54 protein-coding genes (1 of these 54 only partly in view) are annotated in these 57,158 nt (G+C 69.9%); 26 read left to right on the top strand and 28 right to left on the bottom strand.

Annotation, left to right across the window (positions count from 1 at the left end; all coding sequences use genetic code 11):
- Positions 1-288: the 5' end (the start) of a protein kinase gene (locus ABZX02_RS04155; protein ID WP_355294642.1), read on the bottom strand. 1,293 nt of this gene lie to the left of the window's left edge; the window shows 288 of its 1,581 coding nt (coding positions 1-288); the start codon lies at positions 286-288; the stop codon falls past the left edge of the window.
- Between the two features lie 241 nt (positions 289-529).
- On the opposite strand from ABZX02_RS04155, the gene ABZX02_RS04150 reads away from it, so the two are divergent.
- Genes ABZX02_RS04150 through glgB form a run of 4 tightly spaced genes read left to right on the top strand, consistent with a single transcriptional unit; the run spans position 530 to position 7,820 of the window.
- The gene (locus ABZX02_RS04150) at positions 530-2,506 is read left to right on the top strand and encodes a maltotransferase domain-containing protein (protein WP_355294641.1); all 1,977 of its coding nucleotides are present in this window, start codon (positions 530-532) and stop codon (positions 2,504-2,506) included.
- Positions 2,507-2,538: 32 nt separating this feature from the next.
- On the top strand, positions 2,539-4,347 hold the full coding sequence (treS, locus tag ABZX02_RS04145) for a maltose alpha-D-glucosyltransferase (protein WP_355294640.1): 1,809 nt from the start codon (positions 2,539-2,541) through the stop codon (positions 4,345-4,347).
- Positions 4,348-4,355: 8 nt separating this feature from the next.
- Positions 4,356-5,666, top strand: coding sequence for an aminoglycoside phosphotransferase (locus ABZX02_RS04140; protein WP_355294639.1), 1,311 nt, complete (start codon positions 4,356-4,358; stop codon positions 5,664-5,666).
- 3 nt (positions 5,667-5,669) lie between these two features.
- Positions 5,670-7,820, top strand: a complete 2,151-nt coding sequence (gene glgB / locus ABZX02_RS04135; RefSeq protein ID WP_355294638.1) for a 1,4-alpha-glucan branching protein GlgB — start codon at positions 5,670-5,672, stop codon at positions 7,818-7,820.
- On the opposite strand, the gene ABZX02_RS04130 is transcribed toward glgB, so the two are convergent.
- A complete protein-coding gene (locus tag ABZX02_RS04130) occupies positions 7,764-8,414 on the bottom strand; it encodes a hypothetical protein (RefSeq protein ID WP_355294637.1) in 651 nt (216 codons plus the stop codon). The genes glgB and ABZX02_RS04130 overlap by 57 nt on opposite strands.
- Before the next feature lie 133 nt (positions 8,415-8,547).
- Between ABZX02_RS04130 and ABZX02_RS04125 the strand changes: the two genes are divergently transcribed.
- From ABZX02_RS04125 to ABZX02_RS04115, 3 genes are read left to right on the top strand one after another with little or no spacing between them, the layout of a single operon-like run.
- The gene (locus ABZX02_RS04125) at positions 8,548-9,918 is read left to right on the top strand and encodes a neutral zinc metallopeptidase (protein ID WP_355294636.1); all 1,371 of its coding nucleotides are present in this window, start codon (positions 8,548-8,550) and stop codon (positions 9,916-9,918) included.
- Positions 9,919-9,922: 4 nt separating this feature from the next.
- Positions 9,923-10,642, top strand: coding sequence for a DddA-like double-stranded DNA deaminase toxin (locus tag ABZX02_RS04120; RefSeq protein WP_355294635.1), 720 nt, complete (start codon positions 9,923-9,925; stop codon positions 10,640-10,642).
- Positions 10,639-11,094, top strand: coding sequence for an Imm1 family immunity protein (locus tag ABZX02_RS04115; RefSeq protein ID WP_355294634.1), 456 nt, complete (start codon positions 10,639-10,641; stop codon positions 11,092-11,094). The genes ABZX02_RS04120 and ABZX02_RS04115 overlap by 4 nt, the downstream gene beginning before the upstream one ends.
- 61 nt (positions 11,095-11,155) lie before the next feature.
- Here ABZX02_RS04115 and ABZX02_RS04110 read toward each other — a convergent pair whose 3' ends face one another.
- The 3 genes from ABZX02_RS04110 to ABZX02_RS04100 are packed head-to-tail and all read right to left on the bottom strand — an operon-like array spanning position 11,156 to position 12,827.
- Complete coding sequence (locus tag ABZX02_RS04110; protein WP_355294633.1) at positions 11,156-11,839, bottom strand: hypothetical protein; 684 nt, start codon at positions 11,837-11,839, stop codon at positions 11,156-11,158.
- The gene (locus ABZX02_RS04105) at positions 11,836-12,246 is read right to left on the bottom strand and encodes a DUF6114 domain-containing protein (RefSeq protein ID WP_355294632.1); all 411 of its coding nucleotides are present in this window, start codon (positions 12,244-12,246) and stop codon (positions 11,836-11,838) included. The genes ABZX02_RS04110 and ABZX02_RS04105 overlap by 4 nt, the downstream gene beginning before the upstream one ends.
- Positions 12,237-12,827: a DUF6230 family protein gene (locus tag ABZX02_RS04100; protein WP_355294631.1), complete on the bottom strand. Its 591-nt coding sequence runs from the start codon at positions 12,825-12,827 to the stop codon at positions 12,237-12,239. Before ABZX02_RS04100 ends, ABZX02_RS04105 begins: the two co-directional genes overlap by 10 nt.
- A 182-nt stretch (positions 12,828-13,009) precedes the next feature.
- Here ABZX02_RS04100 and ABZX02_RS04095 point away from each other — a divergent pair, with 182 nt between their 5' ends.
- On the top strand, positions 13,010-14,452 hold the full coding sequence (locus tag ABZX02_RS04095) for a neutral zinc metallopeptidase (protein ID WP_355294630.1): 1,443 nt from the start codon (positions 13,010-13,012) through the stop codon (positions 14,450-14,452).
- A gap of 32 nt (positions 14,453-14,484) precedes the next feature.
- The gene (locus ABZX02_RS04090) at positions 14,485-15,279 is read left to right on the top strand and encodes a metalloregulator ArsR/SmtB family transcription factor (RefSeq protein ID WP_355294629.1); all 795 of its coding nucleotides are present in this window, start codon (positions 14,485-14,487) and stop codon (positions 15,277-15,279) included.
- A gap of 43 nt (positions 15,280-15,322) precedes the next feature.
- On the opposite strand, the gene ABZX02_RS04085 is transcribed toward ABZX02_RS04090, so the two are convergent.
- From ABZX02_RS04085 to ABZX02_RS04060, 6 genes are all read right to left on the bottom strand, one after another.
- On the bottom strand, positions 15,323-15,802 hold the full coding sequence (locus ABZX02_RS04085; RefSeq protein ID WP_355294628.1) for a YbaB/EbfC family nucleoid-associated protein: 480 nt from the start codon (positions 15,800-15,802) through the stop codon (positions 15,323-15,325).
- Positions 15,799-16,737 carry a hypothetical protein gene (locus ABZX02_RS04080; protein ID WP_355294627.1) on the bottom strand — a complete coding sequence of 313 codons (939 nt, stop codon included), beginning with the start codon at positions 16,735-16,737 and terminating at the stop codon, positions 15,799-15,801. The genes ABZX02_RS04085 and ABZX02_RS04080 overlap by 4 nt, the downstream gene beginning before the upstream one ends.
- Complete coding sequence (locus ABZX02_RS04075) at positions 16,734-17,054, bottom strand: hypothetical protein (RefSeq protein WP_355294626.1); 321 nt, start codon at positions 17,052-17,054, stop codon at positions 16,734-16,736. The genes ABZX02_RS04080 and ABZX02_RS04075 overlap by 4 nt, the downstream gene beginning before the upstream one ends.
- 239 nt (positions 17,055-17,293) lie before the next feature.
- On the bottom strand, positions 17,294-18,262 hold the full coding sequence (locus tag ABZX02_RS04070; protein ID WP_355294625.1) for a tetratricopeptide repeat protein: 969 nt from the start codon (positions 18,260-18,262) through the stop codon (positions 17,294-17,296).
- Positions 18,259-19,083 (bottom strand): hypothetical protein, encoded by an 825-nt coding sequence (locus ABZX02_RS04065; protein WP_355294624.1) that lies wholly within the window; start codon positions 19,081-19,083, stop codon positions 18,259-18,261. The genes ABZX02_RS04070 and ABZX02_RS04065 overlap by 4 nt, the downstream gene beginning before the upstream one ends.
- 95 nt (positions 19,084-19,178) lie before the next feature.
- A complete protein-coding gene (locus tag ABZX02_RS04060) occupies positions 19,179-19,475 on the bottom strand; it encodes an MTH1187 family thiamine-binding protein (RefSeq protein ID WP_355295004.1) in 297 nt (98 codons plus the stop codon).
- A gap of 51 nt (positions 19,476-19,526) precedes the next feature.
- On the opposite strand from ABZX02_RS04060, the gene ABZX02_RS04055 reads away from it, so the two are divergent.
- From ABZX02_RS04055 to ABZX02_RS04040, 4 genes are read left to right on the top strand one after another with little or no spacing between them, the layout of a single operon-like run.
- On the top strand, positions 19,527-20,024 hold the full coding sequence (locus ABZX02_RS04055) for a MarR family transcriptional regulator (RefSeq protein ID WP_355294623.1): 498 nt from the start codon (positions 19,527-19,529) through the stop codon (positions 20,022-20,024).
- Positions 20,025-20,070: 46 nt separating this feature from the next.
- Positions 20,071-21,129 (top strand): phosphotransferase, encoded by a 1,059-nt coding sequence (locus ABZX02_RS04050; protein WP_355294622.1) that lies wholly within the window; start codon positions 20,071-20,073, stop codon positions 21,127-21,129.
- Positions 21,126-22,172 (top strand): phosphotransferase, encoded by a 1,047-nt coding sequence (locus ABZX02_RS04045; RefSeq protein WP_355294621.1) that lies wholly within the window; start codon positions 21,126-21,128, stop codon positions 22,170-22,172. The genes ABZX02_RS04050 and ABZX02_RS04045 overlap by 4 nt, the downstream gene beginning before the upstream one ends.
- Positions 22,169-23,212: a phosphotransferase gene (locus tag ABZX02_RS04040; RefSeq protein WP_355294620.1), complete on the top strand. Its 1,044-nt coding sequence runs from the start codon at positions 22,169-22,171 to the stop codon at positions 23,210-23,212. The genes ABZX02_RS04045 and ABZX02_RS04040 overlap by 4 nt, the downstream gene beginning before the upstream one ends.
- On the opposite strand, the gene ABZX02_RS04035 is transcribed toward ABZX02_RS04040, so the two are convergent.
- From ABZX02_RS04035 to ABZX02_RS04010, 6 genes are all read right to left on the bottom strand, one after another.
- Positions 23,184-23,507, bottom strand: a complete 324-nt coding sequence (locus ABZX02_RS04035) for a DUF3817 domain-containing protein (protein WP_355294619.1) — start codon at positions 23,505-23,507, stop codon at positions 23,184-23,186. The two genes, ABZX02_RS04040 and ABZX02_RS04035, sit on opposite strands and share 29 nt — an antisense overlap.
- 49 nt (positions 23,508-23,556) lie before the next feature.
- Complete coding sequence (locus ABZX02_RS04030; RefSeq protein WP_355294618.1) at positions 23,557-24,600, bottom strand: ABC transporter permease; 1,044 nt, start codon at positions 24,598-24,600, stop codon at positions 23,557-23,559.
- The gene (locus tag ABZX02_RS04025; protein WP_355294617.1) at positions 24,597-25,508 is read right to left on the bottom strand and encodes an ABC transporter ATP-binding protein; all 912 of its coding nucleotides are present in this window, start codon (positions 25,506-25,508) and stop codon (positions 24,597-24,599) included. Before ABZX02_RS04025 ends, ABZX02_RS04030 begins: the two co-directional genes overlap by 4 nt.
- A gap of 77 nt (positions 25,509-25,585) precedes the next feature.
- Entirely contained in the window at positions 25,586-26,380 is a 795-nt protein-coding gene (locus ABZX02_RS04020) for a hypothetical protein (protein WP_355294616.1), read from the bottom strand.
- Between the two features lie 99 nt (positions 26,381-26,479).
- A complete protein-coding gene (locus ABZX02_RS04015) occupies positions 26,480-28,714 on the bottom strand; it encodes a LuxR C-terminal-related transcriptional regulator (protein WP_355294615.1) in 2,235 nt (744 codons plus the stop codon).
- Between the two features lie 28 nt (positions 28,715-28,742).
- Positions 28,743-30,959: a GH92 family glycosyl hydrolase gene (locus tag ABZX02_RS04010; protein WP_355294614.1), complete on the bottom strand. Its 2,217-nt coding sequence runs from the start codon at positions 30,957-30,959 to the stop codon at positions 28,743-28,745.
- Between the two features lie 913 nt (positions 30,960-31,872).
- On the opposite strand from ABZX02_RS04010, the gene ABZX02_RS04005 reads away from it, so the two are divergent.
- The 7 genes from ABZX02_RS04005 to ABZX02_RS03975 all read left to right on the top strand — a co-directional run bounded on the left by ABZX02_RS04005 (position 31,873) and on the right by ABZX02_RS03975 (position 39,913).
- Positions 31,873-32,856, top strand: a complete 984-nt coding sequence (locus ABZX02_RS04005) for a LacI family DNA-binding transcriptional regulator (RefSeq protein ID WP_355295003.1) — start codon at positions 31,873-31,875, stop codon at positions 32,854-32,856.
- Between the two features lie 29 nt (positions 32,857-32,885).
- Complete coding sequence (locus ABZX02_RS04000; protein WP_355294613.1) at positions 32,886-33,884, top strand: mannose-6-phosphate isomerase; 999 nt, start codon at positions 32,886-32,888, stop codon at positions 33,882-33,884.
- Complete coding sequence (locus tag ABZX02_RS03995; protein WP_355294612.1) at positions 33,881-34,645, top strand: ATP-binding cassette domain-containing protein; 765 nt, start codon at positions 33,881-33,883, stop codon at positions 34,643-34,645. The genes ABZX02_RS04000 and ABZX02_RS03995 overlap by 4 nt, the downstream gene beginning before the upstream one ends.
- The gene (locus ABZX02_RS03990; protein ID WP_355294611.1) at positions 34,645-35,682 is read left to right on the top strand and encodes an ABC transporter permease; all 1,038 of its coding nucleotides are present in this window, start codon (positions 34,645-34,647) and stop codon (positions 35,680-35,682) included. The genes ABZX02_RS03995 and ABZX02_RS03990 overlap by 1 nt, the downstream gene beginning before the upstream one ends.
- A gap of 16 nt (positions 35,683-35,698) precedes the next feature.
- A complete protein-coding gene (locus ABZX02_RS03985; RefSeq protein WP_355294610.1) occupies positions 35,699-36,673 on the top strand; it encodes an ABC transporter substrate-binding protein in 975 nt (324 codons plus the stop codon).
- Between the two features lie 181 nt (positions 36,674-36,854).
- Positions 36,855-38,384, top strand: coding sequence for an alpha/beta hydrolase (locus ABZX02_RS03980; RefSeq protein ID WP_355294609.1), 1,530 nt, complete (start codon positions 36,855-36,857; stop codon positions 38,382-38,384).
- Positions 38,385-38,395: 11 nt separating this feature from the next.
- Positions 38,396-39,913, top strand: coding sequence for an alpha/beta hydrolase (locus ABZX02_RS03975; RefSeq protein ID WP_355294608.1), 1,518 nt, complete (start codon positions 38,396-38,398; stop codon positions 39,911-39,913).
- Positions 39,914-40,054: 141 nt separating this feature from the next.
- Here ABZX02_RS03975 and ABZX02_RS03970 read toward each other — a convergent pair whose 3' ends face one another.
- The 3 genes from ABZX02_RS03970 to wecB are packed head-to-tail and all read right to left on the bottom strand — an operon-like array spanning position 40,055 to position 43,748.
- On the bottom strand, positions 40,055-40,669 hold the full coding sequence (locus ABZX02_RS03970) for a hypothetical protein (RefSeq protein ID WP_355294607.1): 615 nt from the start codon (positions 40,667-40,669) through the stop codon (positions 40,055-40,057).
- A gap of 56 nt (positions 40,670-40,725) precedes the next feature.
- Positions 40,726-42,495 carry a polysaccharide deacetylase family protein gene (locus ABZX02_RS03965; RefSeq protein WP_355294606.1) on the bottom strand — a complete coding sequence of 590 codons (1,770 nt, stop codon included), beginning with the start codon at positions 42,493-42,495 and terminating at the stop codon, positions 40,726-40,728.
- Positions 42,492-43,748 carry a UDP-N-acetylglucosamine 2-epimerase (non-hydrolyzing) gene (gene wecB / locus ABZX02_RS03960; RefSeq protein ID WP_355294605.1) on the bottom strand — a complete coding sequence of 419 codons (1,257 nt, stop codon included), beginning with the start codon at positions 43,746-43,748 and terminating at the stop codon, positions 42,492-42,494. The genes ABZX02_RS03965 and wecB overlap by 4 nt, the downstream gene beginning before the upstream one ends.
- 345 nt (positions 43,749-44,093) lie before the next feature.
- On the opposite strand from wecB, the gene ABZX02_RS03955 reads away from it, so the two are divergent.
- On the top strand, positions 44,094-45,416 hold the full coding sequence (locus ABZX02_RS03955) for a glycosyltransferase family 2 protein (protein ID WP_355294604.1): 1,323 nt from the start codon (positions 44,094-44,096) through the stop codon (positions 45,414-45,416).
- Between the two features lie 6 nt (positions 45,417-45,422).
- Here the strand turns inward: ABZX02_RS03955 and ABZX02_RS03950 are convergent, their stop codons facing one another.
- From ABZX02_RS03950 to ABZX02_RS03930, 5 genes are all read right to left on the bottom strand, one after another.
- Positions 45,423-46,076 (bottom strand): response regulator transcription factor, encoded by a 654-nt coding sequence (locus tag ABZX02_RS03950; protein WP_355294603.1) that lies wholly within the window; start codon positions 46,074-46,076, stop codon positions 45,423-45,425.
- Entirely contained in the window at positions 46,067-47,566 is a 1,500-nt protein-coding gene (locus ABZX02_RS03945; protein WP_355294602.1) for a GAF domain-containing protein, read from the bottom strand. Before ABZX02_RS03945 ends, ABZX02_RS03950 begins: the two co-directional genes overlap by 10 nt.
- Positions 47,567-48,226: 660 nt before the next feature.
- Positions 48,227-48,835: a hypothetical protein gene (locus ABZX02_RS03940; protein WP_355294601.1), complete on the bottom strand. Its 609-nt coding sequence runs from the start codon at positions 48,833-48,835 to the stop codon at positions 48,227-48,229.
- Positions 48,832-49,782: a methylmalonyl Co-A mutase-associated GTPase MeaB gene (gene meaB, locus ABZX02_RS03935; protein ID WP_355294600.1), complete on the bottom strand. Its 951-nt coding sequence runs from the start codon at positions 49,780-49,782 to the stop codon at positions 48,832-48,834. Before meaB ends, ABZX02_RS03940 begins: the two co-directional genes overlap by 4 nt.
- A gap of 11 nt (positions 49,783-49,793) precedes the next feature.
- Complete coding sequence (locus ABZX02_RS03930; RefSeq protein ID WP_355295002.1) at positions 49,794-50,984, bottom strand: acetyl-CoA C-acetyltransferase; 1,191 nt, start codon at positions 50,982-50,984, stop codon at positions 49,794-49,796.
- A 125-nt stretch (positions 50,985-51,109) separates the two neighbouring features.
- On the opposite strand from ABZX02_RS03930, the gene mce reads away from it, so the two are divergent.
- Complete coding sequence (mce, locus tag ABZX02_RS03925) at positions 51,110-51,550, top strand: methylmalonyl-CoA epimerase (RefSeq protein WP_355294599.1); 441 nt, start codon at positions 51,110-51,112, stop codon at positions 51,548-51,550.
- Here the strand turns inward: mce and ABZX02_RS03920 are convergent.
- Together ABZX02_RS03920 and ABZX02_RS03915 are read right to left on the bottom strand one after the other, a co-directional pair.
- Positions 51,519-52,079, bottom strand: a complete 561-nt coding sequence (locus ABZX02_RS03920) for a helix-turn-helix domain-containing protein (protein ID WP_355294598.1) — start codon at positions 52,077-52,079, stop codon at positions 51,519-51,521. The genes mce and ABZX02_RS03920 overlap by 32 nt on opposite strands.
- 61 nt (positions 52,080-52,140) lie before the next feature.
- The gene (locus tag ABZX02_RS03915) at positions 52,141-52,500 is read right to left on the bottom strand and encodes an SPW repeat protein (RefSeq protein WP_355294597.1); all 360 of its coding nucleotides are present in this window, start codon (positions 52,498-52,500) and stop codon (positions 52,141-52,143) included.
- A gap of 163 nt (positions 52,501-52,663) precedes the next feature.
- Between ABZX02_RS03915 and ccrA the strand changes: the two genes are divergently transcribed.
- Positions 52,664-53,977 carry a crotonyl-CoA carboxylase/reductase gene (gene ccrA / locus ABZX02_RS03910; RefSeq protein WP_355294596.1) on the top strand — a complete coding sequence of 438 codons (1,314 nt, stop codon included), beginning with the start codon at positions 52,664-52,666 and terminating at the stop codon, positions 53,975-53,977.
- 36 nt (positions 53,978-54,013) lie between these two features.
- Positions 54,014-55,300, top strand: a complete 1,287-nt coding sequence (locus ABZX02_RS03905; RefSeq protein WP_355294595.1) for a chromosome segregation protein — start codon at positions 54,014-54,016, stop codon at positions 55,298-55,300.
- Here ABZX02_RS03905 and ABZX02_RS03900 read toward each other — a convergent pair.
- Positions 55,272-55,817 (bottom strand): histidine phosphatase family protein, encoded by a 546-nt coding sequence (locus tag ABZX02_RS03900; RefSeq protein ID WP_355294594.1) that lies wholly within the window; start codon positions 55,815-55,817, stop codon positions 55,272-55,274. The two genes, ABZX02_RS03905 and ABZX02_RS03900, sit on opposite strands and share 29 nt — an antisense overlap.
- A gap of 24 nt (positions 55,818-55,841) precedes the next feature.
- Here ABZX02_RS03900 and ABZX02_RS03895 point away from each other — a divergent pair, with 24 nt between their 5' ends.
- Together ABZX02_RS03895 and ABZX02_RS03890 are read left to right on the top strand one after the other, a co-directional pair.
- The gene (locus tag ABZX02_RS03895) at positions 55,842-56,387 is read left to right on the top strand and encodes a GNAT family protein (protein WP_355294593.1); all 546 of its coding nucleotides are present in this window, start codon (positions 55,842-55,844) and stop codon (positions 56,385-56,387) included.
- Positions 56,387-57,079: an alpha/beta fold hydrolase gene (locus tag ABZX02_RS03890; protein ID WP_355294592.1), complete on the top strand. Its 693-nt coding sequence runs from the start codon at positions 56,387-56,389 to the stop codon at positions 57,077-57,079. Before ABZX02_RS03895 ends, ABZX02_RS03890 begins: the two co-directional genes overlap by 1 nt.
- The last annotated feature ends 79 nt before the right edge of the window (positions 57,080-57,158 follow it).

Here is a 57,158-nt window from a genome sequence, read left to right as displayed (position 1 = left end):
CAGGTTGCGGGACGGCAAATACTCCATGACGAGACAGGGCTTGCCGTCCTCGACCACGACGTCGTAGACGGCGATGGCGTTCGGGTGCTGCAACCGTGCGGCGATGCGGCCCTCGCGCATGGCGCGCTGCACGGCCTCGTGGAACTCGTTCGACTCGACGTCGTTCAGAAGCAGCTGCTTGACCGCCACGTCACGGTGCAGGAACTCGTCGCGCGCACGCCACACGACACCCATCGCACCGGCGCCGAGCTGATCGAGCAGGACGTAGCGGCCTCCAAGCTTGTTCACGCGCGCACGGTACCCGTAGCGCCCTCTTAACACGGTGAGTTGTCGCGAAGAGTCCAATGAAGAGGACACCAAATGCCGGGAACGTGGCCGAGAGACCCTGGACACGATCAGCGCTCTAGGTGTGCGATCGACTGTGACGGGGTACGGACTTGGATGGGGTAACCCGCTGTCAGACGGCTTGATCGAGCAAGGCAGGATTTGACGCAGTGACGTGGACTGACACGGCGGAAGGGCGCTGCCGATGAGCGGACGGCTCGGTATCGACGACGTATCCCCGGTGGTGTCGGCTGGTAGGTATCCAGCCAAAGCCGTTGTGGGAGAACACATTCCGGTCCAGGCGACGGTGTGGCGCGAGGGGCACGACAAACTCGCGGCGACAGTCAGCTGGCGCGGACCGGAGGACCGAGTCGCTCGACAGACCCGGATGCACGAGGTCGGAATCGGCCTCGACAGATGGGGTGCGGTGGTCGTTCCGGACGCCGAGGGCGCCTGGACGTTCCGGATCGATGCGTGGAGTGACCCCTGGGGCACCTGGAACCACGCCGTTGAGGTGAAGATCGCCGCCGGGCAGGGCCCCGGTGATCTCGCGAATGATCTCGAAATCGGGGCCCGGCTACTCGATCGAGTGGCAAAGCGACCCGATAGGCGACAAGAGCGAGCACTTCTCATGTCCGCCGCGGAAGCACTGCGCGACGAGGACCGGCCGCTGGCCGAACGCGTCGCGCCGGCGCTCGCCGCCGAGGTGCAGAAGGTCATGTTCGAGCACCCCGTGCGCGAGCTGGTCACCAAGGGCAAGACGCACAAGATCTGGTGCGACCGGAAGAAGGCCGCGTTCGGTTCCTGGTACGAGTTCTTCCCGCGCAGCACCGGCGGGATCGACGAGACCGGGCAGGCGGTGCACGGCACGTTCGCCACGGCCACCAAGGAGCTCGACCGCGTCGCCGCGATGGGCTTCGACGTCGTCTACTTCCCGCCGATCCACCCGATCGGCCGAGTCAACCGCAAGGGCCCCAACAACACGCTCGTCGCGACGCAGGACGACACGGGATCACCGTGGGCGATCGGCGCGGACGAGGGCGGGCACGACGCGATCCACCCGCAGCTCGGCACGATCGAGGACTTCGACGCCCTCGTCGCACGGGCGAAGGACCTCGGCCTCGAGGTGGCGCTCGACTTCGCGCTGCAGTGCGCGCCCGACCACCCGTGGGTGCTCAAGCACCCGGAGTGGTTCACGGCGCTGCCCGACGGCACGATCGCGTACGCGGAGAACCCGCCGAAGAAGTACCAGGACATCTACCCGATCAACTTCGACCTCGACCCGCAGGGCCTCTACCACGAGGTGTTGCGCGTGGTGCTCTTCTGGGCCGAGCACGGGGTGCGCATCTTCCGGGTCGACAACCCGCACACCAAGCCGCCGGACTTCTGGCAGTGGCTGATCTGGAAGGTGAAGGAGGTCTACCCGGACACGCTGTTCCTGGCGGAGGCCTTCACCCGCCCGGCCCGCCTCTACGGCCTCGCGAAGCTCGGCTTCACCCAGTCGTACACGTACTTCACGTGGCGGACGGGCAAGCAGGAGCTGATCGAGTTCGGCGAGGACGTCCGCGACCACTGGGACGAGGCGCGGCCGAACCTCTTCGTGAACACGCCGGACATCCTGCACGAGTCGCTGCAGCACGGCGGCCCGGCGATGTTCGGCCTGCGCGCGGCGCTCGCGGCCACCCTCTCCCCCACGTGGGGCGTGTACAGCGGCTACGAGCTGTTCGAGCACGAGGCCGTGAAGCCGGGCAGCGAGGAGTACCTCAACTCCGAGAAGTACCAGCTGCGGCCCCGCGACTACGCCCGCGCGCTCGCGGACGGGCGCAGCCTCGAACCGTGGCTGCGCAAGCTGAACCACATCCGCAAGGCGCACCCCGCGCTCCAGCAGATGCGCACGCTGCAGTTCCAGACCGTGGACAACGACGCGGTGGTCGCCTTCTCCAAGCGTGACCCGGAGAGCGGCGACACCGTCGTGGTCGTCGTCAGCCTCGACCCGCACCACGCGCAGGAGGGGACGCTGTACCTCGACCTGCCGGCCCTCGGGTTCGACTGGCACGAACGCGTGATCGCGCACGACGAGGTCACCGGCGAGACGTGGGACTGGGGGCAGGCGAACTACATCCGCCTCGAACCGTGGCGCGCCACCGCGCACGTCGTGAGCCTGCAGCGCCGTTTCAGCTGATCAACCGCACAACCCCCGACGAGGTGGGAACCATGGCCGACGACTCCCGTCCCGACGCTGCGCTCGGGTTGGAGGGTGTTCCGCACACCGGAGAAGCCGTCAACGACGACGGCATGCTGATCGAGCCGCAGGCGGAGGACTTCAAGTCCGCGAAGCCGGCCTCCGCGAACCCCGACTGGTTCAAGGGCGCCGTCTTCTACGAGGTCCTCGTCCGCGCGTTCAGCGACTCCAACGGCGACGGCACCGGTGACCTCAGAGGGCTCGCCTCGCGCCTCGACTACCTCGAGTGGCTCGGCGTCGACTGCCTCTGGCTGCCGCCGTTCTACGCGTCGCCGTTGCGCGACGGCGGGTACGACATCAGCGACTTCCGCGCGGTGCTGCCGGAGTTCGGCACCGTCGAGGACTTCGTGTACCTGCTGGAGGAGGCGCACCGGCGCGGGATCCGGGTGATCACGGACCTGGTGCTCAACCACACCAGCGACGCGCACCCGTGGTTCCAGCAGTCGCGGCAGGACCCGACCGGGCCGTACGGCGACTACTACGTGTGGAGCGACGACGACTCGCGCTACAGCGACGCGCGGATCATCTTCGTCGACACGGAGTCGTCGAACTGGACGTACGACCCGGTGCGCGGTCAGTTCTTCTGGCACCGCTTCTTCAGCCACCAGCCGGACCTCAACTACGAGAACCCGGACGTGCAGGAGGCGATGCTCGACACGCTGCGGTTCTGGCTCGACCTCGGCATCGACGGCTTCCGCCTCGACGCCGTGCCGTACCTCTTCGAGGAGGAAGGCACGATCTGCGAGAACCTGCCGCGCACGCACGAGTTCCTGAAGAAGTGCCGCAAGGTCGTCGACGACGAGTTCCCCGGCCGCGTGCTGCTGGCCGAGGCGAACCAGTGGCCGTCGGACGTGGTGGAGTACTTCGGTGATCCGGCGGTGGGTGGCGACGAGTGCCACATGGCGTTCCACTTCCCGTTGATGCCGCGGATCTTCATGGCGGTGCGGCGGGAGTCGCGGTTCCCGATCTCGGAGATCCTGGCGCAGACGCCGTCGATCCCGGAGAACGCGCAGTGGGGCATCTTCCTGCGCAACCACGACGAGCTCACGCTCGAGATGGTCAGCGACGAAGAGCGCGACTACATGTACGCGGAGTACGCCAAGGACCCGCGGATGAAGGCGAACATCGGCATCCGCCGGCGGCTCGCGCCGTTGCTGGAGAACGACCGCAACCAGCACGAGCTGTTCACCGCGCTGCTGCTGTCGCTGCCGGGCTCGCCCGTTCTGTACTACGGCGACGAGATCGGCATGGGCGACAACATCTGGCTCGCCGACCGCGACGCCGTGCGCACCCCGATGCAGTGGACGCCGGACCGCAACGCGGGGTTCAGCAGTTGTGACCCCGGCCGGATCTACCTGCCGGTGATCATGGACCCGGTCTACGGCTACCAGGGCCTGAACGTCGAGGCCCAGCTCAACAGCTCGACGTCGCTGCTCAACTGGACCCGCCACATGATCGAGGTCCGCAAGCAGCACCACGCGTTCGCCGAGGGCGACTTCACCGAGCTCGGCGGCTCGAACCCGAGCGTGCTCGCCTACAAGCGGCAGTGGAAGCGCCCGGACGGCCGCGAGGACATCGTGCTCTGCGTGAACAACCTGTCCCGCTTCCCGCAGCCCGTCGAGCTGGACCTCTCCGAGCACCGCGACCACACGCCGGTGGAGCTCACCGGAGGTGTCAAATTCCCCGCGATCGGGGAACTCCCCTACCTGTTGACCCTCCCGGGTCACGGTTTCTACTGGTTCCAGCTGGTAGAGGCGGGCGACGACAGCGAGATGAGGTGAATCCGCCCGTGACCGATCCCCACGAACTGGTCGAGAAGCTGGCCGCCTCGCTGCCCGATCTGCTCCCGGCCGCCAGGTGGTTCGGCGGCAAGGACAGGCCGATCACGGCCGTCCGTCCACTGAGGACGACGGTGGTGGACGGCGACCTGGTGCACGTGATCTTCGAGGTGGAGCAGCCCGGCCGCACCGAGAGCTACCAGGGCGCGCTCAGCCTGAGCACCGGTGCCTGGGACGTGCTGCTCGACCCCGAGCACAACGGCGTGCTGCTCGACCGCATCGCGGAGGGGCACTCCGTCGACGGCATCACCTTCGCGCACGAGCCCGGCACCGAACTGCGGACGGGCCTGCGCGGCCGGCCGATCGGCGTCGAGCAGTCCAACACGTCGCTGATCTACGGCCAGCAGTACATCCTCAAGATCTTCCGCAAGCTCGCGAAAGGCGAGAACCGCGACCTGACCATGCACCGCGCACTGCGGTCGGTCGGCTGCGAGCACATCGCGCAGCCCCTGGGCGCGATCTCGACCGAGCTGAACGGCGAGCCGGTGACCCTGGCGATGCTGCAGGAGTTCCTGCCGGACGCCGTCGAGGGCTGGGACATGGCCAAGACCTCGGTGCGCGACCTGATGGCCGAGGCCGACCTGCACGCGTTCGAGGTGGGCGGCGACTTCGCCGGCGAGGCGCAACGCCTCGGCCACGCCGTCGCGAAGGTGCACGCCGACCTGGCCTCCGCACTGGGCACGCGCACCGCCGACGAGAACGCGATCGCGCAGGCCATCGAGGGCATGCAACGGCGCCTGGGCACCGTGCTCGAGTCGGTGCCGGAGCTGGGCCGCTACGAGGAGCCGCTGCGCGCGTCGTTCGAGGAGGCCCGCCGGCACGTCGGCGAGATCTCCATCCAGCACATCCACGGCGACCTGCACCTGGGCCAGGTGCTGCGGACCGTGCACGGGTGGCTGCTGATCGACTTCGAGGGCGAGCCCGCGGCGTCCGTCGAGGACCGCCTCGCGCTGCGGTCGCCGTTGCGCGACGTGGCGGGGATGCTGAGGTCGTTCGACTACGCGGCGCGGCAGCTGCTGATCGGCCAGCCCGACGACGACCAGCTCGCCTACCGCGCGATGGAGTGGACGAAGCGCAACCGGGCGGCGTTCTGCGACGGGTACGCCGAGGTGGCGGGCGACCCCCGCGACCACGCGCACCTGCTGCGCGCGTTCGAGCTGGACAAGGCGGTCTACGAGGTCGCATACGAGCACGCCAACAGGCCGGAGTGGTTGACGGTTCCGCTGTCGTCGATCGCCCGGATGACTTCTGGAGGAGAGTAAGCCGTGAAGGCCGACCTGGACCGACTCCTGTCAGGTGCGCACCACGACCCGCACTCGGTGCTGGGTGTGCACACCGTCGGCGACCAGGTGGTGGCGCGGGCGCTGCGACCAGGCGCCACGTCGGTCGCGGTGGCGTGGGGCGACAAGCAGGTCGAGCTGCCGCGCATCGCGGACGCGCTCTTCGAGGGCGAGCTGCCCGAAGCGCCCGGCGACTACCGGCTGCTGGTGTCCTACGGCGACCACACGGTCGAGGTCGACGACCCGTACCGGTGGCTGCCCACGGTCGGCGAGCTGGACCTGCACCTGATCGGCGAGGGCCGGCACGAGCGGCTGTGGGACGTGCTGGGCGCGCACGTGCGCTGCTACGAGACGGTCGCCGGTGACGTCACCGGTGTCTCGTTCGCCGTGTGGGCGCCGAACGCCCGCGGGGTGCGCGTGACCGGTGACTTCGACGGCTGGGACGGGCGCGCGAACCCGTTGCGCTCCATGGGTTCCAGCGGTGTGTGGGAGGTCTTCCTGCCGAACGTCGTGGTGGGGTCGCGGTACAAGTTCCGCATCCTCGGCCAGGACGGCGTGTGGCACGAGAAGGCCGACCCGATGGCGTTCGCGACGGAGGTCCCGCCGCAGACCGCCTCGGTCGTCACGCGGACCGAGTACCAGTGGCAGGACGCGGAGTGGGAGGCGCGGCGCGAGGCCACGCAGTGGGCGAACGCGCCGATGTCGATCTACGAGGTGCACCTCGGGTCGTGGAAGCCGGGCCTCGGGTACCGCGAGCTCGCGACGGAGCTCGCGGACTACTGCGAGGACATGGGCTTCACGCACGTCGAGATGCTGCCCGTGGCCGAGCACCCGTTCGGCGGGTCGTGGGGCTACCAGGTGACGTCGTACTACGCGCCGACCTCGCGGTTCGGGTCGCCGGACGACTTCCGGTACTTCGTCGACACGCTGCACCAGCGCGGCATCGGCGTGCTGGTCGACTGGGTGCCCGCGCACTTCCCGAAGGACGCCTGGGCGCTCGCGAAGTTCGACGGCACCCCGCTCTACGAGCACGCCGACCCGCGGCGCGGTGAGCAGCTCGACTGGGGCACGTACGTGTTCGACTTCGGCCGCAACGAGGTCCGCAACTTCCTCGTGGCGAACGCGCTGTACTGGATCGAGGAGTTCCACCTCGACGGGCTGCGCGTGGACGCCGTCGCGTCGATGCTCTACCTCGACTACTCGCGGCCCGAGGGCCAGTGGCTGCCCAACGAGTTCGGCGGGCGCGAGAACCTCGACGCGGTGCGGTTCCTGCAGGAGCTCAACGCCACGGTCTACAAGCGGCACCCCGGCGTGGTCATGATCGCCGAGGAGTCGACGGCGTGGCCGGGCGTCACGCGGCCGACGCACCTCGGCGGGCTCGGGTTCGGCTTCAAGTGGAACATGGGCTGGATGCACGACACGCTGCACTACCTGTCGCGTGAGCCGGTGCACCGCTCGTTCCACCACAACGAGATGACGTTCTCGCTGGTGTACGCGTGGAGCGAGAACTTCGTGCTGCCGCTCTCGCACGACGAGGTGGTGCACGGCAAGGGCTCGCTGTGGGGCCGGATGCCGGGCGACGACTGGAACAAGGCCGCGGGCGTGCGGTCGCTGCTCGCGTTCATGTGGGCGCATCCGGGCAAGCAGCTGCTGTTCATGGGCGGCGAGTTCGGGCAGCGGCAGGAGTGGTCGGAGTCGCGGTCGCTCGACTGGCACCTGGTCGAGCAGGAGCCGCTGCACCAGGGCATCCAGTCGCTGATGCGCGACCTGAACTCGGTGTACAAGGGCGCGGCTGCGTTGTTCAGCCACGACGTGACGCCCGAGGGCTTCCAGTGGATCGACGCGAACGACTCCGGCGGGAACGTGCTGTCGTTCCTGCGGGTCGGTGAGGACGGCTCGACGCTCGCCTGCGTGGCGAACTTCTCCGGGTCGCCGCACCACGACTACCGCGTGGGTCTGCCGTCCGCCGGGCGGTGGAAGGAGCTCGTGAACACCGACGCCGCGCACTACGGCGGGTCGGGCGTGGGCAACATGGGCGGTGTCGAGACCGAGGCGAAGCCGTGGCACGGCCGGCCGCACTCAGCGATCCTGCAGCTGCCGCCGTCCGGCGTGCTGTGGCTGGTGCCGGAGGACTGACCGGTCCGGTAGAGCGCCGTTCCAGTAGAGGGCACCGGTCACCGCAACGGGACCGGTGCCTTCGCACGTGCGGACGACCTGGTCGCGCAGGTCGAACGGATCGCCGCAGCCGGTGATCCGCAGGCCGGTCAGCGGTTCGCTGCCGGTGTTGGTGACGGTCACGGTGTGCGCGTCGGCCGTGACCTCGTAGGCGGAGACCCTCAGGAACACGCACTCCCAGTGGATCTCCGTGGTCGTGGTGACGAAGAACCGCACAGTGGCGGCGTCACGCGGTGCGATCACCCCGTAACTGTTCTGGCGCCTCGTCTGGCGTATGGGCGTGAGTGCGTAGGTCCGTCCGGTCTGGACACCCGCGCGGTCGAGGAACTGCAGCCCGGTGGCCGTCGCGGGTCCGGGCCTGCGGCTGCCGGCCCAGACGGACAGGTCGTAGACACCGCCGGGCACGGCGGGGAGCGCCGAGTGGACGGTGCCGGGCCCGGTGATCATGCCCACGCGCGGTTGCGGCGCGATGCCGCCGCCGCAGCCGGGCATGGTCGGATCGGCCCCGCTCGGCGGGCCCAGGAGCAGCAACACGGCGCAGATGTATTCGCGCACGATGGGAAATGTAGGTCGATCGGGCGACTCCAGCCCGGTGAACCCGATCCGGCCGCCGCACGTTGCCCCTTGTATGCGCCTGACTTGGACGACAAGGACGCCTTCAGAGCCGACCGGCAGGCACAATGGTTCCATGCGGCACCGGAGCATCGCGCTGATCGTCGTCACCGCCCTGCTTGCCGCAGGGTGCACAGCCCAGATCCCAGGGCGCCCTCGTGCCGCCAAGGTGGTGAAGAAGGAGGCGTCCAGCACCACGATCCAGGTGCGCGGGACGGACAACGGCCCGATCGACAAGCTCGCCGCCACCGCGCTGACGGACATCGACGAGTTCTGGAAAGAGTCGTCCCAGCAGACGTTCAACAAGGCCTGGAAGCCGCTGAGCGGCGGTTACTTCTCGGTCGACACGGCCGACTCGAGCGCGAAGCCGCCGCCCTGCACGCAGAAGGCCGCGGACGTGGAGGGCAACGCGTTCTACTGCCCGGCCGCCGACGCGATCGCCTGGGACCGCGCGTCCCTGCTGCCGGTGCTGCAGGACCGCTTCGGCGAGGCGGCCGTGGTCGTCGTCCTCGCGCACGAGGTCGGCCACGCCGTGCAGAACCGCATGGGCATCACGCCCGAGGCGGAGCGCCGCGAGCCGGAGAAGTACCCGACGATCCTCACCGAGGCCCAGGCCGACTGCTTCGCGGGCGCGTTCATCCGCAACGTCGCCGACGGCAAGTCCGAGCGCCTCGACATCAACGCCGACGCCCTGGACAAGGCGCTGGGCGCGCTGATCACGTTCCGCGACCCGGTGGGCACCTCGCCGGAGGACGAGCAGGCGCACGGCAGCGCGTTCGACCGAGTGGCCGCCTTCCAGGACGGCTACGAGCAGGGCACGAAGTTCTGCGCGGCCATGTCGGTGCAGAACCGCCAGTTCACGCAGCGCGCGTTCACGAGCGTCAAGGACCGCGCGAACGGCGGCAACCTGCCGTTCGACGAGATGCTCGAGGCCGTGACGCCGGACCTCGACGGCTTCTTCAAGAACCTCGCCACCACCGCGGGCAAGCAGTGGCCGTCGCCGCGCGCCGAGGCGTCCCAGAGCGAGCCGGACTGCTCCGGCGACCAGGGCCCCGTCGCGTACTGCCCGTCCGACAAGACGATCAAGATCGACACCAAGGACGAGCTGCCGGAGCTGCACAAGGACGAGGGCGACTACGCGACGGGCACGCTGATCGCGACCCGGTACGCGATGGCCGAGCTCGCGGCGCTGGGCAAGCCGATCGAGGGCGAGGAGGCGTCCGCGGCGGCGTTGTGCCTGGCCGGGGCTTACACCGGGGCGGTGTTCCAGCGGCAGGACGGGTTCGGGTTGTCGCCGGGCGACTTCGACGAGGCCGTGACGGTGCTGCTGAAGTACGACTACGCGGCGCGGGACGCCAAGGGCGGGAACCCGGTGGATCCGGGGTTCGAGCGGGTGGCCCGGTTCCGCGAAGGCGTGTTCGAGGGCGCGAAGAAGTGCGGCGTCTGACGACTTGACCACGTTCGCGGACGTCGCCGCGATTCTCGACCGGGTCGTTCGCAAAGTCGAAGACTCGATCGCGAACCTGGCGCAGGCCGCCGCTCTTGCCGAGGAGTGCCGGGCCGGGCTCGCGGAGACGGTGGCAGGAACCGCGCAGGCCGGCGAAGCCGAAGCCGTCATCGCTTCGTTCGCCGCGGTCAAGGACGGCGCGGAGACGCGCATCGCCGAGGCCGGAGCCACGCTGGACGGAATCGCCCGGATCCGCGCGTCGCTCGAATCCGGGCGGGGTTCAGGAACAGCCGCGTCCATCCCGACGCCCCCTGTTCCGAACTCGACAGCTCCGCGGGACGAACCGTGGGTCGCGCGATCGCGAGCCCACCTGCCCGCCTACCAGACCAGCGGTGTGTTCCGGGATCGAGACGGACACGCCGACATGATCCAGAGCGGGCGCGAAGCCGACGGCGAACACGACCGCATCAACGATCACCTGATTCAACTCGGAATCGGGCGCCTTGGCGCCACCATCGAGGCGTCGAAGCACGTCGAGGTCAAGGTGGGCTGGCGCATGCGGCTGAACGGCGTGGACGAGGCGGAACTGGTGGTCAACAACGAACTCTGCAACGGCGTGCTGTCCTGCGCGAAGTTGCTCCCCTTCGTGCTGGGGCCAGGCCAAACCCTGACCGTGCACGATCCGGTACGTTCGCGGGTGTTCCGCGGAAAGGACGTGCGGTGAGCTACACGCTCGACTTCTGGTACTACCACGGCGACAACCGCGCCGACGAGCCTGAACCCGTTCGAACCGAGGCAGAGCTCGATCGCGTGCTGACCTACCTGGTGGACCACGCCCAGCCACACCCCACGCAGATCGCCGCACAGGAACTCCCGAAGTTCGGCCTTCTGGAGATTCCTGATCGCATGTTCAAACTGGACGTGGACAACGGGTTCGGGGCGCTGCACTACGTGGGCCCGGACGGCGACACCGACGAGTTCGGCTACTGGGTCACGCAGGCCACCGAGCCAGCCGAGGACGCACCAACGCTCTACGTCGACAGGGACAACAAGACGGAGTTCCCCCGCGATGCCGTGATCCCACTGGACCAGGTCCGAGCGGCCTTGCTGGAGTTCCAGCGAACCGGCTCGCGTCCCACCTGCGTGCGTTGGCAGGTCACGGACGCGACCTACTGACCCCGAACCGAAGCCCGCACCGGCTCAGGCCTGGTGCGGGCTTCGGCGTCTGGTGGCGAGGTCAGCCGGACTCCACCGAGATCCGCGCGCCCGGGATCCTCAGCGTTCCCCCGACCAGGTCCGTGTTGCGCACCGTGACCTCGGTGAAGGTCACGAACGGCACGTTCAGCGGCGGTGGGTGCGCCGCCGTGTAGTCCACCGGGATCTTGATCCCGAGGAGGTCCAGGTTGCCCTTGAGCTGGACCGTGAACAGCTCGATGCGCCCCGGCGACACCGTGGACGTGCTGCCCGGCCGGGCGGCCGTGACCAGCCTGACGCCCGGTGAGACCTCGGCGGACTGCACCAGGTCCCTGATCTTCATGTCGGACGCCGTGAACTTGAGGACCTTGACGACCTGGCCGTTCACCAGCGCGTCGACGATCCCGACGTAGTTCAGGCCGCCCAGGTCGAGCCTCGACGCCGTGAGCGTCCACTCCCGCCCTCCCGCCGCCACCGGGGCAGGGGCCGGTGGCGGGGGTGCCGGTGTCGACGGGTCCGCACTGGGCGGCGGCGTCGGCGCGGTGGTCGAGGACACCGGCGGTGGGGTGGTGCTCGTGGTCGTCGTGGGCGGCGGTTCGGACGTCGTGGTCGGTACCGGGGAACTGCTGCCGGGGTCCGACGACGGCGGTGGTTCGGTGCTCGACGGCGGCTGCAGCGCCAGCACCGCGACCACCGCGACGGTTGCCAGCGACTGCGCCCGCATCATGTGGGCTGAACCTCCTGGGTCGTCTTCGGCTCCTTGGCCTTCTTCGGCTCGTCCGTCCACGCCACGGCGAGCGCACCGCCGAGCAGGCTCGAGAGGGTGCCGATGATGAAGCCGCCGAAGTTGGTCACGACGATCGCGACGAGCGACAGCAGCACCGTGACGATGCCCGACGCCAGCCGGAACCTCGGCTGCGTCCACAGCGCGACCGCGCAGATCCCCAGCAACGTCCCGATCAGCAGCGCGGACACACCACCGAGCGTCTGCATCGAGATCATCAGGTCGCCGAACTTCAGCCCGGCGAACGGCGGGAACAGGATGAGGAGCGCGCCCACGGCCACGAAGAGCCCGGCCCAGAAGGGCCGGACCCGTCGCCACGCGGTGAAGCGCCGCCAGGTCCTCAGAAGCACTCTTGCTTCCCCTGGCGGATCGTCAGGTTCATGCCCTTGAACCTGATGGTCTGGGCGGTGGTGGCCCAGGCGGTCTGCTGCAACGACGTGATGTTCGCCGAGTCGGCCTGCAGGCCGAACGAGCCCGGCAGGCCGCGGAGGTTCTCCGGTCCCTTCGTCACCTTGCTCGCGTCGATGCCGATCTCGGGGTTGCCGAGGACCAGGTCGCCGTTGAGGTCCGTGAGGTTGACGACCAGGTTCTCCGCCGACATGCCGCCCACGCCCTCCGCGGTGATGCGCATCGTCACGTCACCGACGATCGGCATGCCGGGCACGAACACCGACTGGCAGAACTTGTCGAGCCGTGCCGTCTTGAACCCGCTGACCGCGACGACGTGCACCTTGCCCGCACCCGCGTCGACCCCGCCGAACTGGACGAACCCCTGGCCCGTCAGGTTGTCGGCGGACACCTTGAAGTTGGTGCCGGACACCGCGAACGAGGCTGCCAGCGCTCCCTGGGACATGCCGAACAACAGGGCACCGGCGCCGACCGCGCCGATGCCGAGCACCCCGACGAACCGTGCCCAGCGCGTTCTACCCATACCCCCGGACTCCTTCCACACTGAAGGCTTGCGTGAGGGGGACTGTGCTCGCGAAAACGCAGGCAGGACAACGGAAACGAGTCCGCGCAGTCTTGAAATCACCCCGAGGGGTGAGGGAGTTTCACGTTTGGCCGAAGGTCCTTCCGCAGGACGCCGGAACGCGCTTAGTAGGGTCTGACCTCATGGGATTCGGACGAATCGCCGTCGCGCTGGCCGTGACCGCAGCCTTGACCGCCTGCGCCACCGTCGTCGACGGCGAACCGAAGGGCGAACGCCCCGACCCCACGAAGGTCGCGGGCCTGGAGATCTCCAACGGCCCGTCCGGCCCGCGCAAGGGTGTGCCCGACGCCGACCTGAGCGTCGAGAACGGCGACGGCGGCGAAATGGATCGCCTGGCCATCAACACCCTCGCCGACGTGCAGGAGTTCTGGAAGGCGGAGTTCCCGGCCTCGTTCGCGGGCAAGACGTTCGAGCCCGTGAAGCGGTTCCTGTCCTACGACTCGAACGGCAAGGGCGTCGAGGTCTGCAAGCTCAACACGACCGGCATCGCCAACGCGTTCTACTGCGCGCTCGACGACAGCATCACGTGGGACCGCGGCGAGCTCCTGCCGATGCTGCAGGACTCCTTCGGCCCCATGGCCGTCGTCACGGTGCTGGCGCACGAGATGGGCCACGCCGTGCAGTACAAGCTCGGCCCCGCCTCGAACATCGGCGCCAACACCCCGTCGATCGTCAAGGAGCAGCAGGCCGACTGCTACACCGGCGTCTTCATGCGCTGGGTCGCCGAGAACAAGTCGAAGCACTTCGAGCTCTCCACCGGCGAGGGCCTGAACCAGGTGCTGCAGACGATGTTCTTCATCCGCGACAGCGCCGGCACGTCGTTCGAGAAGCAGGGTGCGCACGGCAGCGCGTTCGACCGCGTCTCCGCCTTCCAGTTCGGCTTCACCCGCGGCGCCGCCCGGTGCGCGGAGATCAACGAGGCCGAGATCGCCAAGCGCATCACCGAACGCCCCTTCGACCTCAACGACACCGACCAGGGCCAGGGCCGCGGCAACGCCAGGATCGACGAGGACAAGTTCCAGCGCGCGCTGGAGGAGTCGCTGCGCGACGCCTACAAGTCGAGCGGCGCGGCGTTCCCCGCCTTCGACAGGTCGGGCATCAAGGCGTGCGCCGACGCGCAGACCACGTCCCCGGCGACCTACTGCCCCGCCCTGAACCAGGTGCAGCTGGACCTGCCGGCCCTGGTCAAGATCGGCACGCCGCCGAAGAAGGGCTCGAAGGGCGGCATCGGCGACTTCGCGGCGTTCGCCGTCATCGCCTCGCGCTTCTCCCTGTCCATCCAGCACGCCACGGGCTTCAAGCTCGACGACGACGCGGCGGGCCAGCGCACCGCCTGCCTGACCGGGGCCTGGGCGGGTCTCACCAACCGCCCCAACGCGGCGGCGAACCTGAAGCTCTCCCCTGGGGACCTGGACGAGGCGGTCGCGGAACTCCTGGCCGACGACAGCCTGATCGCGGCGGACGTCAACGGCAAGGCGGTCCCGTCCGGCTTCGCCCGCGTCGAGGCGTTCGGCGACGGCTTCTTCCGCGGCCTCTCGTTCTGCGTGAAGAAGTACTCGGTTTGATTCCTGCATCGACCAGCATCGATACTTGATCGGTGCTCACCGATGAAGCCACGACCTACGCCTCGTGGTTCGCGACGCTGTCCGACCCGACGAGGGTGCGCCTGCTGAACCACGTGGCCTCGTCCCCGGTGCCGGTCACCGTCGGCGAACTGACCACGCTGCTGGGCGTGAGCCAGTCCACCTGCTCGCACCACGTCCGCAAGCTGGCCGAGGTCGGGTTCCTGCACGTCCAGCGCGAGGGCACCACCACCCTCGTCACCGTGAACCCGGCCTGCTGCACGGGTCTCCCGCACGCGGCCGACGCGGTGATGGGCGCGCTCTCCTCGGGCGGGATCGCACCGGTCTCGGGCGTCACCATCCGCCCCATGACCGCCTCGGACTGGCCGGACGTCCGCCGCATCTACGGCGAGGGCATCGCCTCCGGTGACGCGACGTTCGAGACGGAGGTCCCGTCGCGCCGGACGCTCGAGTCCAAGTGGCTGCCGGACCACCGCTGGATCGCCGTGCTGGACGGCGTGGTCGCGGGCTGGGCGGCGGCCGCCCCGGTCTCGGCGCGCGAGTGCTACGCGGGCGTCGTCGAGACGTCGATCTACGTGGCCGACGCCTCGCAGGGCCGCGGTGTCGGCAAAACCCTGCTGCACCACCAGGTCTCGGCGGCGGACGAGGACGACCTGTGGACGTTGCAGGCGGTGGTCTTCCCGGAGAACCGGGCCAGCATCGCGTTGCACCACAAGGCCGGGTTCCGCACGGTGGGGGTGCGGGAGCGGATCGCGCAGCACCACGGGAAGTGGCGCGACACCGTCCTGTTGGAACGGCGCCGCGCCTGAGGCCCGTGCCGACCCCTCGAACTCCGGCACAGGCCCCTGCTCTTCACCAGGGTTCCTCTTTCAACCAGCTGTCCGGAGGCCCCTCCTCGGCGTGGTCGCGGGCCTTCCGCGCCGACGAACCGGTGCGCACGGGCAACGCGAGCGTCACCGCACCGGCTTCGGGAGCGGGCAGCAGGAACGGTGGCAGGGCCTTGATCACGCCCTCGTTCTGCAGCCGCACGTACACCTCGCGCACCTGGTTGCGCGCGTCCGCCGTCGCCTGGCGCACGACGGCGGTGATCGCGTGCGCCAGGTCGTCCTGCTTGGCCTGCTTGGTGAGCGGCGACAGTTCGAGCCGCAGGAGCAGTCCGGAGTGGTCGACGGTGGCGGTCACGTCACCGTGTTCGCTCTGCGCGGTGCCGCGGACGGCGGCGACCTGCTTCTCGGCCCACTCCCGCGCGTTGCGGCGGCGGTCGACCGTCGCCGAGCCCTCCTCGGACTGGGCGCGCAGCCGAGCCGCGCGCGCCTCCGCGTCCTCCGTCACGAAGTCGGCCGAGCAGGAGCGCTGCTCGGTTCCTTCGGCTCCTTCACCAGGTCGTCGTCGCTGATCCTGCCCGAGGGCTTGCGGCCCTCCTGGTGGAAGTCACCGGAGTCGAACCTGTCGTCCGTGACCAGGCGGGGCCGGGGCGGGTTGACCTCGGGCACGGACGAGCCCGTCATGCTCTCGCCCACCGCGCGGAAGCCCAGGCGGACCTTCTCCATCTGCCGGCGGCCGGTCTCGAGGATGTCCTGGGCCTTCTGCGGCAGCTTGCCGATGACCTCCTCCACGCTGCTCGCCTCCAGCACGGTGGAGTTGACGCCGGCGGCACCGGTCTGCAGCGCGTCGCCGACCGCCAGCGTGGCGATGAACGCCGCACCGGTGCCGGCGGTCACGGCCACGGCACCGATGGACACCGCCGCGGACGCGAGCGTGATCATGATCTTGGCTTCCCTGACCTCACCGGCCTGGACGCCCTTCTGCCCGGTGTCGACGAGGGTCAGGACGTCGTCGCGGAAGCTCGTGATCGCCTTCTCGTACGCCTGCATCGCGTACTTGGCGGCACGGACGACGTCCCGCTTGCGGGCGAGCGCGCCCTCGATGCTCGGCTGGCCGCGCAGGTACGAGCGGAAGCCGTCGGCCGCGTCGCCCTCCCAGTTCTCCAGGTAGAGGTCGATGTCGTTGAGGACGCCCTCGCAGAAGTCCTGGTCGATGTCGTCCGCGGCCTTGGACAGCAACGACAGCTCTTGCTGCACGCCCGCGAGCGCCACCTCGACGTCGATGAACTGACCCAGCTCGGCGAAGACGCGCTGGATGTCCTCCTTGGCCGTCGGGTAGCTCGCGTTCTCCTCCAGGTGGTCCGGGAAGAACCAGTCGTCCTGCTCGTCGAACTTGGTGCAGAAGTAGTCCGCGTGCTGGCGCATGTCGCCGGCCCAGCTCATGACAGGATCCCCCCGAACATCCCCTGGTTGTCGGCGTCCGCGGCGATGTAGCGGTCGGCGACCTCGATCAGGGCCTTCTGCGCCAGGTCGAGGTTCTCCTCGTTCCTGATGAACACGCTCAGCAGCGTCGACCGCGCACCGGCCCAAGCGTTGTGGGCCGCGTAGACCTCGACGTCCCCGGCGAACGCCCGGCCGTCGAGCTGCTCGGTCTCCGCGATCTTGGTCCTGGCGGTGTGCGTGTGATCGATGAGCTTGCCGATGTCGTGCGTCGCCGTGTGCTTCAGACCCTCTGGTTCGGCGTGGAATCCTGTGCCCATCGTTCCCTTTGTCCGTCTCAACTGGTTGTGACGGCGCCAGGCTATGTCACCCGTTCAGGTGAAGATCATCGGCACCGTCGTAACCCTGGATGCCATCAGCGTGTCAGCCGCCGCTGACAAACCGGTGACACGAGAGACGGCGAACGCGGAAGCACTCGACGCGCGGTATTTCGCGGCGTCACACGACGAGGGGCGCGCTCAAGCGAGCGCGCCCCTCGTGGCGTTCGTGGGTCCGGCTGTCAGTACAGCGCGGAAGCCAGGTTCCGCCGGGCGGCGGCCACCCTCGGGTCGTCAGCGGGGAACAGCTCGAACAGCCCGATCAGGTGCTGCCGCACGCGGTCCCGGTCGTCGCCGTAGACCCGGCGCACCGTGTCGACCAGCCGCCGGAAGGCCTCCTCGACCTGCTGGCCGGCCACCTGGGCGTCGGCCGCAGCGAGCTGGGCGTCGATGTCGTCGGGCGCCCCGTCGGCCTTGGCGATCACCGCGGGGTCGACCGCCTCGGCGCGCTCGGCGAACCGGGCCTGCGCGAGGCCCTCCTTGGCCAGCTCGTTGCCCGGCTCGGACGCCAGGATCTCCGAGTAGAAGCCCTGGGCCGCGGCGTAGTCCCCGCGCTCGAAGGCCTCCTCGGCGGCGACGATCCGGGGGTCCTCGACGACCTCCTCCTCGGCCACGGGCACGGCGCGGGCCTCGCCCGCCCGGATCCCCGGCAGCCGGTCGCGCAACGCGTCCAGCAGCCGCGCGATCCACTGCGACAGCTCGGCGTCCGCGATCGGCCCGGCGAAGGCGTCGATCGGCTGACCGGCGGCCACCGCCACCGTCGTCGGCACCGACTGCACGCCGAACGCCTGGCCGATGCGCGGCGCGGTCTCCAGGTCGACGCGCGCGAGGATCCACGCGCCGCCGGACGAGGTGGCGAAGCGGGTCAGCGTCGCGGCGAGCTGCTGCGACTCCGGGCTGTAGGAGGCGCCCAGCAGGACCACGACGGGCACCTGCAGGGACTGCTCGACCACAGCCTGGAACGAGGCCTCGGTGACGTCCACGATCCACGGCACGGAGCCGTTGTCAGGTGCCGGCGCGGAGGTGGCGGAGGCCGGGGCGGCCGCCGCGGTGCGGGCCGCGTCGGCTCGGGCCTTCAGGGCACCCAGGTCGACGGCGCCGGAGAGCGCGGCGGACAGTGCGGCGGTCTTGCGAGGATCAGGCCTTGTCACGTGTTCCATCCTGGCACGGCTAGTTCCCGGACCGGGTCCAGGGCCATCGGGTTGACGCGCATCGCCTCGTTGGCCTCGGCGATGCGCAGAGCGAGCGGTGTCATCAGGTCGATGAACCGCTTCGTGCCGGTCTCACCGAGCACCTCCCACGGCGACATGGCGGCGGCATCGGTCGCCGCTTCCACCGCGGGGAGGTCGCCCGGCAGATCGGCGACGGCTTCCCACTCCTCGACAGTCCAACCACGCGCGGTGCGCATGTATGCCGGATCGAGGGAATGCTCGCGCGCGTAGAGCGCAAGCGCTTGGCACGGGCCTATGCCCGCCGCCACGAGTGCGGCCACGTGACCATCGCCGCGGGCCTCGCGCAGGATCGTGCACGCCTGCCACAGAGCCAGGTGCGGCTCTATGGGCCACGGCAGCGCGCGGTTCGCGGCGGCCAGCGGACGGCCGGCGACCTCGGAGGCGAGGGCTGCCCGGCGGCCCAGCGAGGCCGCCTCGGCGATGTCCGGCGTGTCCACCGAGCCCAGCAGCCGGCGCAACGCCCCGTCCACGCCCTGCAGCCGGGCCCTCAGGTACTCGGAGGGAGTGGCGACCGACCACGCGTCCGGCAGCGCACGGCGGACCATGCGCGGCGCGAAGTTGTAGAAGACCGCCGTCACCAGCTCGGGCGACGCGACGCCCAGCGGTGCGGCGCGCATGCCGAAGTAGCCCATCCAGCCGCCCTTGCACCCGAGCGCGTCCGTGGCCGCCCGGGACTCGGGCGTGAAGTACGTGACGTCGTGGTAGGGCTCGAACCTCAACCACAGCTGCCTCGCTTCCACGCCCGACACGCTAACCGAGCGGAAGGCACCAAATGGGTTCACTCACCGTCACGGCGTAGTGGCGTTCGGCCATCCGAGGAACGACCGGGACACGCTCAGGCGAGGTGCTCCTCGATGCGGTCCACCTTGGCCTTGAGCTGCCCGGACCAACCGGGCCTGATGTCCGCCTTGAGCACGAGCGACACGCGCGGCGCGCTGGCCTGCACCGCCTCCGTCGCGCGCTTGACCACGTCCATCACCTCGTCCCACTCCCCCTCGATCAAGGTGAACATCGCGTTCGTCTCATTGGGCAGCCCGGACTCCCGCACGACCCGGACCGCCTCGGCGACCGCCTTCGCGACACCCCCGGATTCGTCCGAACCGGACGGAGCAACACTGAACGCGACAAGCACGTGCACCTCCTGGTGATCCATCAGTTGTACTGACTGGTAGCTTCGGTGCCCATGACACCGCTGCCGTTCGACCCGATCGCCCGCGCGGCCGAGCTGTGGGACGACCGGGTGGGTTCCTCCACGTCGATGGCCGCCGTCACGAGCGTCATGCGTGTCCAGCAAATCATCCAGTCCGCCGTGGACGCAGCCCTCAAGCCGCACGGGCTGACCTTCGCGCGCTACGAGGCGTTGGTGCTCCTCTACTTCTCCCGCAAGGGCGCGCTGCCGATGCGCGTGATGGGCGAGCGCCTGCAGCTGCACCCGACGAGCGTCACCAACATCGTCGACCGGCTGGAGAGCGACGGCCTCGTCCGCCGCACGCCGCACCCGACCGACCGCCGCACCACGCTGGTCGAGATCACCGACGCGGGCCTGCAGCGCCGTGAGAGCGCGACCGCGGCCGTCGTCGAGGTGAACCTCGGGCTCAAGGGCCTCACCGACCGCCAGACCGAGCAGCTCACCGACCTGCTCGCGAAGGTGCGCCGGGCGAGCGGCGACTTCGAGGACTGAGAAAAACCGCTTGGGCGGCCGGGCCGTGCTGTGGCCTGATGGGTCCATGATCTGGGACCGACCGGACCGCTCCGCCGTCGCGCTCGTCAGCACCCCCTCCGGGTTCACCGGGCGCACCGGGGTCTTCCCGGTCGAGACCCCCAACTGGAACCACGTCGAGCCCGTCAACACCGTCCTGCGCGAGCTGCTGGGCGTGGAGACGAGCGTCCTGCGCCTGGTCTCGGCCGAGGGCGGCACCGTCCCGTTCGGCGGGGTCGTCACCTACCACGTCGAGGCGCACGAAGAGCCCGGCCACGGCCTGCTCACCCCCGCCGAGGCACCGGAACCGGATGCCGAGCACCGCCAGCCGTGGGCGCGTCGCGGAGGCCCGGCCGAGCTGGTCGCGTGGGCGGACTCGGTGATCACCCGCACCGGCCCTGCGACCCAGGTGCGGACGTGGAACCTGTCGAGCGTCCACAGCCTGCCCACCGCGGACGGACCGGTCTGGCTCAAGGCCGTGCCGGAGTTCTTCGCCGAGGAGGGCTCGGTGATCGAGACCGTCGCCGCGGTCGACCCGTCGCTCGTGCCGCGGGTACTGGCGAGCGCGCCGCACCGCGTGCTGCTGAGCCACGTCGAGGGCGGCAACTGCTGGAAGGTGACCGCGGAGCAGGTCGAGCGCGTCCTGCCGCGCTGGGTCGCCGTCCAGCACGCGCTCGCGGGCGAACCCCGGCTCCGGCCGTCCGCCGCGCCGATGCCGTCGTTCGGACTGCCGGACACGCTGCTGCACGGCGACTTCCACCCCGGCAACTGGCGCACCAGCGGCGTGGTCATCGACTGGTCCGACGCCGTCTGGGGCCACCCGTCGTTCGACGTGTGCCGGTTGATGGAGGTCGCCGCACCCGAGCTGCACGACCTGATCCGGCGCGTGTGGAGCGAGGCCTGGCTGCGGTACCGCCCGGACAGCGATCCCCTGGCGGCGCTGGAGATCGCCCCGCGCGCGTCCCGGCTGCACAACGCCGTGAAGTACCAGGAGTTCCTGGACAACATCGAGTCCTCGGAGCGGATCTACCACGAGGGCGACCCGCAGGTGGAGCTCCGCGAGGCCCTGCGGCTGGTGACGTCGTGAGCGAGCGGTCGTTCGTCGCCCTGGTCAGCACACCGGGCGGGTTCGCCGGCCGCACGGACGCGATCGAGGTCGGGACGCGCTGGTGGGCCGATGTCGAACCGGTCAACGAGGCGTTGGAGGCGCTGCTCGGCGTCCGAACGAGCGTGCTCAGGCTGGTGTCGGTCGAAGGCGGTTCGGCGTCAGGCGGCGGTCTCGTCACCTACCACGTCGAGGCGCACGGCGAGCCCGACCGCACGCGCCTGCGCCCCGCCGAGGAACCGGAACCCGATGCGCCGCACCGGCTTCCGTGGGCCCGGGCGGGCGGACCGGCCGAGCTCGTCGCCTGGGCCGACGCGCACCTGGACCGCACCGGTCCGGCCGTGCAGGTGAAGTCGTGGAACCTCTCCAGCGTGCACCGCCTGCCCACCGCGACCGGCTCCGCGTGGCTGAAGGCCGTGCCGCCGTTCTTCGCGAACGAGGGTGAGGTGATCAGGATGGTCGCCGAGCACGACCCCGGGCTGGTGCCCGAGCTGATCGCCGACGCGCCGTTGCGCGTCCTGATCGGCGAGGCCCCTGGCGAGGGGTGCTGGGACACGAAACCGGAGCACGTCGAGGAGATCGTGCCGCGCTGGGTCGCCGTGCAGCACGCGCTCGCGGGCGAGCCGCGCGTGCGGCCCTGCGTCGTGCCGATGCCGTCGTTCGGGCTGCCGGACACGTTGGTGCACGGCGACTTCCACCCCGGCAACTGGTTCAGCGGCGGCGTGGTCATCGACTGGTCCGACGTCGTCTGGGGCAACCCGGCGCTGGACGCGGGCCGGCTGATCGAGTTCTGCCGTCCGGAACTGCACGGGCTGATCCGCCGCGTGTGGAGCGAGGCGTGGCTGCGGCACCGGCCGGACAGCCGGCCGCTGGAGGCGCTGGACACCGCCCGCCGCGCCGCGCACCTGCTGCTCGCGACTCAGTACCAGCAGTTCCTCGACAACATCGAGGAGTCCGAACGGATCTACCACCGCGGTGATCCCGAACGGCACCTGCGGGCGGCACTGCGCCTGGTGGGCGGATGACGCCACGCACGTTCATCGCGCTGGTCAGCACGCCGAGCGGGTTCGCGGGCCGCACCGACGTGATCGCCGTCCCCACCCTGGACTGGTACCACGTCGAACCGGTCAACGAGGCCCTGGAACAACTGCTCGGCGTCCCCACGCACGTGCTGAGGATGATCTCCGCCGAGGGCGGCGAGATGCCGTGCGGCGGCCTCGTCACCTACCACGTCGAGGCGCTCGGCGAGCCCGACCGGACGAAGCTGCACCCGGCGGACGAGCCCGAGGCCGACGCCCCGCACCGCGCGCCGTTCGCGCGCCGCGGCGGACCCTCCGACCTGGTGGCCTGGGCCGACACCGTCGTCGAGCGCACCGGTCCGGCCGTGCAGGTCCGCACCTGGAACGTCTCGACCGTGCACCGGCTGCCGACCGCGCGCGGACCGGTGTGGCTGAAGGAGGTCCCGTCGTTCTTCGCCGACGAGGGCGAGGTGATCAGGATGGTCGCCGAGCACGACCCCGGGCTGGTGCCCGAGGTCATCGCCTCCGCGCCCCGGCGCGTCCTGCTCTCCGACACGGCGGGCGAGATGTGCTGGCCGTTCCGGCCCGAGTACGCCGAGTTGATCCTGCCGCGCTGGGTGGCCGTGCAACACGCGCTGGCGGGTCCGCCGCGGGTCCGGCCGACCGCGGTGCCGATGCCGGACTTCGGGCTCCCGGACACGTTGACGCACGGCGACTTCCACCCCGGCAACTGGCGCACCACCGGCATGGTCATCGACTGGTCTGACGCCGTCTGGGGCCACCCTGCGCTCGACGCGTGCCGGGTGATCGCCTACTGCGCGCCCGAGTTCCGCAACCACCTCGCGCGGGTGTGGTGCGAGGCGTGGCTCACCCACCGCCCGGACAGCAGGCCGTGGGAGGCACTCGAAGCCGGGCGGCGCGCGTCACACCTGCACACCGCCGTGAAGTGCCAGCTGTTCCTCGACAACATCGAGTCCTCCGAACGGGTCTACCACCGCTCGGTGCCCGCGGACGAGCTCAGAGCTGTTCTGCGGCCGGCTCGCTGAGGCGGCCGGTCTTCGAGGCCCAGCGCTCGAACAGCACCGTGCCGAACGGCGGGATGCTCGACAGCAGGCCCAGCACCAGCGTGCGGGCGTCCCACTTCAGCGGCTCCTTCGTCATCAGCGCGACGAGGATGAAGGCCACGAACACGAAGCCGTGGATCGGGCCGAAGATCTTGACGCCGATCTCGTTGTGCACGACGACGTACTTGAAGAACATCCCGAGCAGCAGTCCCGCCCAGGACAGGGCCTCGGCCAGGGCGAGGATGCGGAACCGTCCGACCACGCTGGAGAACGTCATGTCCTCCAGCATGAACCGTGATGGCGAGCACAACGCAGCCGGGGGTGTCCTATTCCTCCCATTTGAAGACGCGCGAGGCCACGAAACCGACCACGAGCGAGAAACCCACGAGGACGGCGGCGGGCACCGCGAGCGCCTCGATCCCCTTGCCGCGCACCAGCACGTCCAGCATGCCGTCGTTCATGTGCCGCAACGGGAAGGCCTTCGAGACCGCCTGCAGCCACGCCGGGGCCTGGTCGACCGGGAAGAACGTGCCGGACAGGAACGCCATCGGCAGCACCACGATGTTCGCCGCCGCCGAGGCCGCCTCCTCGGTCTTCGCGAACGCGCCGACCAGCATGCCGAGCGCGAAGAACGCGATGGTGCCCAGCAGCAGCAACGGGATCGCGAGCCACCACGACCCGGACAGCCGCAGCCCGAACACCGGCAGCGACGCGATGCCGATGAAGATCGCGCCCTGCACCAGCGCGACCCCGGCGCTGACGAGGATCCGCGACGACAGCACCGACGTCGTGGAGATCGGCGCGAGCCGGATGCGCCGCAGCACCTGCTTGCGCCGCCACGACACGAGCGTCAGCGCCGACCCGAACACCGCCGACACCGCCACACCCCACGACAGGATGCCCGGCGTCAGGTACTGGATCGGCTTGAGCGAGGCGTCCTCGACCTTCTCCGCGGCGAACGTGAAGGTCGGCGGCTGACCGGTCGCGGCGAGGTTCGCCTTGTCCACGAACCCGTTGACGATCCCGACCACGGTCGCGGACTGCACCTGGTCGCTCTGCGCGAACCGCACGTCGACCTGCTGCCCGCGGACGATCAGCGCGGCGGGCAGGTCGCCGTCCTTCACCTTCTGCACGGCGGCGCTCTCGTCGTCGTACGACTCGAACTCGAGCGCGCCGCTCTCACGCAGCGCGGACACGATCGGGCCGTCACCGACCAGCGCGATCTTGGTCTTGTCCGTGCCGGCGTCGCGCAGGATCAGGCCGAAGATCACGAGGAACATCAGCGGGAACAGGAAGGTGAAGAACAGCGTGGCCTTGTCCCGGACGAAGCCCTTGAGCATCGCCACCGAAAGCGTCTTGAACGCGGTCATGCCCGGTACTCCCGCCCGGTCAGGTCGAGGAAGACGTCCTCGAGGGTGGCGGTGCGGACCTGCAGCCCGTCGAGCGCGCCTCGGTCGGCGAGTGCCGCCAGCACGGGCGCGGGACGACGGGTGGACAGCGTCAGCGACACCTCGTTCTCGTGCACCTCGTCCACGCCGTCGAGCGCCTCGGCGTCCACAACGGACAGAACGCCCTTCTGCAGCGTCACGTGGGTCGGCGCGTCCAGGCCGCGCACCAGCACGGCCGGCGCGTCGAGCGCGAGGATCTTCCCGGTGTCCATGATGGCCACGCGGTCGCAGAGGATCTCGGCCTCGTCGAGGTAGTGCGTGGTGTAGACGATGGTCTTGCCGCGTTCCTGGATGGCGCGCAGCACGTCCCAGAGGTTGCGGCGGGCCTGCGGGTCGAGCGCGGCGGTCGGTTCGTCGAGGAACACGATGTCCGGGTCGTGCACGAGCGCGCACGCGATGGAGAGCCGCTGCCGCTGCCCGCCGGAGAGCTTGTTCTCCTGCTCGTTCGCCTTGTCCGCGAGGCCGACCAGCTCCAGCATGTCCGCGGCCGTGCCGGCGCTCACGCCGTAGAGCGCGCCGAAGGTCTGCAGCTGCTCCTTGGCCGTCAGCTTCTCGAAGAACGACGACGCCTGCAGCTGGACACCGATGCGCGGCAACAGCTTCACGTTGCGCGGCCACGGGCTCTCACCCAGCAACCGGACCTCGCCGCCGTCGGGCTCGCGCAACCCCTCGACGATCTCCAGCGTCGTGGTCTTCCCGGCGCCGTTGGGCCCGAGGATGCCGAAGAACTCGCCCTCGGCCACGGTGAACGAGACGCCGTCCACCGCTTTCAGATCGCCGTAGCTCTTGCGGACGTCCCGCACCACGACCGCCGACCGTTCCTCCGTCATGGGCGAGACGGTAGGTGAGCGTTCCCCTGTTCGCGGTGCGGAACGACGAAAGTCGCCGGGAAGTCGAGACGAACGGGTCAGCCGCCGGACACGAGCAACGGGCGGGAGGTGTAGACGTCGTTCAGCCTTCGGAGCGCGGCGGCGAACTGCTCGAAGCGGGCCCGCGGCACGGCCGAGCGGACGTCGCCCAGCACCTGCCACAGGTAGCGGTGCTCGGCGGTCTCCACGACCGGTTGAGACGCGCCACCGGGCACGTCGGCGGCGAACGCGAGCGCGACCGCCGCAGCGCGCAGGCACGCGGTCGCGAGCGTCACGCAGTCCTCGACGAGCGGGCAGTCGTCCTCGGCGCGCACGACACCGCTGACGGCGAACCGGACGACCTGCATCAGCGCGAGGTAGAGGCGCTGGCCCGCCTGGGCGCGTTCGAACGGGAGGTGCTCGGTGCCGCAGCCGGGCGTCACGACGGTCATGCCGACCTGGGGGCGGCGCAGCACGTGGTCGAAGAGCGCGGTCGGCGCCCAGAGCAGGGTGCGCCAGGAGTCCTCGGGGATCGAGGTGCCCATCCTGGCCGCGTTCTCCAGCACGTCGAGGTAGGCGATCAGGACGCCGGAGAGGAACACCCCGCCGCGGTCGCCGCCGACCCGCACGACGCCGAACCGGTCGTCGAGGTCCGAGTCCTGGCCCCGGTAGCCGGGGGTCCACTCGATGACGCCGCTGCTCTGCAGGACCACGCGCGCGAGGCGCTGGTGCACGGGCGACGCCGAGAGCACCGTGTCGTCCAGGCCCATCTGGACGAGCGTGGACGCGGCGTGCTGCAGCGACTCGCGCCGCTGCGGCACGAGGTCGGGGTGCAGCAGGCGGAACGGTTCCACGTCGACCCCTCCCCATCCGGTGTCGCCCCCACGATGAACTCCGGGAGGCGGGAAGTCATCCGGATGAACCGCAGCGTTACGTCTCAGTTGGACGACGGGTCAGTGCGACCGGGCCCAGGCCGCGAGCTGAGCGCGGGTGGAGAGGTCCAGCGCGGTCTTCACGTTGTGCACGTGGGACTCCACCGTGCGGTGCGAGATGCCGAGCTTGGCCGCGACCTGCGCGTTCGTGAGGCCCTGCGCCACCAGCTCGGCGACCATCCGCTGCCGGTCGCTCAGCACCGGCTGCCGCACGATCTCCTTGCCCAGCGCCGTTTCCAGGGCGTGCCGCACGTCCATGGCCCGGCCGGCGGCCAGCGCGCGCTGGAACGCCGATCGAGACAGGGATTCGCGGGCGAGGTCCAGCGCGGCGGCCGTCTTCCGCCGCCACCACGTCTCGGGCGGGACGACCCAGGTCGTGCGCATCTGCAGGCAGGCGGCCAGAAGCCGCACGCCGAGCTCGTGCCGGCCGGACGCCATCGCGACCAGCCCGCGGCCCTCGACGGACTCCAGCACGGCCCGAGGGGTGTCCGCCGTCATCCGCGCGCTCTCGGCGAACCGGGCCCCCGCGACCGCGAGATCCCCGCGTTCCAACGCGATGCAGCCGGCCGTGTGCACGGCGATGGCCACGACGTCCTGCCGTGCATGGGTTCTGAGCACCGGCAACGCGCCGTCGACCAGCACCGCGGCGGCGTCGGTGTCACCCTCGACGAGCAGCCGCCAGGCGAGGTTCTGGCTGGAGACAGCCACACTCACGTCGTTGCCGTTGCGTACGCCGTGCTCGATCGATCGGCGCAACGCCCGTACGGCGTTCGTCACGTCGTCCAGACCGTCGTAAGCGCCCGCTAACGTCCGGAAGAGCCGGCACATGATCAGGTCCTCGCCGCCCGCCTCGGCCGTCTCGACCGCCTCGAGGGCGTACCGGACCGCCTCGTCGTGCCGTTCCTCGTGGGTCGCGAGCAGGGACGCGTACTCCAGCGCGAGGATCCGGTACCGGGCGTCGGCCGGCGTCTGGTCCAGCACCTGCAAGAGCACCGCACCGGCCTGGACGAAGTAGCCCCGGTCGAAGCACACCCGGAGCAGCATCGTGGCGAGCATCAGCCGCCGGTCGTCGCGCTGTTCCACCAGATGATGGAACGCGTACGCCACATTGTCGTACTCCTCGTGCTGCGTTCGCACCTGTCCCGGCGTGAGGATCGACGACGAGACGGCGGGTTCGCCCTTGTCGCACAGCCAGGCGACGATCCGTTCCGCCGTCACCTCGTGCTCGCCGTGCTCGCGCAGCCGTTCCTCGGCGTGCAGGCGCACGGATTCGAGCATCCGGAACCGGCCGTCGTCGCCCCGCACCACCAGCGACTTCGCCTGCAACGCCGTGAGCGGCCCGATCACCGGTCCGCCGTGCACGACCTCGGCGATCTCCAGCCCGAACCCGCCCGGCAGCAGCGCGAGCCTGCGGAACAGCTCCCGTTCGCCCGGCGTCAGCAGGTCGTGGCTCCACGCGATGGCCGCGCGCAGGCCGCTGAGCAGGTCGAGCCGCTGTTCGAGCCGGTCCGCCAGCTCCCGCACCGGCACGGTCCGGGAGAGCCGCGCGGCCAGTTCGACGGCCAGCGGCACCCCGTCCAGTCCGGCGCAGACGGCCTCGACCGCGGCCTCGACCGCGGCCTCGTCGTCGGCCGCGGTGCCCGCGCGGTCGGCGAACAGCGCGACGGCGTCGGCCGCCATGCCGTGCAGCGGGTAGACGACCTCGCCGACGGCCCTCAGGGCTTCCCGGCTGGTCGCGAGGACCTGCACGTGCGGGCAGCGGGACAGCAGCGCGTCCACGACCTCGCAGCACTCCGCGACGAGGTGCTCGCAGTTGTCGACCAGCAGCAGCACCCGGCGGTGCTGGAGCTCCTGGAGCAACGTCGTCCGCAGCGCGACGCCCGCGTGCTGGTACACGCCAACGGCTTCCGCGAACGCCTCCACCACCTGGGCGGGCCTGCTCAGCCGACCCAGCTCGACGGTGCGGACCTCGGCGCGCCTCGCCCGCCGGGCCAGCTCGACCGCGAGCCGCGTCTTCCCGATGCCCGCCGACCCGACCAGCGTGAGCATCCTGTGCTTGCGCAGCAACGACTGCAGCTCCGCCAGCTCGCGTTCCCTGCCGACGAACGCCGTGTCGTGCGCCGGCAGGTCGGCGACCACAGTGGACGTTCCCGCGGAACGCCGGCGGTAGGCGCGCTGCCGGCACGCGTTCGAGCAGTACCGCGCCCGTGACGGCACGGGCGCGAAAGCCCTGCCGCAGTTCGCGCAAACGCCCATCGCAGGAGGGTACGGCCCGGCGCGCGTCTCAGTTCGAAAGTGTGTGGAGGTCGACCTCGAGCGTGGTCCCGGACACCAGCTCGGCGAGCTCGATCCGGTCCTTGGCCCTGGACAACCACCCGCTGCTGATGCGCCGCACCACCTGCGTCCTCTCCACGTCGGCCGCGGGCGCCTCGATCACGACGTCCTTGCCGTTCTCCAGGTGGATCACGGCCCTGGTGAACCTCGGCGCGTGCGGCACGAACTCACCGGTGCCCGGCACCGCCGGGTACATGCCGAGCGCGCTGAACACGTACCAGGCGGACATCGTGCCGAGGTCGTCGTTGCCCGTGACGCCCGCAGGACCGTTGACGAACAACGTCTGCGCGGCCCGCACGACGACCGACGTCTTCTCCGGCTTGCCGATGAGCGCGTACATCCACGGCACGTGCAGGTCGGGTTCGTTGTTGGGGTTGTAGCGGAACTGGTTGTAGTAGTCGTACGGCCCGACCACCCACTTCTCGCGCACCGTCCGCTTCGGGTCGACGAGCAGGTCCTCGTAGGCGAAGAAGTCGTCGAGCCGCGCCTCGGCCGCCTGCCTGCCGCCCAGCGCCGTGATCAAGCCTTCGACGTCGTGCTGCGCGAGCCACTGGTACTGCCACGCCGTGCCTTCGTGGAACCCGTCGGGCCCCTGCGGCGTGAACGGCGTGAGCCACGCACCGTTCTGCAACTTGGGCCGTGGAAAGCCGGTGAAGCCCCGGTCCGTGACGGTGCTGTCCCACAACGTGCGGTGGTTCAGCCCCCTGAGCCGCAGCCGTTCGGCGTCCTCGGTGTGCCCGAGTGCCTCGGCCATGATCGCGAGCGTGGCGTCGGCCAGCGCGTACTCCAGCGTCGCGGACGCGCCGTGGTGCGGGTCGGTGTCCTGCCCCTTCTTGGGGAAGCGCTTGTCGTACTGCACGAAGCCCTGGGCGAGGTACGTCGGGTTGCCGGACCGGCCCTGGAACCTGCTGGCGGCCGGCGGGACGCCGTCGACGTTCTGCTTGAGGGCCTGGTACGCCTGCTCTTCGAGGCCGTCGAGGTGCCCGAACCGCCACAGGTCGACCAGGAACGGCGTGACCGGGTCGCCGGTCATGCAGTTGGTCTCCTGGTTCGCGTACGCCCAGCGCGGCAGCCAGCCGCCCTGCTCGTGGATCTTCAGGATGCTTTTGGCGATGTCCTTGCTGCGCTTGGTGCGGATCAGCGCGAGGAGCTGGTTGTGGGCGCGGTAGGTGTCCCACAGCGAGAAGTACTCGTAGTACGTCCAGCCGTCGGCCTGGTGCACCTGGTTGTCGAACCCCCGGTACCGGCCGTCCACGTCGCTGGCCGTCAGCGGCTGCAGCAGCACGTGGTAGAGCGCGGTGTAGAAGACCGCCCGCTCGTCCCAGTCGTCGGTCTCGATCTCGATGCAGGCCAGTTCCTCGCGCCACGCGCTCTGGGCCTCGTTGCGGAGGTCGTCGAACGTCTTGCCGCTCGTCTCGGCGGTGAGGTTGTTCGTGGCGCCCCGTTCGTCCACTTGGGACAGCGCGGTGTACGCCGTCACCTGGCCCGGTTCGAACGTGACCCACGCTCCCCTCAGGCCGGCTCCGCCCGCGGATTCCCGTTGTCCCGGCCTGGGTCCTGTCGGGCCCCAGATGCCGAACTGCTGGAAGGGGCGGTCGAACCTGGTCGTGAAGTGGGTGAGGTAGGGGCGGCCGCCGCAGAACGCCTGCGTCTCCACGGTTCCGGTGATCGTGCGGTCGTCCAGGATCCTGATCGAGCTGGCGCTGACCGGTTCCTTGTCGTTGGCCTGGCCGGTGTTGATGAGCAGGGTGCCTGGGGTGTTCGGTGGGAAGGTGTAGCGCTCGACGCCTGTCCTGGTGGTGGCAGTGCACTCGACGGTGATGTCGTTGGTCAGCTTCACCTTGTAGTAGCCGGGTTTGCCGATCTCGCCGTCGTGCGTGTAGGTGGTGGCGTAGCGCTTGTGGTCGAAGGTTTGCGGGAGTTTGGTTGTGGGGAGGATCGGGACGAGGCCGCCCTGTTCCCAGCAGCCCGCGCCGGACAGGAAGAAGTGGCCGAAGCCTCGGATCTGCTGGTCGTCGTAGCGGTAGCCGGCGTAGTGGGAGCCGATCGGGCTCGAGTGCGCCTTGCCGAAGGGCATGGACGCGCCTGGGAAGGTGTTTCCCTCGTCCTTCGTGCCGATGAAGGTGTTGACGGATTCGACCGGGTCCAGTGCTTTCGGTGCGTCCACGGGGGTTAAGCCTAGTTGCGTGGCGGCTTGGTCGTGGGGTGGCGTTGTGGTCCGGTTGGGTGGTGTGCGGGTCGGCTTGCGTGGGTTGGCGCCTGTTCCAGCGGAGGGGCTGGGTGCCGTGCGACTGGTCACCGTGCGAGGGTGGTCGCCTTTGACCGCGCGTCCCGTCGCCTTGCGTCGTGGTCACCTTTGCTCGTACCGAGCCGGTGCCGGGCATCGCCGCTTCGCGACGATTGCGATTGGGCCTTGACTTCGGGGCCCTTGCGAGGCCTTCCTCGGCCCAGAAAAGCCGGGTCTGTGAAGCCCGGCCGAGTGGTCAAGTTTAAGGCCTCGCACCCAAAGTCAAGCCCCAATCGCCGTCGTGGTTGCGTCACCACCGCTTGCACTGAGGCCCATCAGTCAGACGCCTCGGCTTCGCCATCGCGCCATGCCCGCTTGACCGACATCCAGCCCTCATACGCCTCGGCTTCGCCATTGCGCGGGGCGGAGGGTGGCTCGCCTTCGGCTTCGCCCTGCCTGCCCGCTGCGTCCGCCGTGCCAAACCCGGCACCGGCCCCAGCCCTCGCCCTTGCCCGAGCCCGCAACGCTCCACCCCTCCCCCGAGCAAGTAGGGACCGGGCCGGGGTGCAACCGCCGCCGCATGCGCACCCCGGCCCGGGGGTCTTCGACCGGATCGCCCGCCGCGAGGGCGGGAACGCTGTCCGTCACCGCATCATCGCTGAGCGCACACGGGCAAGGTCAAGACCGTTGCGATCACTTGTCCTGTTCCGGACATCGGCGAACCCGATGGCGGCGCAGCCGGGCGCGCGGAACTGTTGACAAGGGCGTTAAGCCGGGGTGAGATACGGCCACTATGACAACGTTGTCCCCCAGCGGGCCCGTGGCCGGTCAGCGCAAGGTACGTCGCGCGACGATGAACGACGTCGCGCGGCTCGCGGGCGTGAGCATCAAGACCGTCTCGCGCGTGGTCAACGACGAGCCGGGTGTGCACCCGTCCACCGCCGAGCGCGTGCTCGCGGCCATCGACCAGCTCGGGTTCCGGCGGAACCTGAGTGCCCGCAACCTGCGCCGGGGGTCGTCCACCGGCACGATCGGGCTGGTGCTGGAGGACGTCGGCAACCCGTTCTACTCCGGCGTGACCCGCGCTGTCGAGGAAATCGCCCGGCTCCGGGGCAGACAGGTGATCTCGGGGTCGTCGGACGAGGATCCCGGGCGGGAGCGCGAGCTGGCGCTCGAGTTCTGCAGCCGCAGGGTCGACGGTCTCCTCATCGTGCCCGCCGGGTTGCAGCACAGCTACCTGGTGCCCGAGATGCGCGCCGGGACTCCCGTGGTGTTCCTGGACCGGCCTGCCGGGGACGTCGTGGCGGACACGGTGCTGGTGGACAACATCGGCGGCACCGTCGAGGCGGTCACCCACCTCGCTTCGCACGGGCACCGGCGCATCGCGTTCCTCGGTGACGCGCCGGACATCTTCACCGCCAACGAGCGGTTGCGCGGGTACCGCGAGGGCTGTGTGCGGGCCGGGATCGGGTACCACGAGGAGCTCGTGGCGATGGGGCCGCACGACGAGAGCAGCGTCGCGACCACGTTGCAGCGGTTGCAGAACATGCGGGAGCCCGCCACGGCGATCGTGGCCGGCAACAACCGCATCACCGTGTACATCCTGCGGTCGCTCGCCGGTGTCGCGGAGCGGCCCGCGCTGGTGGGCTTCGACGACTTCGAACTCGCTGACCTGCTGTCGCCGCCGGTGACCGTGATCGCGCACGACGCGAGCGCGCTCGGCAAGGCGGCCACCGATTTGTTGTTCGCCCGACTGGACGGCGACAACTCACCACCGCGCCGCGTCGTGCTGCCGGTGCGCTTGGTGCCACGAGGATCCGGGGAGGTCCACGCGTGAGTTCTGGTGTGCTCCACCAGCCTGTCAACTTGCCCGCCAACCAGCCGAAGCAGTTCTACCGCGGCGGTGAGGCGATCGCCGCGCTGCGCGGCGGGACGAGCGGCGACTTCGGCCCCGAGGACTGGGTGGCGTCCACGACGACGCTCTTCGGGCGCAGCGACGCCGGGTTGACAACGTTGCCGAACGGCGTGCTCCTGCGCGACGCCGTGCAGGCCGACCCGATCGGATGGCTAGGCGCGGACCACGCGGCGAAGTTCGGCGGCGACACGGCGTTGCTCGTGAAGTTGCTCGACGCGGGCCAGCGCCTGCCGGTGCACTGCCACCCGTCGAACGCTTTCGCGTCCTCGCACCTGAACTGCCGCCACGGCAAGACGGAGGCGTGGATCGTCGTCGGCACGACCGGGCCGGATCCGACCGTCTACATCGGATTCCGCGACGACGTGCCCGCCGCGACCGTCGCCGAGTGGGTCGCCACGCAGGACACCAAGGCGATGCTCGGCGCGCTCAACCCCGTCTGCGTCCGGCCCGGCGACACGGTGTTCGTGCCCGCCGGTGTGCCGCACGCGATCGGCGAGGGCGTGTTCATCGTCGAACTGCAGCAGCCCACCGACTTCTCGGTGACGCTGGAGTGGCAGGGCTTCCTCGCCAACGGCGACATCGGCCACCTCGGGCTCGGCTACGACGTGGCGCTCGACTGCGTCGACCGGCAGGGCTGGAGCGGCAAGCTCGACGAGCTGGTGCGCCAGACCTCGGAGAAGTGGGCGCCGTCGGTCGACCTGCTCGGCCCCGACGCGAACCCGTTCTTCCAGGCCGACCGGCTGCACGTGGAGGGTTCCTTCGCGCTGGAGCCGTCGTTCGCCGTGCTGGTGGTGCTCGAGGGCTCCGGCACGCTCGGCGAGCAGGAGGTGCACAAGGGCAGCACCCTCGTCGTGCCGCACGCGGCGGGCGAGCTCGCGCTGTCCGGTGACCTGGTGGCGATCCGCTGCCGACCGCCCGTTCTATCCACTGTGGAGGAAGTGACGCCTTGAGCCAGCCCCTGCTGGAGGCTCGTGATCTCACGAAGAACTACGGCACCGTGGAAGCTCTCCGCGGTGCCTCCTTCACCGCTTACCCCGGTGAGGTCGTGTCGCTGATCGGCGACAACGGCGCCGGCAAGTCCACCCTGGTGAAGTGCCTGTCCGGAGTGGAGCAGCCGACCAGCGGCACGCTGACGTTCGACGGCCGGCCGCTCGTGCTCGACTCCCCCAACGACGCCCGCGACCGCGGCATCGAGACGGTCTTCCAGGACCTCGCGGTCGCGCCGGACCTCGACCCGGCCGCGAACATGTTCCTGGGCAGGGAGATCCTCAAGCCCGGCTTCCTCGGCTTCTTGGGCGTGCTCGACAAGAAGGCGATGCGCCGGCAGGCGGCCGAGCACTTCACCCGGTTCGGCGCGACGCTGCAGAGCATCGACGTGCCGATCGCCGCGCTGTCCGGTGGCCAGCGGCAGTCCGTGGCCGTCGCGCGGTCGGTGGCGTGGGCGTCGAAGCTCGTGTTCATGGACGAGCCGACGGCCGCACTCGGTGTCGTGCAACGGGAACGCGTACTGGACGTGATCAAGCGCGTGCGCGACGAGGGCGTCGCCGTCGTGCTGATCTCGCACAACATGCCCGAGGTGCTGTCGGTCTCCGACCGCGTCGAGGTGCTGCGCCTCGGCCGCCGTGTGGCCCGCTTCCAGGCCGCCGACACCAGCGTCGAGGAGCTCGTCGGCGCGATGACCGGCGCGCTGACCCAGGAGGACGCCGCCTGATGACCAACGATGAGAAGACAACGTTGTCATCTCTGCCCGACGACCGGCGGACGCCGTTGATCAAGCGGCTGACCGGCGCGAACACGCTGTGGATCGGGCTGGTGCTGCTGGTCCTGGTGGCCACGTTCGGGGCGATCCGCCCGGACGCGGTGTTCCAGGTGACCACGCTGCAGTTCCTGCTCGCGGAGACCGCGGTGCTGCTCGTGCTGTCGGTCGGCATGACGTTCGTGATCATCACCTCCGGCATCGACCTGTCCGTGGGCTCCGTGCTCGTGTTCGCGTCGGTGTCGAGCGCGATGGCGATGAACGCGGTGTCCGGCGGCGACGCGACGAACGCGGGCTGGGGCGTGATCGCGTTCGGCCTGCTGGTCGCGGTCGTCAGCGGCGCGGTCTGGGGCCTGCTGAACGGTCTGCTGATCTCGCGCGCGAAGATCCCGCCGCTGATCGTGACGCTGGGGTCGTTCGGCGCGGCGCAGGGCGCGGCCCTGTTGCTGAACAACGGTTCCAACGTCTCCGGCATCCCGGACAGGCTGAACCGCACGTTCGGTTCCGGCACGTACTTCGGCATCCCGAACATCGTGATCGTGGCCGCGATCGTCACCGCCCTCGGCGCACTCCTGTTGTCCACCACGAGGTTCGGCCGCTACACGTACGCGGTCGGGTCGAACGAGGAGGCGGCGCGGCGCGTCGGCATCTCGGTGCGCGGCCACCTCACGAAGGTGTACCTGCTCGCGGGCACGCTGGCGGGCCTCGCGGGGTTCATGGGCAACGCGTTCTTCCGGGTCGCGGTCGTCACCGGCCACGAGACGGACAACCTGAACGCGATCGCCGCCGTCGTCCTGGGCGGGACGAGCATCTTCGGCGGCCTGGGGTCGGTGCTGGGCACGGTGTTCGGCGTGTTCATCCCGGCGGTGCTGGAGAAGGGCCTCGTGATCATCGGGGTCAAGGAGTTCTGGCAGCCGATCGCCGTGGCGATCGTGCTGGTGGCCGCCGTGTGGCTGGACCAGACACGGCGTCGGGCGCGCAACCAACGTTAGGAAGGGTGCTGGACCAATGAAGATCCGCTCCGCAGTGGCCGTCTCGGCCGCTTTCCTGCTCGCCGCCTGTGGCGGAGGTGGGCAGATCGGTGACTCGAACTCGGGCAGCTCTGCCGCGAACAAGAAGCTGGTGCTGATCCCCGGCATCACCGCGGAACCGTTCTACATCTCGATGCAGTGCGGGTTCCAGGAGGCGGCGAAGGCCGCGGGCTACGAGTTCGACACCCAGGCCCCAGCCAAGTTCGACGCGGCCCAGCAGACCCCGATCGTCACGGGCATCCTCGCGTCGAAGCCGGCCGCCGTCCTCATCGCGCCGACCGACGACAAGGCCATGGCGGGCCCGATGAAGACGCTCAAGGACGCCGGCATCAAGGTCGTCGAGGTCGACACCAAGCTGCAGGACACCTCGATCGGCGTCTCGTCGATCTCCTCCAACAACGAGCAGGGCGGCAAGCTCGCCGCGGAGACGCTGAACAAGCTCGCCGCCGGCAAGTCCGGCTCGGTGCTCGTGCTCAACACCAAGGCCGGCACGTCGACCACGGACGCTCGTGCCAAGGGCTTCGAGGAGGCCATCAAGGCGTTCCCGAACCTCAAGTACATCGGCCAGCAGTACACCGACAACGAGCCCGCCACCGCGGCCTCGAAGGTGACCGCGACCCTGGCCGCGAACCCGGACCTGATCGGCGTGTTCGCGACCAACCTCAACACCGGCGAGGGCGCGGCGACCGGGCTGCGGAACGCGGGCAAGACCGGCGCGGTGAACCTGGTCGGCTTCGACGCCTCGCCGAAGCAGGTCGAGGACCTGAAGGCCGGCACCGTGCAGGCCCTGATCGCGCAGGACCCGGCCACGATCGGCAAGCAGGGCGTCGAGCAGGCGCTGGCGGCGATCGACGGCAAGGAGAACAAGCGCGACATCGAGACCGACCTCATCGCCATCACGAAGGACGACGCGGCGGCCAACGAGAAGTACTTCTACAAGCAGTCCTGCTGATCTCCGGCCGACCGCACCAGGGCCGTCCCGCGAGGGGCGGCCCTGGTGCGTTCGATGACGTACGTCATCAGGGTTTCCCCGCAACGGCGTAAGACGAGAGTCGTACCCGTCAGCCACCCAAAGGCCGATGCTGCCACCCCCTCGGAACCGATGAGCTGTAGGCACATTGGAGGGGGCTCGAATGCAACGAAGGACACTCGCGGCCGCGTTGGCCGTCGTCACCACCACGTCGCTGCTGGTCGCACCACAGGCACTGGCAGCGCCCACGCAGCAGATCCAGTGGCAGAAGTGCTTCGACACGCCACCGCCGGGACTCCCGCCGGGCGGCGAACGACTGGAGTGCGGCAGCTTCACCGCGCCGATGGACTGGAACAACCCGCGCAACGGCAAGACCATCACCATCGCGGTCAGCCGGCTGACGCCGAAGAACGGCAATGCGAAGTCCACGGTCTTCACCAACCCCGGCGGTCCCGGCGGTCCCGGCCGCACGCTCCCGCTGCTCTACCTGGAGCGGCCGAAGCTCAGCGAGAACGCCGAGATCATCGGCATCGACGTGCGCGGCACGGGTGCCAGCAGCAACGTCACGTGCGGCGGTTTCAACACCGACGGCCAGGTCGACCCGCGCGACCGCAGCAAGGCCAACCTCGACCTGCTCTACGGCGGCATGGAGCTGCTGGCGAAGTTCTGCCAGACCAAGTCCGGCGAGTTCGGCCGGTACGTCTCGACCGACCAGACGGTCAAGGACCTCGACCTGCTGCGCCAGGTGCTCGGCAAGAAGAAGGTCAGCTGGCTCGGCTACTCCGGCGGCAGCTGGATGGGCGCCTACTACGCCACGTACTTCCCCAAGACCCTCGACAAGATCGTCCTCGACTCCAACGTCGACTGGACCCTGCCGTGGCAGCCGATCTTCGACGACTGGGGCATGGCGTTCGAACGCCGGTTCCGCGCCGACTTCCTGCCGTGGGTGGCGAAGTACGACGACGTCTACCACCTCGGCAAGACCGGTGAGGAGGTGCGCCAGTCCTACGAGCGGACGCGGGCCAAGCTGAACGAGCAGCCCGTCACGCGGCCGGAGGGCGTCTACAACGGCGTGATGCTGGACTTCCTGCTGCGCGGCACGCTCTACAACAAGGACAGCTTCGCCGACGGCGCGCGGACGTTCGCCGAGCTCGCCGGTGCGGTGCCCGCGCGGATGAACGCGCTGGCGAGCTACCCGGACGCCCAGCTGGGCACGGCCTACTCGATCCTCTGCAACGACACGCCGTTCCGCGCCGACCGGAGGTACCTGGAGCGCGACGGTGCCCGGGACGGCGCCAAGTGGCCGCTGGTCGGCTACACGCAGATCGCCGGCCCGTGCGCGTTCTGGGACCGGCCGGACATCGACCTGAAGCAGCCCACCGGCATCGGCGTCGCGCCGACGCTGATGGTGCAGTCGGTGCGCGACCCGGCGACGCCGCTCGAGCAGGCCCAGCGGGCGCACCGCAACTTCAAGGGCTCCGTGCTGCTCACCGTCGAGGACGAGGGCGACCACGGCATCTACGGGTTCGGCAACGCGTGCGTGAACGACATCGTCGAGCGCTACCTGGTCGACGGCGTCACGCCCGCGAAGGACCTGAAGTGCCCCGGCGTTCCGCTGCCCGCGCCCGACGCGCAGACCGGGCAGAGCTCGCTCGCCGAGGTGCGCCAGCTGGCCGCCCGGCTCGGATGGTGAGGGGGAAGCGCATGCACCGCAAGAAGATCGCGGCGACCCTCGCCGTCGTCACCGCGTCCTCACTGCTGATCGCGCCCCAGGCGCAGGCGGCCAGCCTCGCCAACCAGAAGATCACCTGGCAGAGGTGCACGGACGAGCCGGGCTTCGAACGGCTGGAGTGCGGCAGCTTCACCGCTCCGCTGGACTGGCACGACCCGCGCAACGGCAAGACCATCACCATCGCGGTCAGCCGCACGGTTCCGTTGAACGGCAAGGCGAAGACCACCGTCTTCACCAACCCCGGCGGACCCGGCGGCGAGGGCCGCACGTTGCCGCTCGTGTTCCTGAACCGGCCGAAGCTCAGCGAGAACGCCGAGGTCTACGGCATCGACGTGCGTGGCACGGGTGCCAGCGACAACGCCACGTGCGGCGGCTACCAGCACCGCCTGGCCACCGACTGGCGCGACCGCAGCGAGGCGAACCTCGACCTGATCTACGGCGGCATGGAGCTGCAGGCGAAGTTCTGCCAGACCAAGTCCGGCGAGCTCGGCCGCCACATCACCACCGAGCAGACGGTCCGCGACCTCGACCTGCTCCGGCAGGTGCTCGGCCGCGACAAGGTCAGCTGGCTCGGCTACTCCGGCGGCAGCTGGATGGGCGCCTACTACGCGACCTACTTCCCGAAGACCCTCGACAAGGTCGTCCTCGACTCGAACACCGAGTTCACCGAGTCGTGGCAGAAGGTCTTCGACAACCTGCCGGCGGGCGCCGAACTGCGGTTCCGGACCGACTTCCTGCCGTGGGTGGCCAAGTACGACGACGTCTTCCACCTCGGCAAGACCGCGGAGGAGGTGCGCCGGACGTACGAGACCACGCGCGCACGGCTGGCCGAACAGCCCCTCACGCTGCCGGACGGCACCGTCGTCACCCCGGTCCTGCTGGACGCGCTGATCTTCAGCGGCCTGTACAGCAAGGACTCGTTCCAGCCCGTGGCCGAACTGGTCGCGTACATCACCCAGCCCGGCGTCCTCGCCAAGGCACCGCCGAAGCAGTACCCGGACTTCGTGATGGGCACGCAGATGTCGATCCTCTGCAACGACACGCCGTTCCGCGGTGACCGGAAGTCGTTGGAGCGCCAGGGCAACGCGAGCGTGCGCAAGTACTCGCTCGTCGGTGGCTTCCAGGTCACCGGTCCGTGCGCGTGGTGGGACCGGCCGGACGTGCAGCTGAAGCGGCCGACCGGCAAGGGCGTCGACTCGGTGCTGATGGTGCAGTCGGTGCGCGACCCCGCGACGCCGTTGGCCGGGGCGCAGCGGGCCCACGCGAAGTTCGCGAACTCGCGGATGCTGACCGTGCGGGACGAGGGCGACCACGGCATCTACGGGTTCGGCAACGAGTGCGTCGGCGAGGTGGTGGAGAGCTACCTCGTCGACGGGGTGGTGCCGCGCCGGGACCTGAGCTGTCCGGGGGTGCCGCTGCCGGCGCCCGGTGAGAGCACGGGCAACCCGCTCGTCGAGGCGCGCGAGTTGGCGGCACGCGTCGGCTGGTGAGAGGTGGGTGTCTCGGCGGTCGGTTCGGTGGCCGCCGCGACGCCGCTCGGCTCGGGAGCGGCGGTCGGTCCGACGGCCGCCGCAGCGCCCCTCAGCTCGAGAGCGGCCATCAGTCCAGCGGCCGGGTGGCCGCCGCACCGCTCAACTCGGCGGCGCGATCTCCAGCACCGCTTTCGCGAACGTCGTGTACCAGGCGCTCTCGGTGAACCCCGGCCCCGTCTCCTCGCCGAGGTAAAGGTCGACGTGCCGCTCCCCGCCGAGGCCCGGCGTGAACTCGTCGGTGATCTCCCACGAGGAGGCCGCGAGCTTCTGGCACACCGCGAAGTCCACGTTCCCGCCCTCGGGCGTCTGTCCACACGAGACGAGCTTGACCCGCGAGCCCGTCCGGACGCCGTCCGCGGCGGCCGAGACGAACGGCTTCAGCGGCTTGCCGAACGAGTCGCGCGGCTCGGTGTCGAGCCAGTAGCCCTTGTCGTGCGACCAGTTGAGGTACCGGCCGTCCGCCGTGCGGCCGGTGCCCTCGTCCTTCACCGCCCGAGCGAACGACACCGGGAAGGTGCCGAGCAGGTCGTCGCCGTCGTCGCAGTCGATGACCGGACAGCCCCGCACGGGCGCCGATGGTCCACTGTGGAACGACTCGACGGCGGTGTAGTAGACGGTGACCTGCCAGCCCTCGTCGACCGGGGGCGGCGGTGGCGAGCCGGTGCTCGAACACCCGGCCAGCACGACCAGCGGCACGGCCCACGCCCAGCGCACAACGTCCTCCTGGTCGGCCGGGAGATCCCGCAGAGATCTCCCGGCCTCTATCGGGATCAGCCGGCCATCACGGTGCCGACGGACACGAACGTGTAGCCCGCGTTCTTCAGCCCCGAGACGGTCTGCTGGAGGTAACTCGTACCGAGGTACGGGTGGTAGAAGAAGCTCGCGACACCATCATCGACCACCTTGAGCTGGTTCGCCGTCTTGACCAGGTCGGCCGGGAGGCGGGCGGGGTGGTTGTTGAACGGCTCGGGCTCGACGTTGCCCACCGCCTCCGGCGCCACCACGGAGCCGTAGACGTCGCGGACCAGGTACGGGAAGTACTGGCCGTAGATCTTGTCGTACTGCGGGGCGCCGGTGCCGCAGGCGCCGTTCGGGCAGTAGCCGCCGAAGTACAGGCCGCGGTCGTAGCGCTTGCCGAAGTTCTGCTGGATGACCTGGTAGTCCACGGCGGACGCGGCGTAGTGCGGCGGTTCGAAGATGGCGGGCTTCGGGAAGCCGGCCAGCGCGAACGCGTTCGTCGCCGAGTTGATCCTGCCCTGCATCCACGCCGCCGAGTCACCGGGGACCGGGCCGTCGTAGATCACGCTGTCGTTCTCGTTGACGTGGGCCATGTAGAACTCGAAGTCGTTGCCGCTGCGTCCGTCGTACGGGTTGATCGCCTTGCCGAACTGGTGCGTGTAGCCGTGCATCAGGATCGTGCCGCCGCGCTGCGTCATGTACCGCAGCGCGCTGACGACCTGCGGCTTCTGCGCCAGGTTCGCTGCCTCCGGCACGCCGTTGTTGTCGGCGCCCAGCGGGTTCTCGTAGCGCGGGTAGACCGCGATGGTGAACGGCACCTTCTGCGCGTACAGGTAGTCCGCGACGGCGCGCAGCTCGCTCGGGTCGGCGTCGGGGCCCACGTCCTCGATGCGCACCAGGGCGCGCTTGCGGTCGGCCATCGTCGGGTTCGAGACCTTGCTGATCAGGTCCGCCGCGGCCAGGTAGCGGTCGCCGTGGTCGACGTAGCTGAACGGGATCTCACCGATGTAGGTCAGGTTCTTCGCCTTGGTGGCCCAGTTGATCGGGCCTGCGGCGGAGCCGGTCGCGATCGCCGGGGCGGACGCGATGGCCGGGTTGGTGATCGAGGTGATCATCAGGCCGGACGGGGTCGCGAGCGGGTTGCGGCCGAGGTCGGTGTTCTCGTACCGGACCGTGGTCGCGTTGCCGAAGTCGTACTGGACCCAGTTCCAGCCGTAGGTCGTCGCGAAGCTCGGCGCGCGGGCGGTGAGCTGCCAGATGTTGCTCGCCATCCACAGCACCGGCTTGGTGCCCGCGAGGACGTCGTCGAGGAACGACACCGGGATCGGCTCGTCGTAGGTCGAGCCGATGTAGATCACGCCGGTGTAGGCCGACATCTCACCGGCCACGTAGGACCCGACCGGGTGCATCACGTACGGGCTGCCGTGCGAGACGAGGTTGCCCGTCTGCACCGCGTACGCCTCGCCGAGCCAGCCCCACGGACCGGTGCTGTCGTAGAGCACCAACGTCTTCTGGGTCGACTTCGCGCCGGGTGCGCCGCCGCCGTTGGTACCGGTCGCCGCCGCGGCCGCCAGCGTGCCCACGGCCGAGGACACGGCGGTCGGCTGCGTCGTGCGCTTGGCGATGCGGGTGCTGGTCGTCGACGGCTTCGTCGGCGGCTTCGGCGGGGCCGGCAGCGCGTTCTCGACGAGCTCACCGACCGGATCGAGGTTGAGCGAGAGCGGCGCTGCCTGGGCGGGCGCCGGGAGGACCGCCACGGTGAGCGCGACCGCCCCCGCGACCTTGAACAGTCGGCTTCTCATGCCACATCTGCCTCTCCGGACACGCGCACGGTCGCGCTGCCCGCGTAAGGAGCGAACTCGGCGGGTCGCTGCTGTTGCAGGCCCAGCAGCCAGGCCAGGGCCTGTTCCGTGCGCACGGACGCGAGGCCGTCGCCGAACGGGTTGCCGTCGGCGGTCATCGCCTCGCGCGCGGCGGGGTTGTCGAGCAACTGGAGGGTCAGCGCGGTGATGCGCTCGCGGTCGGTGCCGACGAGGACGGCACAGCCCGAGTTGACCGCCTCCATGCGTTCCGTCACGTCGCGCAGCACCAGCGCAGGGACGCCGAACGACGGCGCCTCCTCCTGGATGCCGCCGGAGTCGGACAGCACCAGCGTGCACTGCGCGAGCAGCCGGGCCATCTGCGCGTACGGCAGCGGATCGGTGATCGTGACGCGAGGGATGGCGCCGAGCACGTCCACGACCTGGCGGCGCACGGCGGGGTTCGGGTGCGCGGGCAGCACGACCTCGACGTCGGGCCGCGACCGCACGATGTCCGCGACGGCGTGCAGCACGTCGTCGAGCGGCTCGCCCCACGACTCGCGGCGGTGCGCGGTGACCAGCACGAGCCGCGACTGTCCGCTGTGGACCCTGTTCTCGATCTCCTGCAACCGGGCGTCGCCGTACGGCGCGCGGCGGGCCGCGACGTCGAGCACGGCGTCCACCACGGTGTTCCCGATGGTCAGGACGTTGTTGCCCTGCAACGACTCCGCGGCGAGGTGCGCGGCGGAGTCCGCGGTCGGGGTGAGGTGCAGCGACGCGAGCTGACCGACCATCTTGCGGTTCCCCTCCTCGGGGAACGGCGAGGTCAGGTCGTGCGAGCGCAGCCCGGCCTCCAGGTGCACGACGGGGATCTGCTGCCAGAACGCGGCGAGCGCGCCGGCGAGCGTCGTCGTCGTGTCGCCCTGCACCAGCACGGCGCCCGGCGCGCGTTCGGTGAAGAGCCGGTCGAGCTCCTCGATCAGCTGGCTGGTCAGCTCGGCCTGGCCGCCCGAGACGCGGTTCAGCTTGAGCTTCACGTCCGCCGCGAAACCGAACGACTCGAGCGCCTGGTCGACCATCTCCGGGTGCTGCCCGGAGTTCACGAGCACCGGCCGAATGCGGCCGCACGCGAACATGGCGGCCGCGACCGGCGCCATCTTCACCGCCTCCGGACGCGTTCCCGCGACCAGGAAAACCTCGGGAACCTCGCCCCGATCGAACTGCCTAGGGCCGGGCACCAGGGCACTTAGTCCCATCTTTTACCTCTTTGGACTCTTCAGGCACGCGCGGCGAACGTGCGCCAACACCGCAGCGGGTCGATCTCCCCGCTGACAATCAATTGGTACCCGCCTCGGACGGGTACCGCCATAACGGTGATCACAATGCGAACCTCGTGTAACGAAGGTCTATTTGTCCCCGATATGCCCGTTGACGCTCTGCTTCGTCAACCCCTAGTCTCGCCACGAACACCAGCTCCCGGCCCTTCTGTCTGGTATCTCGCACAGGCCCAGCGCTTCGTTACCAGGAGCCGGAATGAGTCAACTCCACACCCGAATCAATGTTGTTGCCCCTGCAACGGCTTTTGTAGACAGGTTTGTGTCATGACAGACACGACACAATTCGCCACGTTCATGCTCGTCCTGCTGGTGTTTTGGCCGTGCTACAACCTGGTGCTCGCACTGTTCGTCTGGTGGCGCCCCAAACCGGGCGGACCGGAAGTTCCGTCACGGCATCCGCTGCAGTACTGGATCATCATTCCGGCATTGAACGAAGAACGTGTCGTAGCTAACACGGTGCGCTCCGCACTCGCTTTGGACGGTGCGCGCACACCGGTTCAGGTCGTCGTCGTCGACGACGGTTCCGACGACCGCACCCCGCACGTGCTGGCCGAGATCGACGACCACCGGCTGCACGTGCTCAGACGCAACCCCCCGGAGGCCCGCAAGGGCAAGGGCGAGGCGCTCAACCACGCGTTCCGCTACATCCGCGGGATCGCGGAGGAGGCCGGCACGGTCCACCGCACGATCATCGGCGTCATCGACGGCGACGGTCGCGGGGAGCCCGGCATGCTGTCCGAGATCTCCGCGTACTTCGCGCAACGCTCGGTGGGCGCCGTGCAGTGCCGTGTCCGGATCCACAACCGCACCAACCTGCTGGCGTTTCTGCAGGACCTCGAGTTCAGCTGCGTGGTGGACGCCTCGCAGTCGTTGCGGGACGTCCTCGGCACCGTCGGCCTGGGCGGCAACGGGCAGTTCGTGCGCCTGAAGACGTTGATGGACCTGGGCGAGGCGCCGTGGTCGGCGTGCCTGGTCGAGGACCTCGAACTGGGCCTGCGCGTGCACCTGACGGGCCAGCGCATCCGGTACGCCACGCATGCGACGATCACCCAGCAGGGCCTGGTCGACGTGCAGCGGCTGCTGCGCCAGCGCACCCGGTGGGGGCAGGGCAACCTGCAGTGCCTCGGTTACGTGCCGAAGCTGGTCAGGGCCAAGCACGTGGGCTCCGCCGCGCTGCTCGAGTTCCTGCAGTACCTGCTGACGCCGTGGCTGGTGGCGCCGATGACGTTGCTCATCACGGCGTTGGTGGGCTTCAGCTTCTACGCGCAGCTCGTCGGGCACGAGATCGCCGGGTTCACCGCGGACGGCGCGAACGTGGCGCTGGCGTTCGGGATCTGGCTGGTGGCACTGGTGCTGCCCGGCCTGATCTGGGGCGTGGTGCACCGGCTCAAGCACGGCGACGAGCCGCTGTGGAGATGCCTACTGGTGGGCCTCGCCTACCCGTTCTTCCTGATCCTGGGCTCCATCTCGACGTTGCGCGCCCTGTACCGGCACTTCGCCGGGCGCAACACGTGGGCCAAGACGGAACGCCTGGCGGAGAAGGAAGTTCCGGCGGTGGCGGCGAAGCCGGTGCCGAAGATCGCTTAGCGGGCCTCAGAAAGTGCCGGGGTGGGTGCGTCTGCGCCGGGCCGCGTAGACGCCCGCCTCGGTCCTGCGGTCGAAGCCGAGCTTGTGCAACAGGCTCGACACGTAGTTCTTGACGGTCTTCTCCGCGAGGAAAAGCCGGCTCGCGATCTGCCTGTTCGTCATGCCCTCGGCGATGAGGTCGAGGATCCGGCGCTCCTGCGGGCTGAGCGCCGCGTACCTGGGATCTTCCTCCGGGCCGCCTCTCAGGCGTTGCAGCACGGTGGCCGTGACACCGGCGTGCAGGAGCGAGCCTCCGGACGCGAGGGTCCGGACCGCGGCCACGAGGTCGTTGCCCGACACCTCTTTCAGCATGTAGCCGGACGCGCCGGCCATGATCGCGCCGAACAGCGCCTCATCGTCCGAATAGGACGTGAGCATCAGGCACGCGGGCGGCGGCTGCACCAGGCTCCTGATCTCCCGGCACACCGTGACGCCGTCGCCGTCGGGCAACCGCACGTCGATGATCGCGACGTCGGGCCGCAGCCGCGGTGCCTGCGCGACCGCGGCCGTCGCGCTGTCCGCCTGTCCCACGACGCTGATGTCCTCGGCCTGCGCGAGCAGCTGCACCAGCCCGCGCCGCACGATCTCGTGGTCGTCCACCAGAAGCACCGCTATCGCCATCTCGCCTCCTGCAGCACCAGAGGAACGAACCAGGTGACGCTCACCCCCGCGCCGGGGATCGAGTCGACCGCGCAGTCACCGTGGTGGCGCCGCGCCCGAGCCGCCATGTTCGCGAGTCCGCCGGCGTGGTGGGGCACCCCGCCGGAATCGTCAGCCAACGGCAAGCCACGCCCGTCGTCCTTGACCATGAGCTCCAGACTCGTGACGGTCCGGTCGACGCTCACGGTCACGGCGACGTGCCTCGCGCGAGCATGCCGCACCACGTTCGCCAGCGCCTCCCGGAGCGTGGCGAGCAGATCCGGCCGGACCTGGTCGGGCACCACGGTGTCCAACGGCCCCTCCAGCGACACGTCCGGCTCGAACCCGAGCAGCCGCGCCGACTCGTGGACCGCGCCCAGCAGCTGCCCCCGCAGGCTCGTGCCCCCGGACGGCGGCTCCTGCAGGGAGAAGATGGTGCGGCGGATCTCGCGGATCGTGTGGTCGACCTCCTCCACGAACCCGGTGATCCGTTCGACGACCTGGGGCCTGTCGCTCATCCCCGTCACCCCCTGCAGGCCGAGCCCCAACCCGAACAGCCGCTGGATGACGAGGTCGTGCAGGTCGCGCGCGATCCGGTCGCGGTCCTCCAGCACCGCGAGCCGTTCGGTGTCGCCCCTGGCCCTGGTGAACTCGAGGACCAGGGCGGCCTGGGCGGCGTAGGCCTCGAGGAGGTCGGGGTCGTCGAAGCTCGGCTCGCCCCTGGGCCTGGAGACGATCAGCACGCCGATGGTTCTCTCGCCCACGGTCAGCGGGACCACGGCGCACGCGCCCGGCACGGCGTCGAGACTGCCCTCGTCGTACGTCTCGCCCTGGCCCGAGGTGTAGACGCGGTAGCTGATGCTGCCCTCTTCGGGCACCCGCATGCCCTCGGCGTCGTAGGAACCGCCGTCGGTGACCTCGATGACGAGGTCGCCGTTGTGGTCGGGGAGGACCACCGCCGCGAAGTCCGCGTTGGCCGTCGTCCTGGCGGTCCTGGCCACCAGGTAGAGGGCGTCCCGGCCGTTCGTGCCGGTGAGGAGGTCGGTGGTGACGCTGGCCGCGGCTCTCAGCCAGGCCTCCCGCTTGCGGGTCCGCTCGTAGCGGTCGAGGTGGCCCACCGCACTGCCCGCCGCCGTGGCGAGGGCGTTCAGGATGTCGCGGTCCTGGGCGGTGAACTGGGGTTTTCCGGTCAGGAAGAGGTTGCCGAAGGTCTCGTCGTGGACCTTGATCTGGGCGCCCAGGAAGTCCGCGGAGTCGATGGACCGGGGGTCGCCGGCGGTGATCTGGACCTGGCCGGACGTCGTGGCGGTGAACTCGGTGAGTTCCTTGTGGCCGTTGATCACGGCCAGCGCGCCGTAGGGGGACTCGGTCAGGTCGCAGGCGGATTCGACGACGTGGCGGAGGAGGTCCGGGAGGGTGTCGTCTTCGGCGAACGACAGCACCACGTCCAGAACCCGCTGTTCTGTGCTCACGTTGCCGCCCACGGCTTCACCCCTTCGAGGGATGGAAGTGACACCGCACGAACGACTGAGGGTAACTCCCCAGAGTAGTCAAGGGGGAGACCATCACTGCAAACAGTGAAATTCGGGGCTACTGAGAGTAGAGGGGTGTCTTGGTTGGAGGGTCGGGGCTTGGGCGTGGGTGGGCCGGGCGCGGGTCGGCTTGTGTGGGCCGGGCGGCTTGCGGCCGTGCGGGTCGGCTTGCGTGGGCTGACGCCTGTTCCAGCGGGGTGGGTGGCTGCCGTGAGTCCCGTTGCCTTGCGAGGGTGGTCGCCTTTGGCCGCGCGTCCCGTCGCCTTCCAGCGTGGTCACCTTGGCTCGTACCGAGCCGGTGCCGGGCATCGCCGCTGCGCGACGATCGCGATTGGGGCTTGACTTCGGGGCCCTTGCGAGGCCTTCCTCGGCCCAGAAAAGCCGGGTCTGAACAGCCCGGCCGAGGGTCAAGTTTAAGGCCTCGCACCCAAAGTCAAGCCCCAATCGCCGTCGTGGTTGCGTCACCACCGCTTGCACTGAGGCCCAGTGCTCACACGCCTCGGCTTCGCCATCGCGCCACGCCCGCTTGACCGACATCCAGCACTCACACGCCTCGGCTTCGCCATCGCGTGAGGCGGCGGGGGCCTGTGGTTGCCATGCTCAGTGCAGGCCGACCGTGAAGCCCTCGTCGATCACGCCGCGGTAGATCTGCGGCGCGAACATCCTCAGGCCGTGGTCGATCGGCCCGATGAAGCCCGCCGAGTCCCCCAACGGCAGCCGGTACCCGTTCTGCACGCGGTGGAACTCCCACAGCGGTTCCATCGTCGGGTGCGCCGGGCGGAACTGCATCGGGTCGCGCGGGTGGAGGTCCACTCGGACCAGGGTTCGCGGGACCAGGGCGTCGGCCAGCTGGACTGCTCGTTCCCGGGTTCGGGAGATCGAGATGGCGCCCAGTTCCTGCCACGCCACCGCCCACGGCATGCCCTGCGGGTCGTCCAGGCGGATGCCCTGCTGTTCGATGATCAGTTTGCGGGGGCGGGAGATGGTCTTCCACTTGACCACGGCCATCACGCCGATGCCGGTGAAGGCGATGCCGATGACGGCCGCGATGCTGCCGCCGACCGGTTCGCCGTCCATGAAGGCGGTGACCGCGCCCACCAGGGCGAGGATGCCCAGGACGCCTGCCACCGAGCCGCCGATCAGGACTTTGCGGGTGTCGCTCTTGCCGAGGTCGACGACTACGGGCTGAGGCGCTCCCCAAGCGGTCATGCCCGCAGATTACCGCTGATCAACACCTCTGCCGCGGCGAACGGGTCGAGCTCGCCGGAAACCACGCGCTTCGCGAGTTCGTCCACCGGGCCGAAGTGGGTGCGGACCCGGTCCAGGGCGATGGCCTCGATCTCGGCCCCTGCGCGGCGCAGGCGGCGCTCGTGCAGTTCGCCGTGGTCGGACATCCACGTGTGGTGTTCGGTGATGGCCTCGACCACTCGGTCCAGGCCCTCCATGCGGGCCGCCACCGTTTTGACGACCGGTGGGCGCCAGAGCGGGCCCTCGCGGTCGCGGCGGCCCAGGGAGATCATGTACTTGAGGTCGCGTGCTGTCTGGTCCGCGCCGTCGCGGTCCGCCTTGTTGACCACGAAGATGTCGGCGATCTCCAGGATGCCCGCCTTGGCCGCCTGGATGCCGTCGCCCATGCCCGGTGCGAGCAGGACGATCGTGGTGTCGGCGAGGGCGACGATCTCCACCTCGGACTGGCCCACGCCCACGGTTTCGACCAGGACCACGTCGAAGCCCGCGGCGTCCAGGACGCGCAGGGCCTGCGGTGTCGCCCAGGACAGGCCGCCCAGGTGGCCCCGGGTGGCCATCGAGCGGATGAAGACGCCCTGGTCGGTGGCGTGGTCGCCCATGCGGACGCGGTCGCCCAGCAGTGCACCGCCCGAGAACGGGCTGGACGGGTCCACGGCGATGACCGCCACGCGCTTGCCCTGGGCCCGGAAGGCTCGCACCAGGGCGTTGGTGGAGGTCGACTTGCCCACGCCTGGGGCGCCGGTCAGGCCGATGACCTGGGCGTTGCCGGTGTGCGGGGCCAGGGCGGCGGCCACCTCCGGGAGGGCCGAGCTCGCCTGTTCCACCAGGGAGATCAGCCTGGCGACCGCGCGCGGTTCGCCGTCACGCGCGCGGTCGACCAGTCCTGCTACGTCAACAGCTGTGGCCACAGCCAAGGACATTAGGCCTTGGACGGGACGCGGATGATCAGCGCGTCGCCCTGACCACCACCACCGCACAGCGCCGCGGCACCCACGCCGCCGCCGCGCCGCTGCAGCTCCAGAGCGAGGTGCAGGGCGATGCGGGCGCCGGACATGCCGATCGGGTGGCCGAGCGCGATGGCGCCGCCGTTGACGTTGACCTTGTCCTCGGAGATCCCGAGCTTCTTCGTGGAGACGATGCCGACCGCCGCGAACGCCTCGTTGATCTCGATCAGGTCGAGGTCGGCGGGGTCGATGCCCTCCTTGGCGCAGGCCGCCCTGATGGCGTTGGACGGCTGCTCGTGCAGCGAGGCGTCCGGGCCCGCGACGACGCCGTGGGCGCCGATCTCCGCGATCCACTCGAGGCCCAGTTCCTCGGCCTTCGCCTTGCTCATCACGACCACGGCCGCCGCGCCGTCGGAGATCTGCGACGCCGAGCCGGCGGTGATGGTGCCGTCCGCGGCGAACGCCGGGCGAAGCTTGCCGAGCGAGTCGGCGGTCGTGTCGGCGCGAACGCCCTCGTCCGTGCTGAACAGGACCGGGTCGCCCTTGCGCTGCGGGATCGCGACCGGCGCGATCTCGGCGTCGAACACGCCGTTCTCGGCGGCCTTCGCGGCGAGCTGGTGCGACCGCGCGGAGAACGCGTCCTGCTCCTCGCGCGTGACGCCGTAGCGCTCGTTGTGCTTCTCGGTCGAGACGCCCATCGCGACCTGGTCGAACGCGCAGAACAGGCCGTCGTGCGCCATGTGGTCGAGCATGGTCACGTCGCCGTACTTGAACCCGCCGCGCGACTTCGGCAGCAGGTGCGGCGCCTGCGTCATCGACTCCTGGCCACCGGCCACGACGACGTCGAACTCGCCGGCGCGGATCAGCTGGTCGGCCAGCGCGATCGCGTCGATGCCGGAGAGGCACACCTTGTTGATGGTCAGCGCGGGCACGTTCATCGGGATGCCCGCGGCGACCGCGGCCTGGCGGGCGGGGATCTGGCCCGCGCCGGCGGTGAGCACCTGACCCATGATCACGTACTGCACCTGCTCGGGGGCGACGCCCGCGCGCTCCAGTGCCGCCTTGATCGCGACGCCACCCAGCTGGGCGCCCGAGAAGTCCTTGAGCGATCCCAGCAGTCGGCCCATCGGGGTACGCGCCCCGGCGACGATCACGGAACCGGACACAACTGCCTCCATTGGAAGAGCGAACGGTCGTTAACTAGGCACCATACCGGCGGCTACCCGGCAGTAATCGTGTGAGACCCCGCACAGGAGCACCTGCACCGATCACGTGGATACCCTCGCCAACCATGAACGCAGACATCGCTCGATTCGTGACCGCGATCGACCATGTGGGCATCGCCGTGCCCGATCTCGACGTGGCCATCGCGTTCTACCGCGACAACTTCGGCCTCGAGGTGGCCCACGAAGAGGTGAACGAGGAGCAGGGCGTGCGCGAGGCGATGCTGCACGCGCCCGGCGACCACGGCGGCACCGCGATCCAACTGCTGGCCCCGCTGAACGAGGACTCGACGATCGCCAAGTTCATCGGCCGCTCCGGTCCCGGCCTGCAGCAGCTCGCCTACCGGGTGTCCGATGTGGACGTCGCGGCGGACGCGCTGCGGGCGAAGGGCCTGCGCCTGCTCTACGACGCGGCCAAGCGCGGCACGTCGAACAGCCGGGTCAACTTCGTGCACCCGAAGGACGCGGGCGGCGTGCTCATCGAGCTGGTCGAGCCCGCAGCGCACTAGCCACGAACTCCAGCTCCCTGTCGATCGGGTCCTCCTCGTCGCTGTGCCGCGCCACCGAGTGCCGGTAGCTGACCGCCAGCGCGAGGAGGGCCGCCGCGGCCTCCACGTCCTTGATCGCGACGGCCGCCCCGCCCGCGGCCAGGATGACCTGCTTGATCTGCGACGCGACGTTCTCGTAGCGCGCCCGCATCGCGTCCCGCACGGCCGAGTGCGTGTCCGCCTCGCGCCACAACAGGTGCGACAGCAGCGGTGAGGCGTTCAGGCGCGCGTCCAGTGCGGCGACGAGCCTTCTCAACGACTCGGCGACATCTCCCGCCACGACGATCCTGCGGTGGTCGACCGTGCTGTCCGGCAGCCGCGCGACCAGTGCGGCGAGCAGGTCCTTCTTGCGGTTGAAGTAGTAGTGCACCAGGCCCTTGGGCACGCCGGCGCGTTCCGCGATCCGCGAGGTCGGGGTGGCGTCGAAGCCTCCGTCGGCGAAGAGCTCCTCGGCCGCGGCCAGGATGCGTTCCTTGGCCGAATCCTCCACGCGGTCCTCCACGGTTGTGTGGGCCCGGGACATGGCTCGGGCCCACAGGTTTCTGGGTGAATCAGTGCGGCTGCGCCGCGGCCGAGTGCGCCGCGTTCGCCGACGGCATCGCCAGCGCTCCCGCGGCGACCGTGAGGACGCCACCGACCCAGGAGACCCAGGAGGCCGCCATCAGATCGCTGTAGCCCATCACCCACGGAGAGATGAACAGCAGTGCTCCGAGCACCATCTGCACGTACTCCCCGTAGATCATCGCGGGCCGTGCCAGCTCGACGAGTCCGTCGAGCGCGATGAGCGCGCCGAGCACGATCATCGTCCACATGGCCGCGTTCGAGGTGTCCACGACGAGCGGAGACAGCAGCACCAGCACGCCGATCGCCACCTCGGCCCAGTCCTGCCACCTGGTCCACGCCTTGGTCATCTCCACCACCTCCCTTTCTCGGACACCACCGATGCTCCTCCTTGATTGGCCGCCCGGTCAACTCTTCCGAGTGGAATCCCTCACAAGCGGGATTCTGAATCGGTTACTCCTGAGTAACCTCCGGCAACCTGCGACTATCCCTCACTTGGGAAGGAATGCCGCCGTGCAGAAGATCCTTGACGCGATCCTGGCCGAAGAGCTGGACGCGATCGGTTCCTTGGACGTTCCGGAGAGCTATCGGGGCGTGACGGTGCACGCGGACGAGGCCGACATGTTCGCCGGTCTCGAGACGCGGGACAAGGACCCGCGCAAGTCGCTGCACGTGGACGAGGTCGCCACGCCGGAGCTCGGTCCCGGTGAGGCGCTGGTCGCCGTCATGGCGTCCGCGATCAACTACAACACCGTGTGGACCTCGATCTTCGAGCCCGTCTCCACGTTCGGCTTCCTGAAGAAGCTGGGCGGCAAGCACCACCTGCCGTACCACGTCGTGGGATCGGACCTGGCGGGCGTCGTCGTGCGCGTCGGTCCCGGCGTCACCGCGTGGAAGCCGGGCGACCGCGTCGTCGCGCACTGCCTGGACGTGCCGCTGGAGGCGCCGGACGGGCACAACGACACGATGCTCGACCCGCAGCAGCGGATCTGGGGCTTCGAGACGAACTTCGGCGGCCTCGCGGACCTCGCGCTGGTGAAGTCGAACCAGCTGATGCCGATGCCGCGCCACCTCACGTGGGAGGAGGCGGCCTCGCCCGGTCTCGTGAACTCCACCGCGTACCGGCAGCTCGTGTCGACCAACGGCGCGAACATGAAGCAGGGCGACACGGTGCTGATCTGGGGCGCGTCCGGCGGCCTGGGTTCGTACGCCACGCAGTTCGCGCTGAACGGTGGCGCCACGCCCATCTGCGTCGTGTCGTCGCCGGAGAAGGCGGAGATCGTTCGTTCCATGGGTGCCGAACTGATCATCGATCGTTCGGCGGAGGGCTACAAGTTCTGGAAGAACGAGCACGAGCAGGACCCGCGGGAGTGGAAGCGCTTCGGCGCGAAGATCCGCGAGCTGACCGGTGGCGAGGACCCGGACATCGTGTTCGAGCACCCCGGCCGCGAGACGTTCGGCGCGTCGGTGTTCGTGGCGCGCAAGGGCGGCAAGATCGTCACGTGCGCGTCGACCTCCGGGTACATGCACCAGTACGACAACCGCTACCTCTGGATGAACCTGAAGCACATCCTGTCGTCCCACTTCGCGAACTACCGCGAGGCGTGGGAGGCGAACCGGTTGATCGCCAAGGGAAAGATCCACCCGACGGTGTCCAAGGTGTACTCAATGGACGAAACGGGCCAGGCCGCGCACGACGTGCACCGCAACGCGCACCAGGGCAAGGTCGGCGTGCTGTGCCTTGCGCCGGAAGAAGGTCTTGGTGTGCTGGATCACGAACTGCGCGCGAAGCACCTCACAGCTATCAATCGATTCCGGGGTGTGTGACCTTCCGGGGTTACCCGAACGGGTAGCGTGAGGGGCATGGGCCTCGCCGACGACCGTGACCTCGTCCCACTGGGATCCGGCTTCGACATCGTCAAGCGCGGGTACGACCGCGCCCAGGTCGAGGATCATCTCGAACGCCTCGACTCGGACCTGCGGCTGCTGGCCGCGGACCGCGATGCCGCCGTGTCCCAGACGTCCGACCTGGCGCGCCAGCTGGAAGCCGCACGCTCGGAGATCACCGAGATGCGCAACCAGGTGGAGCGCCTGTCGCTGCCGCCGACGACGCTGGAGGGGCTCTCCGAGCGCCTCCAGCGCATGCTGCGGCTGGCCCAGGACGAGGCCAACGAGATCAAGGCCCGTGCCGAGGCAGAGGGCGGGCACATCCGCGCCAAGGCCGAGGCCGACGCGGGTGTGCTGCGCCAGCGCTACGAGAAGCTGATCGCCGAGCTCGACGAGCGCCGCGCGGCCATGGAGGCCGAGCACAAGGGCGTTCTGGAGACCGCGCGCACCGAGGCCGAGAAGATCGTCTCCGAGGCCGAGGCCGCCGCCCGCAAGATCGCCGACGAGTCCGAGCAGCGCCGGATCACCGTCGAAGAGGACTTCGAGATCGCCATGGCGGCCCGCCGCTCCGAGGCGATGGCCACCCTGGCAACCCAGGAGGCGACCTCCAAGGCCGAGGCCGACCGCCGCACCCGCGAGGCCGCCGAGGAGGCCGCGCGCGTCCGCGCCGCGATCGCCGCCGAGCAGACCGCCTCGAAGGCCGACGCGGAGCGCCGCGTCCGCGAGGCCACCGAGGAAGCCAACCGCCGCCGCCACGACTCGGTCACCGAGGCCACCGCGCGCATCCAGGAGGCCACCGACGAGGCGAACCGCCGCGTGCGCGAGGCCACCGAGGAGGCCAACCGGCGCACCACGGCCGCCACGCAGCGCGTCGAGCAGCTCCGCAACCTGCGCAACCGCCTGTCGCACCAGCTGCACAACGTGCGGACGGCGCTGCAGGAGGTCGTGCCGCTGCTCGACCCGGTGGAGGAGGAGAAGCCGGCGGCGCCCGCGCAGGCCGCTCCCGCTCCCGCCGCACCCGCTCCCGCTGCTCCGGCGCAGCAGGCCCAGGCGCAGCAGGCACCGGCGGCGCTCGATCAGCAGCCCGCCCAGGCCAAGCCCGAGCAGCCCGCCCCGGCGAAGCCCGCGGCAACTCCTGCCCAGCAGGCCGCACCCAAGGCGCCCGCGCAGGGGCAGCAGGCTCCGGCGCCGGCCAAGCCCGCCCAACCCCAGCTCGACGGGCCCACGGCTCAGATCACGCGTCCGCAGACCGCGAAGAAGTGATCTCGTAGATCGCCGGCATCGGCATCGCGCGGCAGGACGCCCAGTCCGCGTGGTGCCCTGCCGCGATCAACGCCCGTGACAGGAACGTCCCGTGCGACCCGACGAGCACGGTCGCGTCCGGGTACTCCACGGCTATGCGCGCCAACGCTTTCCCGGCGCGCGCGGTCAGCGCGTCCAGGCTCTCCCCCGCGCCGTGCGCCGACTCGGGATGCGTCCAGCTGTGGGCGTACAACGCCTCCCAATCCGCGCTCGGCAGCAGCCCCGACTCCCACTCCCGCAGCTCGGGCCACGTCGTCACCTCGAGCCCCAGCGCGTCCGCGGCGGGTTTGACCGTCTGCACCGCGCGCAGTTGCGGGCTCGACAGCACCGCGTCCGGGGAGAAGGCGACGAGCCGCTCGACCAGCGCGTCCGCTGCCTCCAGTCCTGCGGGCGCGAGCGGGCGCGCGTCGTCGTCGGGCACCCCGAGGCTCGGCGGGACGGACTGCGCGTGGCGCACAAATACGATGCGGGTGGTCACAACACACCATCTTGGGGGAACAGGATGTTCGGGAAGTCGCTGGGCGCGGACGGTGCCGAGCTGAGGCCGTTGGAACCGTGGCAGGCCGAGGAGTTCTTCGCGCACATGGAGCGCGGACGCGAGTTCATCGGGCAGCACATCGGGTTCGCGGACAGGGCCAAGGACCTGGAGAGCGCCCGCGAACTGCTGCAGGGCTACGCCGACAAGGCCGCGGCCGACACCGGGCGGATCTTCGGGATCTGGCTGGACGACAAGCTGGTCGGCGGCGTGCTGATCCGCGTGATGGACGTCCCGCAGGGGCGCGCCGAGGTCGGCGTCTGGCTGGAGCCCGCCGCCACCGGCCAGGGGTTGATCACGCGGGCGGCGAAGGTGCTCATCGGCTGGCTGATTCGCGAGCGCGGCGTGCATCGGGTTGAGTGGCTGGTGTCGTCGGCGAACGCGCCCAGCATCGCGGTCGCGCGGCGGCTCGGCATGAGGCAGGACGGGGTGCTGCGCTCGTACCACCCCTACCGCGGGGTCCGGCAGGACCTCGAGGTGTGGTCGGTGCTGGCGCCGGAGTGGGAGAGCTGATGGACGACCTGGTGCTGCTGCACGCCTTTCCACTCGACGAGCGGATGTGGGACGTGCCGGGCGCGCTGACGCCGTCGTTGCGCGGCCACGGCGAGCCCGATCTCGACACGGTCGCCGCCGGCGTTCTCGGCGTGCTGGACGAGCGGGGTCTCGACCGCGTCGTGCTCGGTGGGTGTTCGATGGGCGGCTACGTGGCGATGGCGTTGCTCCGGCGGGCGCCGGACCGCGTCAAGGGGCTGGTCTTCGTCGACACCAAGCACACCGCGGACGCACCGGAGGCCGCCGCGAACCGCCACGCGATGGCCGACCGCGCCGAACGCGAGGGCGTCGGCGAGTGGCTCGCGGACGCGATGCTGCCGAACCTGCTCGGCCCGGACGCCTCGGACACCGCGCGGGCGTTGGTGCGCACCATGATCCTCGACCAGCGCGCCGAGGACGTGGCGTGGTGGCAGCGCGCGATGGCGAAGCGGCCGGACTCGACGGACGTGCTGGAGTCGGTGAACGTCCCGTCGCTGGTGCTGGTCGGCGAGCACGACAAGCTCACGCCACCGGACGTGGCCGCGAAGCTCGCCGTGACGTTGATGCACTCCACGAGCGAGCGCATCGAGGACGCGGGCCACCTGCCGCCCGTCGAGCGCCCGGACGAGTTCCGGATGCGCCTGGAGCGCTGGCGCGAGCAGGTCGGGATCTAGCTGGTCACCAGCGGCGGGGGGGGGGCCCCCGCCCCCAGGCCGGGGCCACCCACAACGACTCCCAGGCCGGCCGGAACCC

This window comes from Lentzea sp. NPDC003310 (assembly GCF_040610935.1).
In the GTDB taxonomy this organism is placed as follows: domain Bacteria; phylum Actinomycetota; class Actinomycetes; order Mycobacteriales; family Pseudonocardiaceae; genus Lentzea.
This window is presented reverse-complemented; position numbering and strand designations above follow the sequence as displayed.

Coding starts and splice junctions, on each gene's coding strand:
- ABZX02_RS04050 (WP_355294622.1), top strand. CDS start 20,071: ATGATCTGGGACCGACCGGACCGCTCCGCCGTCGCGCTCGTCAGCACC.
- ABZX02_RS04095 (WP_355294630.1), top strand. CDS start 13,010: ATGGGATTCGGACGAATCGCCGTCGCGCTGGCCGTGACCGCAGCCTTG.
- ABZX02_RS04150 (WP_355294641.1), top strand. CDS start 530: ATGAGCGGACGGCTCGGTATCGACGACGTATCCCCGGTGGTGTCGGCT.
- ABZX02_RS03890 (WP_355294592.1), top strand. CDS start 56,387: ATGGACGACCTGGTGCTGCTGCACGCCTTTCCACTCGACGAGCGGATG.
- ABZX02_RS03905 (WP_355294595.1), top strand. CDS start 54,014: ATGGGCCTCGCCGACGACCGTGACCTCGTCCCACTGGGATCCGGCTTC.
- ABZX02_RS04125 (WP_355294636.1), top strand. CDS start 8,548: ATGCGGCACCGGAGCATCGCGCTGATCGTCGTCACCGCCCTGCTTGCC.
- ABZX02_RS03985 (WP_355294610.1), top strand. CDS start 35,699: ATGAAGATCCGCTCCGCAGTGGCCGTCTCGGCCGCTTTCCTGCTCGCC.
- ABZX02_RS04055 (WP_355294623.1), top strand. CDS start 19,527: ATGACACCGCTGCCGTTCGACCCGATCGCCCGCGCGGCCGAGCTGTGG.
- ABZX02_RS04025 (WP_355294617.1), bottom strand. CDS start 25,508: ATGACGGAGGAACGGTCGGCGGTCGTGGTGCGGGACGTCCGCAAGAGC.
- ABZX02_RS04015 (WP_355294615.1), bottom strand. CDS start 28,714: ATGGGCGTTTGCGCGAACTGCGGCAGGGCTTTCGCGCCCGTGCCGTCA.
- ABZX02_RS04100 (WP_355294631.1), bottom strand. CDS start 12,827: ATGGGTAGAACGCGCTGGGCACGGTTCGTCGGGGTGCTCGGCATCGGC.
- ABZX02_RS04030 (WP_355294618.1), bottom strand. CDS start 24,600: ATGACCGCGTTCAAGACGCTTTCGGTGGCGATGCTCAAGGGCTTCGTC.
- treS (WP_355294640.1), top strand. CDS start 2,539: ATGGCCGACGACTCCCGTCCCGACGCTGCGCTCGGGTTGGAGGGTGTT.
- ABZX02_RS04005 (WP_355295003.1), top strand. CDS start 31,873: ATGAACGACGTCGCGCGGCTCGCGGGCGTGAGCATCAAGACCGTCTCG.
- ABZX02_RS04075 (WP_355294626.1), bottom strand. CDS start 17,054: ATGGGCACAGGATTCCACGCCGAACCAGAGGGTCTGAAGCACACGGCG.
- ABZX02_RS04040 (WP_355294620.1), top strand. CDS start 22,169: ATGACGCCACGCACGTTCATCGCGCTGGTCAGCACGCCGAGCGGGTTC.
- mce (WP_355294599.1), top strand. CDS start 51,110: ATGAACGCAGACATCGCTCGATTCGTGACCGCGATCGACCATGTGGGC.
- ABZX02_RS04035 (WP_355294619.1), bottom strand. CDS start 23,507: ATGACGTTCTCCAGCGTGGTCGGACGGTTCCGCATCCTCGCCCTGGCC.
- ABZX02_RS03950 (WP_355294603.1), bottom strand. CDS start 46,076: ATGGCGATAGCGGTGCTTCTGGTGGACGACCACGAGATCGTGCGGCGC.
- ABZX02_RS03895 (WP_355294593.1), top strand. CDS start 55,842: ATGTTCGGGAAGTCGCTGGGCGCGGACGGTGCCGAGCTGAGGCCGTTG.
- ABZX02_RS04110 (WP_355294633.1), bottom strand. CDS start 11,839: ATGATGCGGGCGCAGTCGCTGGCAACCGTCGCGGTGGTCGCGGTGCTG.
- ABZX02_RS03990 (WP_355294611.1), top strand. CDS start 34,645: ATGACCAACGATGAGAAGACAACGTTGTCATCTCTGCCCGACGACCGG.
- ABZX02_RS04080 (WP_355294627.1), bottom strand. CDS start 16,737: ATGAGCTGGGCCGGCGACATGCGCCAGCACGCGGACTACTTCTGCACC.
- ABZX02_RS03940 (WP_355294601.1), bottom strand. CDS start 48,835: ATGACCGCTTGGGGAGCGCCTCAGCCCGTAGTCGTCGACCTCGGCAAG.
- ABZX02_RS03965 (WP_355294606.1), bottom strand. CDS start 42,495: ATGAGAAGCCGACTGTTCAAGGTCGCGGGGGCGGTCGCGCTCACCGTG.
- ABZX02_RS03915 (WP_355294597.1), bottom strand. CDS start 52,500: ATGACCAAGGCGTGGACCAGGTGGCAGGACTGGGCCGAGGTGGCGATC.
- wecB (WP_355294605.1), bottom strand. CDS start 43,748: ATGGGACTAAGTGCCCTGGTGCCCGGCCCTAGGCAGTTCGATCGGGGC.
- ABZX02_RS03955 (WP_355294604.1), top strand. CDS start 44,094: ATGACAGACACGACACAATTCGCCACGTTCATGCTCGTCCTGCTGGTG.
- ABZX02_RS03975 (WP_355294608.1), top strand. CDS start 38,396: ATGCACCGCAAGAAGATCGCGGCGACCCTCGCCGTCGTCACCGCGTCC.
- ABZX02_RS03980 (WP_355294609.1), top strand. CDS start 36,855: ATGCAACGAAGGACACTCGCGGCCGCGTTGGCCGTCGTCACCACCACG.